This window comes from Xylanibacter ruminicola Ga6B6, from assembly GCF_000687715.1.
GTDB classification, from domain to species: Bacteria; Bacteroidota; Bacteroidia; order Bacteroidales; family Bacteroidaceae; genus Prevotella; species Prevotella ruminicola_B.
In genome coordinates this window covers 1-57671 of the sequence record NZ_JHXD01000019.1, presented here as the reverse complement: position 1 = coordinate 57671, position 57671 = coordinate 1, and the positions used below count along the sequence as shown (strand labels likewise).

The window sequence follows — 57671 nt, the reverse complement described above, 5'->3', positions numbered from 1 at the left end:
TTGTAAACGATAGTAGGCAGATCGTTACCAGCAGGAGCAGAGATAACAACCTTCTTAGCACCAGCAGTGAGGTGAGCAGATGCCTTCTCCTTAGATGTGTAGAAACCTGTGCACTCCAGAACAACGTCTACATCCAGCTTACCCCAAGGGAGCTCAGCAGCGTTAGGAATAGCATAGATAGTGATCTTCTGACCATCAACAACGATGTAATCCTCACCAGCCTCTACAGTGTGCTTGTTCTCACCAATCTTGCCGCAGAAACCACCCTGAGCGGTATCGTACTTCAGCAGGTGAGCGAGCATCTTAGGACTTGTCAAGTCGTTGATTGCTACTACTTCATAACCTTCAGCCTCGAACATCTGACGGAATGCGAGACGACCAATACGGCCAAAACCGTTAATTGCTACTTTTGTCATTTTACTTAATTATTTAAATGGGTTATACCTATTATTACTAACTTTTTTAGCTCGAAAAACGAACTTTTTTTTGATTTCGGATGCAAAGTTACAAAATTATTCCTATATTTGCAGCATAAATCACTTAAAAATAAAGTGAAAAGTGAAAACTGAAAAGTAAAAAGTATAAAAATCGGCGGCAAAAAACCAATGATTGCAAAATACAGATTACAATTTGAACTTGGAACATTAACATATTAATCTTTAAAATTAAAAGCTTATGGGATTTATTAAAGAATTCAAGGAGTTTGCCGTTAAGGGCAATGTGATGGACATGGCAGTGGGTGTTATCATTGGCGGTGCCTTTGGTAAGATTGTAAGCTCGCTGGTTGACGATGTGCTGATGCCTGTTGTAGGTATGTTTACTGGCAATGTAGATTTTACCAGCCTGGCTTTCCAGATTGGCGAAGGCGAGGGCGCAGCTGTGCTGAAGTATGGTACGTTTATACAGAACGTGGTAGATTTTGTAATCGTGGCATTCTGTATCTTCCTGATGATGAAAGGCATTAACAAGCTGAACCGCAAGAAGGAAGAGCCTGCTCCAGAGCCCGAGGCTCCAAAGGGTCCCACGCAGGAAGAGCTGCTGGCTGAGATCAGAGATCTGTTGAAAAATAAATAATCAATAAAAAGCCCCGCCAGTTGGCGGGGTTTTTTATTGCTTACTCCCACTCGATGGTTGCGGGTGGTTTCGACGAGATATCGTAGCAAACGCGGTTTACGCCACGTACCTTATTAATAATCTCGTTACTTACCTTAGCCATGAAGTCGTAAGGCAGATGTGCCCAGTCGGCAGTCATCGCATCAGTTGATGTTACAGCACGCAGGGCAACGGGATGCTCGTAGGTACGCTCATCGCCCATCACACCTACACTGCGAACAGTAGAGAGCAGGATGGCACCTGCCTGCCAGATCTGATCGTAGAGCGAAACCTCGATCTCGCCATCCTTCATATCAGCAGGGATACCGGCAGCCAGCACCTTGCGGGCCTCTTCGCCACTCAGTTTTACCTTGTAATCGCGCAGACCGCGGATATAGATATCGTCGGCATCCTGCAGGATACGTACCTTCTCAGGAGTGATATCGCCCAGGATACGAACAGCCAAGCCAGGACCAGGGAAGGGGTGACGGGTAATCAAGTGCTCGGGCATGCCCAACTGGCGACCTACACGACGAACCTCGTCCTTGAACAACCACTGCAGGGGCTCGCAAAGCTGCAAGTGCATCTCCTTTGGCAGACCGCCTACGTTGTGGTGGCTCTTGATGACCTTACCTGTAATATTCAAACTCTCGATACGGTCGGGGTAGATAGTACCCTGAGCCAGCCACTTGGCATCGGTAATCTTCTTGGCCTCGGCATTGAACACCTCGACGAAGTCGCGACCAATAATCTTGCGCTTCTGCTCTGGATCGGTAACACCAGACAGATCGGCAAAGAACTTAGCGCTGGCATCAACACCAATTACGTTCAGGCCCAGCACCTTGTAGTCGTCCATCACCTGGTTGAACTCGTTCTTACGCAGCATACCATGATCAACAAAGATACAGGTAAGGCGATTGCCAATGGCCTTGTTGAGCAGTACAGCAGCAACAGATGAATCAACACCACCTGAGAGGCCGAGGATCACACGGTCGTCGCCCAGCTGAGCCTTGAGCTCGGCTACTGTAGAATCGACGAACGAAGCGGCACTCCACTCCTGCTTACTGCCACAGATATCAACTACGAAGTTCTTCAGGAGCTGTGTACCCTGCAGGGTGTGGAACACCTCGGGATGGAACTGAACAGCCCATACGCCATCGCGCCAGAATGCAGCGTTCTTAACGTCCTTAGTAGAACCAATAACCTCGAAACCCTCAGGGATTGAGGTGATGGTGTCGCCATGGCTCATCCATACCTGAGAATGCTGCTCGAAACCTTTGAACAGAGGGTTCGTGGTGTCGACAGTCTCAAGGTTGGCACGTCCATACTCGCGAGAGTCGGCCTTTTCGACCTTACCACCCAGGGTGTGACTGATGAACTGAGCACCATAGCAGATACCCAGCACAGGCACACGACCTACAAACTGCAACAGGTCGACCTTGAAAGCCTCAGGATCGTGTACCGAGTAGGGCGAACCACTCAGAATTACACCAATCACCGAGGGATCGTCCTTCGGGAATTTGTTGTAGGGCATAATCTCGCAGAAGGTGTCCAGCTCGCGCACACGGCGGCCGATAAGCTGCGTGGTTTGCGAACCGAAATCGAGAATAATAATCTTCTGTGTCATATAAAACTATAATGATTTGATAAATTTTTCAGCGTTGTCGAGGGTATCAAGCTTACCCACATCAAGCAGGCGCAAATCCTTAGCCTCGTAACCACGGATCAGGTGGGTGCCACAGGCCTTGAGATAAAAGTCCATAATGGGAAAGCGCTCGGGCCACTCGTCTAACAATGGCACGAGTGACGGGTGGAACACGTGGATGCCCGAAAAAGCTAATAGCTTATCAGCTTTTTCGCCCTTAACCTGACCTGTTTCGATGTTAGTCCAGCCATGCAGGCGCATCTCGTCGTCGAACATCAGATAACGCTTGGTCTGGCGCTCGCTCACTACCAGCAGGGGCGCATCCATAGGTAGCGCCTCGAGATCGAGATTGCTCAGGATATCCACATTATGAATCAGGATAGGCTCGTTGGCATCGAACAAAGGCAACGCCTTCTTGATGCCACCACCTGTTTCGAGCAGCGCACTGGTTTCGTCGCTGATACGGATATCCAAACCAAAGTTATGATTTTCCTCGAGATAGGTTACAATCTGATAGGCAAAGTGGTGAACATTTACCACAATGCGCTCATAACCAGAGGCTTTAAGTTTTTGTATTACATGCCAAATGAGCGGCTGCCCCCCTACCCTCACCAGTGCCTTAGGCATGGTGTCGGTTAGTGGCTTGAGACGAGTGCCAAGCCCTGCGGCAAATATCATCGCTTGCTTCATTCGGCGCACTATGCTTTATTTGGGGTGCAAAGGTAGCACTTTTTTGGGAGATAAAAAAGAAATTGCCCCAAAAAATTTTGGAGCAATTCCGTTAATAAGTTAGTTAGAACATACGTGGGCCACCAAAGCCGCCACCAGGACGACCTCCGCCCATACCGCCACGAGGACCGCCGCCAAAGCCGCCACGTCCACCACGGCCACCAGGACCACCAGGGCCACCAAAGCCACCCTGACGACCAGCCTTACCACCAAACAGGTTCAGACGATAGATGACGTGAACCATGCCATAGCTGGTAACGGCGTTGTACTGTGTATCGTTACGCATCATAGCTGTGACTGTGCTCGACAGTGTGCTCTGCTGGTGCAGGATGTCGTACAGCTGCAGCGAGATGGTAAGGGGTTTACCCTTGAGGAAGCTCTGCGAGAGCTGAGCATTCCAGATAAGCTCGTTGGTGTTCATCGAGGCATCGTAGTAACCACGACGGCTCTGCATGTTCAGGTTGGTGGTAAGCGATGTGCCCCAAGGAGCTGTCACGCCAATCATACCACCATAGGTGAACTGCCAGGTATCCAGGTTGTTGTTGGTTTGCAGCTCGCTACGGTTGCGGTTGTAGTTCAGCGATCCGTTGAGCTCAACCTCCAACCAGTCGTTACGATAGCTGAAGGCCAGACGCTCCATGATGGTCTGCGACTTGGTAACAGCCTTGGCATCGCTCACACCATCATTAACAAAACCTACGTTGTGGTTGTATCCAAAGTTAGTAAATGTATTCACGTTAAAGTAGCCAGCCGAGTCGATAGCGGTGTTGAACATAAAGCCCACGTTGGCATTCCAGTTACCATTCACGTTCTCAGGACGGCTCATACGGCCACCACCTTCCAACAGGGTTACCTTGTTGGCGATAGAGTTAGCAGTGGTAGAGAAGTTTACGAATGTCATCACAGCACGCTGGTGCTTCTGGAAGTAATCGTTGTAGAACAGCTGGAAATTCTGACGGAACGAAGGCTTCAAGCCAGGGTTACCTCGTGTAATGTTCAAGGGGTCGCTGTTATCTACGATATCCAGCAGATCGCTCATAGAGGGCTGCGAGGTGTTGGCACGATAGGTGAAGCGCAACTGACCTGTCTGCGACTTCTTCCAACGGAAGTCCATGGTTGGTGCAAAGTTGGTAACAGTGCGGGTGGTATCGGCATGGATACCCTTGTAGTCCTGAATAAAGTGCGACTTCTGAGGCACCATCTGTACACCAATATTAAAGGTATAAGAGTTGCGAACGATGCGCAGCATCATCTCAGCTGTATGGATATAGTTCTGGTATTCCGAATAGCGGCTCTGGCTATCATCGCGATAAGGAGCGAGCGAAGTGATACGGCCGAACTGGCCCAGATACTCATCCCATGAGCGATAACCACCATTCCAAGCAGCTACTGGATCAATCTTACTGAAATCGTAGGTACCACGATCGCTCTTTTGGAAACGGTACTGGTACTGATAGCTGAACTGCAAGTAGGTGCGAGGCAGAATAGGCTCGCTATAGGTGATGCGTGCACTATAGTTCCAGTTCTTGGTGGGGGTGATAGAATAGCGATTGTTGATTGAATCACCGGTAATAATACCCAGATTATAATAATTAATCAAACTGTTAGAAGCCGATTTGCTGGTACCATCACTCCAACCTGCATTCAGCTGAACGGTGATGTTACGACCGGTGTTGCTGAGACGACGGTTGAACTGCAACATACCACTCACATTCTTTGAATCGCTGTAAGACACGCTTTTCTGCGTACGATCATTCTGCAAGATATCCTTCAGCTCATCCAACTGGTCGAGCGGGCTGATAATGCTCTTATTATCGAATGGGTTAGCAGTAAAGGTAGCCTCGGCACCCTCGTTATCGCCATCCTGAGAGTTGTAACGGAAGTTTGGGCGGAACATGATGTTGGTCATCGAGTCGGGCGTCCACTCCAAACGCATCTGGGCATTCCAGTTGTTAGAACGGGTGTAGTTCTGCGTAAGACTGTTACCATACTGCGAGTTGGTGGCACCAAACATGGTCATGCGAGTTACCTTCGAGAGGGCATCGCCATCGCTGTGGTTCCAACGTACACTACCATCCAGCACCAGTTTGCCGGTATTTTCGTAGTTCAGGTTGATACCAGTCATCTTATTAGCAGTAAGCCCCTGGCGACCACCACCAAAACGGCCACCACCGCCACCACCGGGGAATCCCATATCGTTGGTGTTATTGGCATTGGTCATCAGGAACACCTTCATATCGCTATTCATAATACCACCAAAGATACGGCCTGCATAACGGTTCTTGGTACCAGCGGCAAGGTCGGCATTCATCATAAAGCCCTTGTTCATACCCTGCTTGATACCAAAGTCGAGCACAGTCTCCTCTTCGCCATCCTCGATACCTGATACACGGGCCAGATCGCTCTGCTTATCATAAGCCTTAATGCGGTCGATGATATTGGTAGGCAGGTTCTTCATGGCAGTCTTGGTATCGCCAGTCATGAACTCCTTACCATCTACCAGAATCTTCTTCACCTCCTTACCATTAATCTTAATAGTACCATCGTCGCTCACCTCGGCACCTGGCAGACGCTTAACCAGCTCCTCAACTACCGAACCCTCGGGGGTACGGAAGGCGGCAGCATTATATACAAAGGTGTCGGCCTTCAGTGTCACCTTCGAGGCGCGTGCTGTAACAGTGGCACCCTTCAGCATAATAGCATCGGGACTCAGCGAAATGGTACCGGCATTGTAACCCTTACCATCCTTCAAGGTAATCTTCTTGGTGTAGGTCTTAAAGCCCACATAAGTAATCTTCAAGGTATAAGTACCATCGTTGGGGGCTGTAACACGGAAAGCTCCATCGGTGTTGGTTACACCATTAGCCACAACCTTCTCGCCTGAGAGAATAGAAGCGGTGGCCTGAATAACTGCATCCTGCGTATCCTGCTCAATCACTTTACCTGTAACCACGCGTTGTGCGTGTACTGACAATACCGTAAAAGATACGGCCATCATGAATAGTAATAATCTTCTCATTGCTACTTTTTTCTACGTTTTTTTGAAAGTTTGACGCCTTTTCGAAAAAAAAGTTTAACCTACAGGCTATTTTTTTGTTTAATTTGTTACGTTTTAAAAAAATAATGTTATCTTTGCACTCAATAAAAATTAAAAAGTCAACTACGGCACCAAACAATGAGCCTACAGAAAGTTGTCATATCAGACCAGCTGGATCGTACACTCGCTGAAGCTATAGCAGAGTGTGAACACGATAAGGTTTTCGTCCTGGCCGACGAGACCACTGCTGAGTGCTGTCTGCCAGTCATCGAGCAGTTCGATAGCATGGCAGGCGCTAAACGCATCGTGATCGAGGCTACTGATACGCATAAGAATCTGGCTTCGCTGAGTCATGTATGGCACGACTTGAGCGAGGGCGGTGCTACACGTCACACCTTATTAATAAATATAGGCGGTGGCATGGTAACCGACTTAGGTGGTTTTGCGGCTTCAACTTTTAAGCGCGGCATAAACTACATTAACATCCCCACTACCCTGCTCTCGATGGTTGACGCATCGGTAGGTGGTAAGACAGGCATCAACTTCCTAGGCCTGAAAAACGAGATTGGCGTGTTTAACAATGCCAAGAGCGTGATACTGGACACTGAATTTCTGAAAACCCTGGATACTGAAAACATGCTGTCGGGTTATGCCGAGATGCTGAAACACGGACTGATTAACGATGCAAAGATGCTGGGCGAGTTGCTCTCGTTCGATATCGAGCACCCTGATCTGGTTCAGTTAAAGCGTATGGTGGCCGAATCGGTAGCTGTTAAACAACGTATCGTAACTGAAGACCCCACCGAGAAGGGCATCCGCAAGGCATTGAACTTAGGTCATACCGCTGGACATGCGTTCGAATCGTTCGCCCTGAAGCACAAGCCCGTATTGCATGGCTATGCTGTGGCATGGGGACTGATAGTAGAGCTGTACCTGAGCGCCATTAAGACGGGATTCCCCACTGACAAGATGCGCCAGACGGTAAGATTCATATTGGATCACTACGGAAAGATGAACATCACGTGCGATGATTACCCCACCCTGTTGGAGCTGATGACGCACGACAAGAAGAATATAGCAGGCATCATAAACTTCACACTGCTGGGAGGTGTAGGCGATATCCTTATCGACCAGACTGCTACGAAGGAAGAAATCTATGAGGCATTCGACTTTTATAGAGAAAGCTGATGCTGGTGACTTAATACAAACCAATTCAACTTAATAGACCTAATCATATTACTAACTAATCAGAGTAGGACTGCTCGCGAGAGTAGTCCTATTCACTTTTTAGCCCCTTTTGTTCTTATGTTCTTTTTATCTAAAAAACAAGGTCGAGGATTTTTTTTCGGGCAGGTTTGCCTGTTTCGGTAAGCGGAATTTGGTTTACGTGCAAGTAAACTTTAGGTTGATGGTACTTTGGTAGCACCTGCTCGCAGATAGTCTGGGCCTCGACTGTATCACCCTCTGTCAACAGCACCACTATCTCGCCAAACTTCTCGTCCTTACGCTTACTTATAATATAAGGTACGCGCATGTACTTTTTTAAAGTTTGCTCAACCTCCTCGATCTGTATCTTGATACCACCCGAACAAATCACATTATCCTTACGACCACGGATGCGGAATCTTCCATCGGACTTCAGTTCCACAATATCGTTGGTGGTCAGTGTCTGGGCACAGACCTCAGGAGCATCAATCACCAGACAACCTTCGTCGGTAGTACTCAGCTTCACAGCGGGAAAAGGCATGTACCACTCAGAAGCTTCGGGGCCGCTGATACGTCGCAGGGCGATATGCGAGAGTGTCTCCGTCATACCATAGGTGCTCCACACGGCATGGGGAAAGGTACGCAACTCGGCCTCCATCGCCTCGTCGATAGCACCACCACCAATAATCAGGTGCCGGATAGCCATCAATCGCTCTTTCTCCTCAGGCACCTGCAACGAGTTGTACACCTGCATGGGCACCATGGCAGCGAAATCCAATTGACAATTTACAATTGATAATTGAGAATTATTTAGTGGGTGGCCACAGGGGGGCACCTCAATTAATTTGAGGCCGCGCTCAATCGAGCGCACCACCATCATCTTACCAGCAATATAATCAGTACTCATGCACAGCAGCGCCGTATCGCCAGCCTTCAGTCCCAAAAAGTCACAGGTTATGCGGGCAGAATTCAGCATTCTGCGCTTCTCCACCAACATACGTTTAGGCTCACCAGTACTACCCGATGTCTTTACCTCAACGTACTCCGAATCATTATTCCACTCGTCTATAAACGCCATAGTTGATCGCCTTGAATGGTGAGGGGCATTTCGATGTTATCTGTAAACAGCTGACCAGTGCCCAAGCCCTGTGGCATGCTGATATGATCGCCATACACACTCGAAGCAAACTGGGCGATGGCATTCAAGCCGATATTACTCTCAAGGGCCGAGGTAATCCACGAGCCGATACCCAAGCTCTTAGCGATATCAATCCACTCCTTACTGCCCATCATGCCACCATGCAACGAGGGTTTGAGGATGATATAACGGGGTTTGATGATCTCGAGCATGTGACGCTTCATCTCTGCATCGTTCACGCCTATCAGCTCCTCATCGAGGGCGATGGGCAGGGGTGACTCCCTGCAGAGTTCAGCCATATAAGCCCACTGTCCTTGTTTGATGGGTTGCTCGATAGAATGGATATTGTATTGCGACAGGAGTTCGAGTTTATACAGCGCCTCGTCGTAAGTAAAGCCACCATTGGCATCCAGTCGCAACTCCACCTCGTGATGCGAGAAGCGATCGCGGATACGTTTCACCAAGTCAAACTCCTTCTCAAAGTCGATGGCACCAATCTTCAGTTTGACACAGCGGAAGCCCAATTTCAGTTTCTCCTCCATACGCTGCAGCATCTCCTCGTAGTTGCCCATCCACACCAATCCGTTGATGGGGATGCCCACTTCGCCACGGGCAAAAGCGGTATCGAAGAGTTTTTCGCCTTTCTGCAGATTCAGCTTGGCCGTTTCCAAGCCGAACAGCATCGAAGGATAATCGCGCAGGGCATCATAATCTATCTCGCCCGTTTCACAGAAACGTTCACAAGCACGCTTCAGCAAAGCCTCATAATCCTCATCAGGCATCGCATCGCAACTCAAATCGGGCAACGGTGCACACTCACCCACGCCATGCTTATCGCCATCACTCAGATGAATCAGCCACAGCTTGCGGGTTAAATAAACCCCGCGAGAAGTCCCCGCGGGTTGTTTAAAATGCAATATTTTCTTTTCTATCTCAAATCGCATAATTATCTTCATTAATAAAGGCCGTGTCCTTTTATAAAAAGGCCGTGTTAATCCGTGCCTAATAAATCAAGGCATCTTCGGATATTTTTTGAAATCAGGCTTACGTTTTTCAAGGAAAGCCTTACCACCCTCCTGAGCCTCATCCAGGAAGTAATACAGCATGGTGCAATCGCCTGCCAACTCCTGGATACCAGCCTGACCATCCAACTCGGCATTCAGTCCAGCCTTGATCATACGCAGAGCCAGTGGCGAACGTTCCATCATAATCTCGGCCCACTCTACACACTCGTCCTCCAGACGCTCGATAGGCACCACCTTGTTCACCATACCCATCTCCTCGGCCTCCTTGGCAGTGTACTGACGACACAGGAACCATATCTCGCGAGCCTTCTTCTGACCAACGATACGAGCCAGGTACGACGAACCAAAACCAGCATCGAACGAACCTACCTTAGGACCAGTCTGACCAAAGATAGCATTCTCCGAAGCAATCGTCAGGTCGCACACCAGGTGCAGCACATGACCACCTCCAATGGCATAACCATTCACCATCGCAATTACAGGCTTGGGCAGCCTGCGAATCTGCATCTGCACATCGAGCACGCTCAAACGGGGCACACCCTCTTCATCAACATAGCCACCACGACCCTTTACATGCATGTCGCCACCAGAGCAGAAAGCATGCTTCACATCGGCCAGAGTCTTACCCTCGGGCACCTCGCTCATGGCACCTGTCAACAATACCACACTGATATCCTGCATCTCGCGACACATAGCAAAAGCCTGACTCAACTCCCAAGTGGTCTTGGGGGTGAAGGCATTGCGATAGCGTGGACGATTAATGGTAATCTTGGCGATACCATTATACTCCTCAAACAAAATCTCCTTAAACTCTCTTATCGTTTGCCAGTTTCTCATTTTTCAAAATTTGATAATATGTTTTTGCTACACGCTCATCCTCATCGGCATCGGTAAATATCTCGAGCAGTACAGGACGAGTAGATTTCTTATTTAATAAGGTGTCGACACACTGCTGCATCTCCTCCATATTGGTGGCCTTCATATAACGGATATTGTTCTGCTTACAGATGCCCTGGGCTGTCGTCTGATGTGCGCCCGAGATAAAGCTATCGCGAACAGGACTCTGCTCCAAGCCCTTCAGCATGTTAAAGATACCACCCTTGCCATTATTCAGCACAATGATATGCAGGTTGCCATTCAGGTTCTGATTCCACAGGGCATTCTGATCGTAGAAGAAACTCAGATCACCCAGCACGCACAGCACCTTCTCGTCGCCAGTCACTATCGAGCTGCCAGCAGCTGTAGATAGCGAGCCTTCGATACCATTCACACCACGGTTACAGAACACATAATGCTTGGCAAAGAGGTTGGCAAAACGGATAGGACTGCTGTTGCCATAATGGATATAGCGATAGAAGGCCTTACCCAGTTTATCCTCCAGATACTTGATAGCAGCCATCTGCGAATACTCGGGTTCGAACTTCATGGCACGATAGGCAGCCAAACGGGTGGCCTGATCCCAACGGGCCTTAAAGGTAGCAGTAGAACTGATGGCCTTGAACTTGATGGCGTTCACCAAGTCCTCGATCACATCGGCAGGACTACCCTCAATCACACCATACAGCTGCATCGATGTATCGTGGATACTACCATCCTCGGTAACAGCCCAGATATGACAATCCTTCAGACCACGCAACCATTTCTTGATACGTTTGCTAACCAGCGTATCGCCTAAGTACAGCACAAAGTCGGGCTGGTAAGCGGGGTTATCACCCAGCACGTGTATCACCTCATCGAAATTGGTGCCACCCTTACCTACACTCAGTGCCTCGTGAACCACCACAGCACACTGCGACAGCATGAACAGCTCCTGAGGAATCAGGTCTTCGGTAGACATCTGACCAATCACCACCATAGGTTTCTTAGCTGCAGCAAACTGCCCGGCACACTCCAACGATATCAAAGCCGCATTGCTACGAGGGGTGAGCAGCTGGATAACACGCTCCTGAGGCAACTCTTCGACATTATACTCGAACAGGGGCTCAGAGATAGGCACATTGATATGTACAGGACCACAACCATGGTGGCGTGTCTCGTTCATGGCCTCGTTAACCAAACGGTTACAGTACCAGTGCATCTCATCGTTATACACCTCGGGCAGGTTCACAGCCTTCTTCACAAAGCGACCCAAGGCATCGGGCTGAGGTAGCGTCTGACCATCCAACTGATCAATCCATTGTGCAGGACGATCAGCCGAGATAACCACCAATGGCATGTGCTGATAATAAGCCTCGGCCACTGCTGGTGCTAAGTTCAGCAAGGCCGTACCACTGGTTACGCATACGGCTACGGGACGATGAACTACCTGTGCGATACCCAGGGCATAGAAACCTGCACTGCGTTCATCAGTTACAGGATAGCACTCGATATCAGGGCACTCGTTCAGGTTGTGTACGATAGCTGAGTTACGGCTACCAGGACAAACCACTGCAAATCTTACTCCATGAGCCACCAACAGGCTGGTCAGGATATTTACGTTCTGCTTACTGCTGTACATATAATAGTTTTTTCATTGTTTCCATTTTCGCTTCAGTTTCCAACCACTCCTGCTCTTCGACGCTGTCTTTCAACAGTCCGCCGCCAGCATAGAGATGACACACATCGCCATCGATGTTCATACATCTTAGCGACACATAGAGATGGGTATCCTCCTGTGCAACAGGTCCCATAAACCCACTGTAGTATCTGCGTGGGGTATGCTCGTTCTTTACTATAAACTTAAAGGCCTCGCGCTTAGGCAGTCCGCACACGGCAGGTGTAGGATGCAAGGCCTGTAACAAATCGCCAATTTTATTGTTGTCGGCCAACTTAAAGGTAAAGTCGCTACGCAGGTGTACCAGGTTAGCGGCTCGCACCGTGCGTGGTCCCTCCTCACGGAAATCACCTGTAAACTGCTCCAGGCACTCGGTGATATAGGTGGCCACAATACGCTGCTCCTGAATATTCTTGGTGCTCCAGGTCAGCGTTTCGCCCTCGCCATCCAGCTGGTCGCCTTCCAGTTTCATGGTTCCTGCCAAGGCGATGGTTCGCCAATCGGCCCCATGTCCATCCAACAGGATCTCTGGCGTGGCAGTTAACCAGCACCCACTCTTCTCTGTCTCTACCAGTGCGATAAACAAGCGGGGGTAAAGCTGGCAGGCACGATAGAACAAATCGATAGGTTTTACACCTTTGGGCATCTGTTCATCGGCACATCGCGCCAACACAATCTTGCGGAACTTATCAGCCTCTAACTGCGAGTGATAGTTCGCAAAGTCAACCTTATAATAGTTCGACATATCGCTTGGCAACCTGTTTTTACCGTCATCAGCAGTTAGTTGCTCGTTGCTCAAAGCAATCGTCTCTGTTTTTCCTTGTATCAAAACCACGGGCTGGTCGGCCTTCACCTCGAAGGGGGCCACAACAAAACCCTGTTTACCATTCAACTCTGTCAGCGAATGCAATTCCATGGGCTCACCTACCGATTGCGTAATCAGTGTGGCGTGGTCTTCATGGGGTAATCTGTAAATAGCGTATGCTGACATTATTTCTTCTGCTTAATAACATAGTTAGTAACTCGCACATTTGATATCAGATCGCCTGCCGTGTCCTTGATATCCACATTCCACACGTGCAGCGTCTTTCCCTTGTGCAACATCTTTGCGAAGGCAGTTACCGTGTCGCCTTCAGCCACAGCTTTCACATGACTCCCGGTAACCTCGATGCCCACACAGGCGCATCCTGGACAGAGAGCCGACGATGCCACCCCGGCCACATTCTCGGCCAGAGCCAACGAAGCGCCACCACTCAAAAAGCCGAATGGCTGGCGATTTCGCTCATCAACTTTCATTTTCGCCAAACAAGTATCAACCTCAGGAGTAGAAATAAATTCCATCCCGAGGGCTGTACTTAAATTCGGCTTTGCGTTAATAATCTCTACTATCTTTTCTACGTTCACTCTGAATTTTTTAATTCTTAAATTTTTGAATTTTTACATTTTATTTAAACAGCGAGTACTCTGGTACACTCCAGGCCAGGGCACTGGCGCCCAGCACATCGCGTTCTCTATCTTCAAGTTTCGAAACAAGAATCTTTACCTTGCCTCGCAAATTTCCAAATACATGCTCCTCGAACGCCTGGCAGGTTGGTTCGAGCAACCATTTACCAGCATGCGAGATACCACCCGTCAGGATGATGGCCTCAGGGTCAACAAGCGATGCATAGTTGGCCAAGCCCAAACCTAACATCTCACCCGTACGGCGGTACACCTCGATAGCCATCTCGTCGCCCTGATCACAGCACTCCTTGATGGTACGTGGTGATAACTTCTCCAGATTGCGCATCAGTGTAGGTGCATCGCTCTCGGCCATCAGTTCCTTGGCAGTATTCACAATACCTGCGGCACCAACGTACGACTCCAAGCAGCCAGTATGACCACAACCACAAGCACGACCGTTTTTATTAACTATACAGGTATGTCCAAACTCGCCAGCATAACCATTATGACCAGTATGATCGTCGCCTGCCGAGAAGAAACAGCTGCCTATGCCAACACCCAGACTGAGAATAATGAAATTCTTCATTCCATGGGCACAGCCAAAGGTAAACTCGCCAAGAGCACTCACGTGGGCATCGTTCGACAAGCCTACAGCCAAGCCAATGCGGTCGCGCAGCATAGCACTCAGGGGCACGATACCCTTCCAAGGCAGGTTGGCTGCATTCTCTATACAGCCCGAAACCGAGCTGGCACTGGGCGAACTAACACCGATGGAACGAATGGTTTCGTAACCGCCATTAGCCTCAACCAGATTCACAATCTTATCGCTTAAGGCAGTCACAAAGTTGTTCACATCCGAATAGCCGCATGTAAGGAACGATTCCTCAGCGATAATATTACCGCGGATGTCCACAATGGCATAGGTTGTACTCTCATTACTGATGTCAACACCTACAACTTTCGTTTTAATCTTGTACTCCTCCATAGATATAGGTCTAGTTATTATTTAAACAACGAATATTCCTTCACATCCCACGCCAGAGCGCTGGCGCCAAGCACATCACGCTCACCTTCCTTCAGAATCGACACCAGGATACGGGTCTTATTCTTGATATTGTGGAATACGTGCTCCTCGAACGAGGCACGCATGGGTTTCAACAGCCACTTACCTGCCTGCGTCATATCGCCTGTCAGGATAATAGCCTCAGGGTTCAACACTGATGCATAGTTGGCCATACCCAATCCCAATATCTCTCCAGTCTTACGGAATACCTCGATGGCCACTTTATCACCTTTATAACAACAGTCAGCAATGCTCTTGATGCTCAGCTCCTGCATGTCGCTCAGCAGTGTGGGCTCCTTACTGGCAGCAATCATCTCTTCGGCAGTCTTTATCAAGCCCTTCTCCGAGCAATAAGTCTCCAGACAGCCCTTGTTACCACAACCGCACTGGCGACCGTTCAACTCTACACAAGTATGTCCCAGTTCACCAGCAAAGCCATTAAAGCCCAGATGGGGCTGACCGTTTGAGAAGAAACAGCTACCCAGTCCGCCATGACTGATCGAAATCACCACGAAGTCTTTCATGCCATGCGCACTGCCGTACGATTTCTCGCTGAGCGCTGTAATATGAGCATCATTGGCCACTGCCACAGCCAGTCCTAATTGGTCGCGCAACATAGCTCCCAGAGGTATCACACCCTTCCAAGGCAGATTGGCCGCATTCTCAATGCAACCTGTCACTGCACTGGCACTAGGCGCACTCACACCTACCGAGCGGATGGTTTCGTAACCACCGTTCTCCTCAACCAGCGCTACCACACGCTCACAAAGGGCTGCCACGTATTCATTAATATCAGTATAGTCGGAAGTCAGGAAATAATCCTGAGCCACGATCTCTCCTCTGATATCTACCACAGCAAAAGTGGTACGGTCCACGCGGATATCGATACCTACTACACGTGTTTTGATCTGGTCGATGCTCTCGTCTTTCTTCTCCATAACTATTCTCTGTTATTTAAACAACGAATATTCTCTTACTTCCCATGCCAGGGCACTGGCGCCTAACATATCATTCGAGGCCTTATACTCATCAGATATCAGGAACTGGATTTTGCCATAGGTATTATGGAACACCAGCTTGTCAAATGTCTCCTTGGCAGGATCGAACAACCATTTACCAGCCTTTGTAAGTCCGCCAGTAAAGATAAAGGCCTCAGGATCTACCAGCGAAGCATAGTTGGCCAATCCGAATCCCAACATCTCACCTGTGCGACGGTACACTTCGATGGCCAGTTCATCGCCCTGATTGCAAAACTCAGCAATCTGCAAGGCCTTCAGATTCTCAACGCCACGCATCAACGATGGTGTGGTTGTTTCGTCCAACAGTTCTTTGGCAGTAGCTACGATGCCTTTTTTTGCCACGTAGGCCTCTAAGCAACCTTTGTTACCACAGCTGCACTGTCTGCCGCCATTTACCACACAAGTATGACCAATCTCACCAGCAAAACCTTCGTTACCTTTATGTATCAGACCATTCGAGAACATACAGCTACCAATGCCACTGCCCATGGTAAGTACCACAAAGTCGCGCATGCCTCTGGCCAGTCCGTAGGTATGCTCACCCAGAGCTCTTACATCTGCATTATTAGCCACAGCCACAGCGTAGCCAGTACGTTCTCTAAGCAAAGTAGCTAAGGGAATAACGCCTTTCCAAGGCAGGTTAGGTGCATTCTCAATACTACCAGTCATAAAGTTGGAGCTAGGCGCACTGATGCCTACCGAACGAATGCTCTCGTAGCCACCGTTGCGTTCCACCATTTCCATCACGCGCTCACTCAGCACTGATACAAACAGGTTTATATCTGGATAGTCTAATGTCGGGAAACTGTCCATCACAACCACCTCACCCTTCACGTCAACAATTGCGTAGGTGGTAGCTTCAAGACTGATGTCAATCCCGACGACTCTCTTCTTGATTGTTTCTTGTTCCATCAAAGTGTTCTCAGTTATCAGCCACAAATATATACTTTTTTTAGAGACTGAGCAAATCTTTCTCACTTTTTTTGCAAATATTTACCCATATCTTGCATTTTTCGCGAGATTTTTGTAACTTTGCACCCATAAAATTGAAATATTCGAATATTAAAGATGAACATTTTAGAGTTAAGCGAACAAGAAATCGGAAGGCGTCAGAGCCTTCAGGAACTGCGTGCCATGGGCATCAATCCATATCCTGCAGCCGAGTTCCCAACAAATGCATTCAGCACAGAAATTAAGGAGAATTTCAAGGACGATGAGGATCGTGAGGTCGTTATCGCAGGTCGTATGATGAGCCGTCGTGTCATGGGTAAGGCATCATTTGCCGAGCTTCAGGACTCAAAGGGTCGCATCCAGGTGTACATCACCCGCGATGATATCTGCCCAGGCGAAAACAAGGACTTATATAATAATGTATTCAAGCGTTTGCTCGATATTGGCGATTTCATCGGTGTAAAGGGTAAGGTTTTCCGCACCCAGACTGGTGAGATTTCAGTACATGCCTCTGAGCTCACATTGCTTTCTAAGAGCCTCAAGCCACTGCCAATCGTAAAGTATAAGGATGGTGTGGCCTACGATAAGTTTGATGATCCCGAGTTGCGTTATCGCCAGCGTTATGTCGACCTGGTAGTTAACGAGGGCGTGAAGGATACCTTCCTGAAGCGTGCAACGATCATCCGCACCATGCGTAGCATTCTCGACAACGCTGGTTATACCGAGGTTGACACACCTATCCTGCAGAGCATCGCAGGTGGTGCATCAGCCCGCCCATTCATCACCCACTTCAATGCCCTGAATCAGGACATGTATATGCGTATCGCCACCGAACTTTACCTCAAGCGCCTGATTGTTGGTGGTTTCGAGGGTGTGTACGAGATGGGTAAGAACTTCCGAAACGAGGGTATGGACAAGACTCACAACCCTGAGTTCACCTGTATGGAGCTCTACGTGAGCTATAAGGACCTGCTGTGGGGTATGACCTTCACCGAGAAGATGCTCGAGGAGATCTGTACTGCCGTAAACGGCAAGCCCGAGGTTGAGATCGATGGCAATATCATCTCGTTCAAGGCCCCATTCCGTCGCCTGCCTATCCTCGATGCCATCAAGGAGAAGACTGGTTTCGATTGCGATGGCAAGACCGAGGACGAGATTCGTGCATTCTGCCTCTCTAAGGGTATGGATGTAGATGAGACCATGGGTAAGGGTAAGCTGATCGACGAGCTCTTTGGTGAGTTCTGCGAGGGTACCTTCATCCAGCCTACTTTCATCACCGACTATCCTGTTGAGATGTCACCACTTACCAAGATGCACCGCTCTAAGCCCGGTCTCACCGAGCGTTTCGAGCTGATGGTTAATGGTAAGGAGCTGGCTAACGCATATTCAGAGTTGAACGATCCTATCGATCAGGAGGAGCGTTTCATCGAGCAGATGAAGCTTGCCGATAAGGGCGACGACGAGGCTATGATCATCGATCACGACTTCTTGCGCGCTCTGCAGTATGGTATGCCTCCTACCTTCGGTATTGGTATCGGTATCGACCGCCTGGTGATGCTGATGACTGGTAAGTTCGCTATTGGCGAGGTGATGCTGTTCCCACAGATGAAGCCTGAGAAGAAGATTCCTCAGTCATCTGTTGCTGAGTGGGCCGAGATTGGCGTACCTGAGGATATCGTTCCAGTACTGCGCAAGGCTGGTTTCAACCTGATTACCAACATCAAGGACGAGAAGCCTCAGGGGCTGCAGCAGAAGATTGGTGAGATCTTCAAGAAGTACAAGCTCGAACTCCAGAAGCCTTCAGTTGATGAAGTAGCCGCCTGGATTGAGAAGGCGCAAGCCTAATTGTCAATTATCAATTGTCAATTATCAATTTGAAGAAATGTACGATTGTGGTAAGATAGCAATTATCGGAGGTGGCAGCTGGGCAACAGCTATTGCCAAGATTGTGGTGAGTCACACTCACCATATAGGTTGGTATATGCGTCGCGACGACCGTATCGAGGACTTCCGTCGCATGGGTCACAACCCCGCCTACCTCACCAGTGTCCACTTCAATATCGATGAGATCAACTTCGATAGCGATTTGAATCGTATTGCCCAGCAGTACGACACGCTGGTGTTTGTCACCCCTTCGCCTTACCTCAAGAGTCACCTGAAGAAGTTGAAGACGCGCATTCGCGACAAATTCATACTGACAGCTATTAAGGGTATCGTACCTGATGAAAATCTCGTATGTAGCGAGTATTTTCATCAGGTTTACGACGTGCCTTACGAGAATCTCGCTTGCATCGGTGGTCCTTCTCATGCCGAGGAGGTAGCACTCGAGCGTCTCAGCTACCTCACCGTAGGTTGTGCCGACCGTGAGAAAGCCCAGGCTTTCTGCGATGTACTGTCGAGCGAGTATATCAAGACCAAGACCTCTACCGATGTGGTGGGTATCGAGTATTCTTCTGTTCTGAAGAATGTGTATGCCATTGCTGCAGGTATCTGCAGCGGCCTGAAATATGGCGATAACTTCCAGTCGGTACTCATGGCCAATGCCGTGCAGGAGATGAATCGTTTCCTCACAGCCGTTTATCCGTTGGATCGCAATGCTTACGATAGTGTTTATCTGGGCGATTTGCTGGTTACGGGTTATAGCAACTTCAGTCGTAACCGCACCTTCGGAACCATGATTGGTAAGGGCTACAGCGTTAAGTCGGCCCAGATCGAGATGGAGATGATTGCCGAGGGTTACTTCGGTACCAAGTGTATGAAGGAGATCAATCGCCACTGTCACGTCAACATGCCTATCCTCGATGCCGTGTATAACATTCTATACGAACGCATCGCCCCCCAGATCGAGATTAAGCTCCTTACCGATTCATTCCGCTAATAATGACAGCCAAAGAAGTTATCAACCATATGGAATCGCTGCGCAACGATGCTCAGCGACGTATTCTGATGGGCTTCTTCAAGACTGGTCCTGGAGAATATGGCGAGGGTGATGAGTTCTTAGGTCTGAAGGTTCCCCAGACGCGCGAGGTGGTCAAGCTGGTTGGGATGGATTTCCCATTAAGCGAAATTCCTGAACTCCTCATGTGCCGCTGGCACGAGGTGCGCCTTTGTGGACTGCTGATATTGGTAGCTAAATTTGAGAAATTAGCCACTAAGCGACTTGAGCACAACCCAGAAGCCATACGCACCCGCGACGAGATACTCACCCTTTATCTGCAATATGCCGAACAAGCCAACAATTGGGATCTGGTAGATCTTTCTGTTCACAAAATCCTCGGCCACTGGCTCTTGTTGCCCTCCAACTTAGGCGATAAAGATTACAAACTGCAGGTATTAGATGAGCTGGCCCAAAGCCCCTGCCTGTGGAAACAGCGCATGAGTATGGTCTGTTCTTGGAAAACCTCACAGATGGGTGATCCCACCTGGTGCCTGCGTTATGCCGAAATCCATCTGCATCACCCACACGACCTCATACATAAGGCCGTTGGTTGGATGCTAAGAGAGATGGGCAAGCGTGTTAGCGAAGACCTCTTGCGCGATTTCCTCCGCCAACACGCCCACGAAATGCCCCGTACCATGCTTCGCTATGCCATCGAGAAACTCCCCGAACCCGAGCGCCAGTATTGGCTACACCCTGGGTAGGGCCTATTATTCCACTTCTGGTACCCAAAGGTGCCTCTGCATATCTACATATCCGTTTGATTTAAAAGATACACCTTCTTCTTCCAGCAAGGTTCTTTGTCTACTCCAGCCAGGCGCAGTACGCCCCTCTTTGTTCACCACCCGATGACAGGGTAACACCTCAGCACCAGGCGTATAGCGAAGTGTTCTACCTACCATACGCGAATGACTGGGCCAGCCTGCCAGAGCAGCGATATCACCATAGGTGGTAACGCAACCGCAGGGTATCTGAGCCACAATGTTCAACACAGCATCGCGAAAGGCTCTCGCCTGTTCTGGCGACATCTTGTCAGGATAATCCTTCATTCTGAATTGTAAGTCTGATGTTTTCCTTAGCCGTTGCGGGTTGCATAGCGATTTCGAGTGGTGTGCCTGGGGGATTGATGCAGGCAACACGGACGAAGCCGGCAGCCAGGAGTTGTTGTTCATCGGCAATACGACCAGCGATGAGCAACACAGGTACGTCATGCCGTTGGGCACGCTGCAGGATACCATAAGGCAACTTACCCATGAGCGTCTGGCAATCGGCTGAGCCCTCGCCAGTGATGACGTAGTCAGCATCTTGTAGCAGGTCGTCGAAATGAATGGTATCTAACAAAAGGGAGATACCAGAGCGACACTCAGCTTGCATGTATTGCAGGAAAGCGTAGCCTAAGCCCCCTGCAGCACCTGCACCTGACATATCCTGACAATCGCGCCCCATATGTTTGGCAGAGACATGAGCAAAACGTTGGGCACGGGCATCAAGGGCAAGCACCTGTTCGGGTGTTGCACCTTTCTGCGGTGCAAACACATGGGCTGCGCCATTATCGCCACAAAGGGGGTTGGTAACATCGGTGGCGATGGTGAAACGCACATCATCGAGCTGGCGCACATCATCCCACGAGCCACCTTTTGCAAAGGCATCGATAATTGCCCGCAGCATGCCGATACCGCAATCGCTGGTGGCGCTGCCGCCAAGACCTACGATGATATGTTTGCAACCTCTACGCACAGCATCAACCACCAACCGACCAGTTCCGTAACTAGTGGCTACCATCGGATTCCGCTCCTCAGGCTTGAGCAGGGTGAGACCACTGGCTTTGGCTATCTCTATCACAGCCGTATCACCCTGCAACAGATAAGGAGCTACAATGGGGCGCATCAGCGGGTCTTTTACATTCGCCTGCACAATCTCGCCACCCATTGCAGCCTGGAATGCCTCCATAAAGCCCTCACCACCATCGCTCACGGGCACCTGAACAACCTGAGCATCGGGTATCTTGGCAAGAATACCCTCACAGGCTGCCTGGTTAGCCTCAACAGATGTGAGACAGCCCTTGAACGAATCGATGGCTACGATGATTTTTTTCATTTACAGCAAGCTATCGGCCAACTGCTGCAGCAGAGCCTCATCGGTAGTTTTCATACGCGAACGGATGGTTACCATAGGCTCCACAATCTCACAGTCCTTCAATGCCTCGATCATGGTACGCATGGTCTTGCCGGCCGTAGGAGCCCAGCTACCATTCTCGACAATACCGAACTTGCGCTTCTGATAGTTCTTGATTTGCAGATGATACAGGAAATCGTGCATCACGGGGAACACGCCTGCATCGTAGCTCGAAGCAGCTACCACCACTGTAGGATAGCGGAAAGCATCCTCGATAACCTCGGCCATATCCGAACGACTCAGGTCGCTCACCACAACCTTAGGAGCGCCCTTTGCGCGCAGGATCTCTCCCAGTCTCTCAGCAGCCTTAGCTGTGCCACCATGAATGCTGGCGTAGGCTATCAGTATACCCGCGCTCTCGGGCTCGTACTTGCTCCAGATATCATACAAGCGTACAGCCTCGGTCAAAGCCTCACCCTTCAGCACAGGACCATGCAGCGGACAGATAGTCTGCACATCGAGCGCAGCCATCTTCTTCACTACCATCTGCACCTGCGAACCATACTTGCCACAGATATTAAAGTAATACCTGCGTGCCTCGCAAGCCCAGTCATCAGTCTCATTCACTAATGCACCAAACTTACCAAAGCCATCGGCACTGAACAGCACCTTATCGGTGGTGTCATAGCTCATGATCACCTCGGGCCAGTGAATCATCGCAGCTCCGATAAACTGCAGTGTGTGCTTACCCAATGCGAGGGTGTCGCCCTCTTTTACAGTAACCACACGACCAGTAAAGTCTACCCCCTCAAAGAAGTTAGACAGCATTTTTACGGCCTGGGCACTGCACACCAGCTGCACACCAGGATAAGTCTCCAGCATCCAAGCGATGAGTGCCGAATGGTCGGGTTCCATGTGGTGAACCACCAGATAGTCAGGCTGGCGACCATTCAACGCAGCAGTAAGATTCTTCTTCCACTCTTCGCCCTTTCTGCGATCGGCTGTATCCAGCACTGCTATCTTCTCATCGTCGATGAGATACGAGTTATAACTCATGCCCTCGGGCACCACATACTGACTCTCAAACAAATCGATGTCGAGATCGTCTACACCGATATACTTGATGGTATCGCTAATCATATTCATTGGTAAATTATGTTATTTCTGATAATAATCCTTGTACCACTCGGCAAAGTGACGGAGGCCTTCGCGCAGGGTGATCTTTGGCGTAAAGCCGTAGTCGCGCTCCAAGGCAGTAGCATCGGCATAGGTGGTGGGGACATCACCAGGCTGCATGGGAACCAGCTTTTTGTGGGCCTCAAAGTCAAAGTCCTGAGGCAGTACGCCTGCACGTACCAGCTCTTCCTGAAGGATATTCACGAAGTCGAGCAGATTCTCGGGCTGACCGCCACCGATGTTATACACAGCATATGGGGGGATGGGCAGACCGTCTTCGCCCTTCTTGCGCTCGGGAGCACCCTGCATCACACGTACGATACCCTCAACGATATCATCAACATAAGTGAAGTCGCGACGGCAGTTGCCATAGTTAAAAATCTGGATAGTCTCGCCTTTCAGCAGTTTGTTGGTGAAGCCGAAATAGGCCATATCGGGACGACCGGCAGGACCATAGACGGTGAAGAAACGCAGACCTGTGCTGGGGATATCGTAGAGCTTAGAATAGCAGTGGGCAAAGAGCTCGTTGCTCTTCTTGGTGGCAGCATAGAGTGACACGGGGTTATCCACACGGTCATCGGTGCTGAAAGGTACCTTCTTATTGCCACCATAAACGCTGGATGAGCTGGCGTAAACCAAATGCTCTACAGGGTGATTACGACAGGCCTCGAGGATATTGTAGAAGCCTATCATGTTGCTCATGATATAGGCATCGGGATTGGTGATGCTATAGCGCACGCCGGCCTGAGCTGCCAGATTGACTACTACATCGAAGTGGTACTGTTCGAAAAGACTATCGATAGTAGCCTTATCCGCCAAATCAGCCTTAAAAAACTTGTATTCTATTCCTGCAGGCTTTGCCTTTTCAATCACGCTGAGGCGGTAATCCTTCAGCGATGGATCGTAATAATCGTTCAGGTTATCCAGACCTATGATCGTGCCCGCACTCAGGTCCTTGAACAGACGAAGGACCAAATTTGAACCAATAAAGCCGGCACTGCCAGTTACAAGGATGGTTTTACCATTTAAATCAATTTTATTCATATCTTTATTTATTATTAATCGATGAATCTTGCACCGTCATCGGGCTTTACCCAGAAAACTCGGAAGGTGCGTTCGTATTCGGGGAACTGGGCGAGATAGCGTTCTGTTAGGGCCTTTTCGATATCGGCCTTGTGGGCGGGATCTACCAGGGCGATGCAGGCACCTTTGAAGCCGGCACCACTGAAGCGACCGCCATAGACTCCGGGGAGGGAACGCATAATCTCGTAGATAGCGATGAGCTCAGGAGAGCCACATTCGTAGTTGTGGATAGAACTCTCGCAGGAATCGAAGCTCAGTTTTCCGAAAAGCTTCAGGTTGCCCGTCTCCCAGGCTGTGACACCCTGGCGCACTCTGCGATACTCGCTGTAGAAATGCTCTGCTCTGCGGGCAAAACGCGCTGGCATGGCGATACGCGTTTTTTCGAACGTGGCCTTAGGGATATCGCGCAAGAAGGTTTTGTCGAACGTTTTCAGGGGCTGTTCGGTATAGGCCAGCATGTTCCAGGCGGCTGTCTTACATTCGTACACACGCAGGTTGTAATCGCTATTCACCAAGCTTCGGGTCAATCCGCTAAAGAAGATACCAATCTCAAACTCAGGCATCTCAGGGTTGCGCTTGATGATGCGCCAATCGTTGCTGTCGCAATCCAGGAACAGCAGTCCATCCTTCTTGCCCAGGGCTATACAGGCCTGATCGAGCAGACCGTTGTTCAGTCCGATATACTCGCGCTCGGCCTCTGAAGCGATCTTCACCACCTCGAAGGGCTGCAGCGTGATATCATTGGCCTTGGCAAAAGCCATCACGTAAGCGATGAGTACAGCAGCACTCGATGAGAGGCCGCCTACAGGCAGCGAGCCCTGGATAACACCTGTGATGCCTCGTTTGAGTTCGAAGCGCTTCTTGAGGGCATATTTGGCACCACGGGCATAGTCGCCCCAATGACGTTCTTTTACCTGCGTAGGTGCATCGATGTCGAAATCAACAATACCTTCAAAAGTCTTGCTTTCGAGATGTACATGACCATCTTCGACAACATCGAACCACAGGTCGACACCTTTATCAATGGCAAAACCCGTAACCAGACCGTGCTGGTGGTCAACATGGGCGCCCAAGGGACATACGCGATAGGGCGAGAAAATGTGATACTGAAACTTATTTTCCATATTTTTCTACTGCTTGGTAGTAAGTATCCAATGAACCGATATCGAATCTGCCGGCACTCATGGGCCAGGCATGCATGGTGGTATGTTCCACCATATAATGGGCCAGATTACCTGGGGCATCCTTGCCGCAACCATTCTCTACCGAGTGACGCACCAGATCAAGATCCTGCTTCAGGTATATATAGAAAGGTGGCACTGCCCAGTGACTCTTGGGCTGCTGGGGCTTCTCCTCCATGCCCAGCACCTTGTTTTCGGCATCGAGCTCAACCACACCTGTGCGCTGTAGCTTTTCAATCGAAGGCTGCTCGTGACACATAATGCATGAGGTACCTTTCTGTTTGGCGAAATCTACAAACTCCTGAAACGAGAAGAACAGCAGGTTATCTGCTGCCACTACCAGCAAATCATCGTCGATATGCAGTTTGTCCATGGCAAACAGCAAATCGCATACGGCACCTAAGCGGCTATCATTGGTTTCGGTACCATCATCTACGATGGTGATGGGTTTGTTGTACTTAACTTTGGCAGCCCAATCCTCGAAGATATGGGCAAACTTGTGGTTGGTAATAATAATGTGTTCGTCGATATCTGGAATCTGGTCGATATCATCGAGCATACGTCCCAAGATGGTGTTCTCTCCAATCTTGAGCAGAGGTTTGGGGAAGTTCTTAGTCAATTCGCCCAAACGGGTGGCATAACCTGCCGCTATCACGATATTCTTCATAATGCATCCGTTTTTTGGCTACAAAGATAGTGTTTTTTTCGATAAATGCAAAAAACTTAGCAAAAATTTGGCGTTTTGACGAAATTAGGCTACCTTTGCACCAAGTTTTACGATAACTTAAAAAATTATGAGGAATCCCTTTGACAAGATTTTAAACTGGTATTTTACCAAAAACTCGCTACCATATTGGATCATATTGCTGATTGACTGTGCAATAGTGATGTTTAGCGGTGTGTTAACGTACTGGATATTTAATGATGCTGTAACACTGTTCGAAAACACGTTGCAGGTCATCAACACTGTGATGATATTTGTGCTGCTGAGCATACCCGGATTCCGCATCTTCCATACCTATTCGGGCTTTATGCGCTACTCAAGCTTTGTCGACTTGATGCGTGTGGCCTATTGCAATGGCGTGACATTTGTGTTAGCCTGGATTGCAGAGCATTTCACATGCGAGTTGCCATGCGACTTGTTTGTATGCTATAATACCACCAGCATATTCCTTATTTTTATTATTGCTACCCTGCTGATGTGGGCTCTGCGCATATTTGTGAAGACCCTGTACGACGTGGCCTTCTCAAACACGCGCGCTATGCGCATTTTGATTTATGGTGCCATGAGTGGTGGTGTGGGATTGGCTAAGTACATCAGATCGCAACGCCCCCGCAAATATGTGGTAAAGGGCTTTATTACGCATTACGAGAAAGCCAAGCACCAGGAGATTATGGGGCAGAAGGTATATACAATAAGCGACGATATAGCCGACGTGATTCGCAAGAACGACATCGAGGCTGTAATGGTTTCGCCCCTGCGTGTAAAGGGCTTCCGTGATAACCAGGAATTGCAGGATATCATCATCGGTGCTGGCGCCAAAATCTACATGGCACAGGGTGCGGTAGAGATGGATCAGGACCAGCTGGATGAGAACGCCAATATCGACTATACCCAGATGCAGTTGCGCGAGGTCAGCGTTGAAGAGTTGCTGCCCCGTTCGGAGATTCGTGTGGATATGAAATCGATTGGCGAACTGTTGACAGGACAGCGTGTGCTGGTGACTGGTGCTGCTGGTTCTATCGGATCGGAGATCTGTCGTCAGGTAGCCAAGTTGAATCCAGCAGCCATGCTGCTGATTGACCAGGCTGAAACCCCTGAGCACGACATCCGATTGATGATGATGAAGGAGTTCCCCCATATCCCTGCCGAGACGGTGGTAACATCCATCTGCAAGGAGAAGCGTATGGAGGAACTGTTTAAGCGCTTCCGTCCCGACTATGTGTTCCATGCTGCTGCCTACAAGCACGTGCCCATGATGGAGGACAACCCCAGTGAGGCTGTGCAGAACAATATCTATGGCACCAAGGTGATAGCCGACCTATCAGTAAAATATGGCGTGAAGAAATTTGTGATGGTATCTACCGATAAGGCTGTGAACCCCACTAACGTGATGGGCTGTTCAAAGCGTATCTGCGAGATTTACGTGCAGAGTCTGGATCTGGCTATCAAGACACGTCGCATAGGCGCATATATGGAGAAACTGGGCAACGCGAACAGTTTTGTTACTGCAGGCCAGATTGCCAGTCCTACAGCCCGCACCCAGTTCGTAACCACCCGTTTTGGTAATGTGCTGGGATCGAACGGAAGTGTTATCCCCTTGTTCCGTGAGCAGATAAAGAATGGTGGACCTGTGACTGTAACTGATGAGCGCATTGTACGCTTCTTCATGCTGATACCCGAGGCCTGTAAGCTGGTGCTTGAGGCAGGTACCAAGGGTAACGGTGGCGAGATTTTTGTTTTCGATATGGGTAAGCCCGTGAAGATTGCCGATCTGGCTAAGCGTATGATCAAGCTCTCAGGCGCCAAGAACGTAGAGATCAAGTTTACTGGCTTGCGCCCAGGTGAGAAATTGTACGAAGAGGTGCTGAACGAACTGGAGGGTACCAAACCCACCTTCCACGAGAAGATTCGTATCGCTGAGGTGCGCGAGTATGCCTACGATCAAGTATGCAAGGATATCAACGAACTCATCGAGATATCGCAGCATTACGACGATATGGCTACAGTAGCCAAGATGAAACAGATTGTGCCTGAATATAAATCTAACAACTCTGTCTACGAGAAGTTAGATAAGTAAATTTCAATATGTTAAAATATCGTTAACATAGCGTGCAGTGGTGCGCTATGTCGACGATTTTTTGTACCTTCGCATCCGTTTTGCCCTTTTCGGGCTGCGATATCAGGAAAAATGTAAAAAGATTGTTAAAAAATGGCAACAGGAAAATATCAAATTACTGAACTAAAGAAGTGTACAGCCGATTACCACAATATATTAGGCGACGAGCGTAAGGACGAGCTCCATGACAGAATTGTAGAGATTATTGTAGATGACAAGAAATATCGCGAAAAGGATTACACAGCCAGCAAACTGGCTGCCGACCTTGGCACCAACTGCCGTTATATCTCAGCAGTGATGACAGAGCGATTCCACACTAACTTTAATGGATTGATAAACAAGCATCGCATTAACGAGGCGATGACGCTTTTGACCGAGGAGGCATACCGTGAAAAATCAATCAGCGAAATTGGCGAGATGGTAGGTTTTGGTACCCGTCAGGCATTCTATGCCTCGTTCTACCGATTCTTGAACACCACCCCACGCGAATTCCGCGTGAAGCACCTGGGCCCTAAAAAGCGCAAGCGTAGCAGCAAAAAAGCTTAAGCATGCTTTTTACGGTATTCGTACAACTCCAGCGAGTTAACGATATTCTGCCACAGCACATAACAGCCTGCACCGACCGATGCCACTGGGTTTAGGTAGGTATAGGCTACCCAGATGCTCAGGGCCGTATTTTTCTGGAACGAAGCCTGACCGCCATCGATCTCATCACCTAACTGGCGACCAATCCAACGGCCCATCAGGAAAAGCACAAAGCAAAGAATCAGCGACATCATGGCTATCAGCAGCAGCGTACGTAAGGCAGCATCGCTATGAACAATGTTACGCACGGTAACACCCGATGTTACTGCCAACTGTGCAGCCCAAAGATAGAACGAGAGGTCGGGTATCGACACAATCCATGCGCAGAGACGCTTGGCATAGTGCTGCACCAACCATCCCAGCACCAGTGGAGCCACCAGCACCATAGCCAGCTTTTGCAGGATGATGAAGAACACCGCCCAGAAACCAGTGCTGACACCACGTTCCAACAAGGGGAACGCGGCAGGAATCATGAGGGCCGAAGCAAAGGCCGACATCACCACGTAAGCCGTCATGGTATTGATGTTACCGCCAATCTTGGCTGTAACCACTGGAGCCGCCGTAGCTGCAGGACCGATGATACACGTCAGCACACTCTCCCAAAGCAATTTCTGTTCGGGGTCGGCATCAACCTGGAAGATGATCCACACGTTAAGTGCCACCAAAGCCACCTGTGCCACCAGCACGCCTATGTGCCAGCGGTGGGGACGCATCTGATGAAAGTCGATACGGCAGTAGGTCGAGAACAGTGTTGAGAACACCATAAACGGAAAAATGGTATCCACCACCTCACCTAACGTATCACCTGCGCCATCAAGGAAAGGCAGCAGATAAAACAGCAGATACACAACAGTACCAACGGCTATTGCCACTGGAAGAGTCCAGTCTTTTACAAATTGCTTCAGTTTCATGCCGCAAAATTACAAAAAATTTTTGTAATAAAGAAATTTTTAGTATCTTTGCAGCCAATATGAGTGTTACTGAGTTTATACATCAAGATAAGGAGGCTAAGCGATTCTCGTTCGAAGTGCTGCCACCGCTGAAGGGTACTGGCACAGCCAAACTGTTTGCCGATATCGACAAACTAAGAGAATTCGACCCAGCCTACATCAACATTACCACCCATCACTCGGAGTTTGTGTATCACGAACTTGAGAATGGGCAGTTTGAGCGTCGTCGCATTCGTCGCCGCCCAGGAACCATCGCCATAGCCGCAGCCATCCAGCAGCGTTATCAGATTCCCGTTCAGCCCCACGTCATCTGTAGTGGTGCTACCATCGAGGATATCGAGTACGAGCTGCTCGACCTGCAATTCTTAGGCATTAACGATCTGTTGCTGTTGCGTGGCGATAAGGCCAAGGAGGACAGCCGGTTCCAGCCTACCCCTGGCGGTCATGCGCACACCACCGACTTGATGGCTCAGGTAAAACGCTTTAACGAGGGCTTCTTTGCGGATGGCACACCCATCAAGAATCCTGGTCGTCCGTTCGACTATGGTGTGGCCTGCTACCCCGAGAAACACGAGGAGGCGCCTAACCTGGAGATGGACATGCAATACCTGAAGCAGAAGCAGGACCTGGGTGCCCAGTATGCCGTAACACAGCTGTTCTTCGACAACGAGAAGTACTATGCTTTTGTGGAGAAGGCACGTCAGATGGGCATCACTATCCCCATCATCCCAGGCATCAAGCCCATGGCCAAGCTGAGTCAGCTGACGGTAGTGCCCAAGACATTCCACTGCGATATCCCTGAGCCCCTGGCCAAGGAGGTAGTGAAATGCAAGACCGATGAGGATGCCAAGCAGTTAGGTATAGAGTGGACTACCCAGCAGTGCAAGGATCTGCATGCGCATGGGGTACACAACATCCATTTCTACACCGTTTCGGCTGTAGACAGTGTAGCAGAGATTGTAAAGCGATTAGTAGTGAGATGAGTTTCGACGAGGTTATAGGACAGAAAGAGGCCGAGGAGCGATTGCTACAGCTGGTACGCGAGGAGCGATTGCCCCACGCACTCATGCTGTGCGGTCCGCAGGGCTGTGGCAAGCTGCCGTTAGCCGTGGCTTTTGCCTGCCATCTGTTGGATAATGGCACCCCATCAGCCAAAGCCATGCTGGCCAAGCTGGAGCATCCCGACCTGCACTTCACCTACCCCACCATCAAACTGCCATCGATGAGTGCCGAACACAAACCCGTGAGCGACGATTTTGCCAAGGACTGGCACCAGTTGGTGATGCGCAGTCTGTACTTCACGATGGAAGAGTGGATGACAGCCATGGGCGCTGAGAACCAGCAGGCCATCATCACAGCTGGCGAGAGCGATGATCTGGTACGCAAACTGAGTCTGAAATCCAGTCAGGGCGGCTATAAAGTCAGCATTATCTGGCTCCCTGAGCGCATGAACATAGAGTGCGCAAACAAGCTGCTCAAGCTGATTGAGGAGCCCCCACAGCAAACGGTATTCATCATGGTATGCGAGGAGCCCGACAAGCTGTTGGAAACCATCCGCAGTCGTGTGCAGCGCATCGATGTAAAGAAGATACCCAACGAGGCCATCGAACAGGCACTCGTAGAAAAGCGTGGCATCAGTGCCGACGATGCCCACCGTATAGCCCGACTGGCCAATGGCAGTTGGATAAAGGCCCTCGACGAGCTGCAGGTAGGCTCTGAGAACGAGCTGTTCCTCGATATGTACATGATGCTGATGCGTCTGGCCTACCAGCGCAAGATTAAAGACCTGCGCAAGTGGAGCGAGCAGCTGGCTGGCATGGGACGTGAGAAGCAGAAGCGCTGGCTGACGTACTTTTTGCGAATGACTCGCGAGAACTTCATGTACAACTTCCACAACGAGGAACTGGTATATATGACACAACGCGAAGAGGACTTTGCCAAGAACTTTGCGCGCTTTGTGAACGAGAAGAATATCCTGCCCATTACCGATATGGCTAATCTGGCCATTCGCGACATTGGTCAGAACGCCAACGGAAAGATTGTATTCTTCGACTTGGCCCTACAAATGATTGTATTACTGTTACAAAAATAGAGAATGGAAAAATCTAAAGAACATATCGTACACGTAGGTTGCGACCGCGGTTTGTGCCACCAGGCAGTGGGGCGCCAGGACAAGCAGCTGAACACTTACGACTGGTTGGCCGATGTGCCTGGCAACCCCTACACCACCGATCTGGTTGAGGTGCAGTTCAAGCACACCCGCAAAGGCTACTACCACAACGTAAATAATCTGGACCTGAAGAAGGGCGACATTGTAGCCGTAGAGGCCAGTCCTGGTCACGACATCGGTGTGGTAACCCTCACAGGCCGTCTGGTAAAACTGCAGCTGAAGAAGGTGAACATCAAGTCGCCCGACGATATCAAACGCATCTATCGCATAGCCCGCGAGAACGACATCCAGAAATGGCGTGAGGCACAGGCTCGTGAGCACTCTACCATGATCGAGAGTCGTAAGATAGCCAAGGGGCTGGGTCTCGACATGAAGATTGGCGACGTAGAATATCAGGGCGATGGCAACAAGGCCATCTTCTACTATATCGCTGACGAGCGTGTGGATTTCCGTCAGCTCATCAAGGACTTAGCGCAAGCCTTCCATGTACGTATCGAGATGAAGCAGATTGGTGCGCGTCAGGAGGCAGGACGTATTGGTGGAACAGGTCCTTGCGGCCGTGAGTTGTGCTGTGCCACCTGGATGAAGAACTTCTCGAGTGTGAGCACCAATGCCGCCCGATTCCAGGACATCTCGCTCAACCCACAGAAGCTGGCAGGTATGTGCGCCAAGCTGAAGTGCTGTCTGAACTACGAGGTGGATGATTACATCGAGGCAGGCAAGCAGATGCCAAGCAAGGATATTATCCTGCAGACCCAGGATGGCGACTATCACTTGTTTAAGAACGATATTCTGGCTGGTCTCAGCACCTACAGCACCGATAAGAATATTGCAGTCAACTGCGAGACGATTACTGCCGAGCGTGCCAAGGCCATCATCGAGATGAACAAGCGTGGCGAGAAACCCGTATCGCTCACTCACGACGAGGGTAAGAAGGCAGAGCCCAAGCCACATATCGATCTGGCAGGAGGCGATATCAGTCGCTTCGACAAGGCCAAGAAGAAGAAAAAGAAGAAGAAGCCCAACAACAACCGACAGGCTAACGATAAAAAGGAGGCCAAGGATGCGAAATAAGGCAATCACTCTGATACTGGCGATGGCAGGCTTCCTCATGATGGTAGCCTGCGATCGTTCGGTGGTGTATAATCACTACGAGCATGTGGATAACGAGGGCTGGGAGCGCACGGATACCATGCACTTCTACGTGCCCCCTGTCAAGCAGGCTGGCAACTATCACCAGCAGCTGATGCTGCGTACCAACAACAAGCTGCCCTTCCTGGGCATCAGCGTGATTGTAGAGCAGGATATCTACCCTGTAGGACGCAAGCTGCGTAAACGTGTAGATTGTAAGCTGGTAGAGAAGAACGGCCACGTGATAGGCAGCGGCATCAGCTGTTACCAATATACGTTTGATGTCGACAGTCTGCAGCTGAACGAGGGCGACTCGCTGCACATGTACGTGATGCATTACATGAAACAGGAGAACATGCAAGGCATCAGCGATGTAGGTATCTTAATTTCTCAGTAGGTTTCTTCCTGCGTCAATACGTAGGAAGATAAACAGCAGCAGGGTGAATCCCCACAACGATGAACCGCCATAGCTGAAGAATGGCAACGGGATACCGATAACCGGTGTAAGACCTAATACCATGCCCACATTGATAAACACATGGAACAGGAAGATACTTACCACACAATAGCCGTACACACGTCCGAACCTGTGTACCTGACGTTCGGCCAGATGTATCAGGCGCCATATCAGCGCCAGGAACAGCAGCAACACACCTGCTGAGCCCACAAAACCCTCTTCCTCGCCTACGGTACAGAAGATAAAGTCGGTATCCTGTTCAGGCACGTATTTCAGTTTGGTTTGTGTTCCATTCAAAAAGCCCTTTCCTTGCAAGCCACCCGATCCGATGGCAATCTCGCTCTGGTGTACGTTATAACCGGCACCCTTCAGGTCCTCCTCCAGTCCCAGCAGCACGTTGATACGTACACGCTGGTGGGGTTCCAGCACATGGTTCAGCGCATAGTCGGCCACATTATAGAACATCAGCGAGCCAACTGCAAAGGCGGTAATCCAGAGATAGTTACGCAAGCGTGTGGCCAGGAACCGGTATAGCAGATAGATAATCAGCACCACACACAGTGCCATCTCTACGTAATTCAGGTCGAAGGGGATAATCAGCAAGCCGAAGATAAGGGCCACCAGGGTTGCACCCAGTCCTATCATGGCCATACGTATGGTGTCTCGCCTGTCGTTGCAGTACACATACAGCAGTCCGGCAGAGAACAGCTGCACCATCAGCAGCACAGCAAATTTTCCTACTGATGTAGGCGTATATACCATCATGGTGTCGGCATAGCGTATGCCCACCACAAAGTACACCACCATAGCCACACCAGTAAACAGGATACTGCCAGGCATACCCTCGCGATACAGCATGAGAAAGAACGACAGATATACCAGTGCCGAACCCGTCTCGCGCTGCAGCACGATAAACAGCATGGGCACGAAAATCACACCCAATACCAGGGCAAAATCCTTCCATTTGGCAATGGTAAAACCATAGGTGTTCATCAGTTTCGCCAGGGCCAGGGCCGTCGCGAACTTCGCAAACTCGGCTGGTTGCAGTCTGATGGGTCCCAACACCAGCCACGATCGGGAACCCTTGATACTATGCGGGTTAAAGATGGTTCCGAATAGCAGTAGCAGCATGATGCCGAATATGATGTAGGCAAACATGTCCAGATAGCGGTCGTCGAGCATCAGGATGACGAAGCCCAGCACAATCGAGGTACCAATCCATACAATCTGCATACCCGAACGGGTGCTCAGACTGAACAAGTCGGTCTCGCCATAACTGTAGCTGGCACCACACACACTCACCCATCCAAAGGTAAGCAGGGCGATGTAAATGATGATCGTCCAGTAATCGAGCGAGCGAATCACTCCTTTTTCTTTTCTGTTACCTATCGCCTGCGCCATAAGCTATTCTACGTTCCTGAATACTCTTGGCCTTAGCTATGCTGGCCTCCGAGAGTTTACCTTTTAAATATTTCTCCATAATCAAACCGCCAATGGGCACACCGTAGGTGGCACCCCATCCACCGTTCTCAACATATACGGCAACAGCGATTTTCGGGTTCTCCATGGGTGCAAAGCCCATAAATACCGAGTGGTCGTGTCCACGGTTCTGGGCCGTACCCGTTTTACCGCAGGCATTAAAATCGTATTTTCCCAGCTCCTTACACGTACCGCCTAATACCGACGAGCGCATGCCCTGCACCACATAGTCGTAGGCCTCTTTGCTGGCCTTGGTGTAATGCTTGCGGGTGTAGAGCGTATCAAGAGGCTGTCCCTGCACATTCTTCACCACATGGGGCACCAGATAATAGCCACGGTTGGCAATGGTAGCACCCAGATTGGCAATCTGCAGTGGGGTGGCATTCACCTCACCCTGACCAATGGCGATAGAGATGATGGTGAGTCCGTTCCACGAGCCCTTGTAGGCCTTATCATAGAACATGGCGTTAGGTATCAGTCCACGTTTCTCACCAGGCAGGTCGATACCCAGACGGTAACCGAATCCCATCGATACCATATAGTCGCGCCAGGTGTTCATGGCGTTCTGTACCGATCCGTATTTGCTCACATTGGTATTAATCATGTGATACAGTCCCCAGCAGAAGTAACCGTTACACGATGTACTCAGGGCAGGTACCAAAGGCAGTGGTGCCGCATGTCCGTGACAGCCCACATGCAGACCTTTGAAATTAAAGCCATGCGAACAGGGGTACAAGGTGTGCGAGTTAATGATACCCTCGGTCATAAATGTCAGTCCCTGGGTGGTCTTGAAGGTAGAGCCTGGTGGATACTGTCCCATGATGGCACGGTTCAGCAGGGGCTTCCACACATCCTGCGACAGGGCACGATGGTTCTTACTACGCAAGCGTCCTACCATCTGTCGGGGGTCGTACGTGGGCGATGATACCATACACAGCACCTCACCCGTAGCAGGCTCGATGGCCACAATAGCACCAATCTTACCCTCCATCAGGCGCTCGCCCAAGGCCTGCAAATCGGCATCAATACCCAGAGTCAGGTTCTTACCAGGGACGGCACGCTGGTCGAGGGCTCCGTTCTTATAACGCCCCTGGATACGTCCGTGGGCATCGCGCAACAGAATCTGGATACCTTTCTGTCCACGCAGTTCTTTCTCGTACGAGCGCTCTATACCCAACTTACCGATATAGTCGCCCGGCTGATAGTAGTCGTCCTCCTCGATATCCCCGGGCGACACCTCAGCCACATCGCCCAACACGTGCGCGCCCATGTCATAGGTATACTGACGCACACTGCGCTTCTGAATGTAAAAGCCGGGGAAACGGTACATCTTCTCCTGGAACACACTAAAGTCCTTATCGCTCAGCTGACTCATAAACAGCTGCTCGGTAAAGCGCGAGTAACCAGGATTCTTGTTGCGGTCTTTGATGGTGGCCATGCGCTTCTCAAACTCCTCCTTGGTAATGCCCAAGGCAGTGCAGAAGTCGAGGGTGTCCAAACGGTCCTTCATCTCGTTCATCACCACCATGATATCGTACGATGGCTGGTTATACACCAGCAGCTTACCCTTGCGATCCAGAATGGCTCCACGCGAAGGGTATTCTATTTTTTTCAGGAAAGCATTCGAGTCGGCACTTTTCTTGTAGTCATCACTTGTAATCTGGAGCATGAACAAACGGATGATGTAGATGAACACAATCAGTGCGGCCACCCCAGCAATCACGTATTTACGGTATTCCAGATCAAAGTCTTTTTGCTTCACCGGCTTCTCACACTTTCTACGGCCAGAATCAGTACCATCGTAAGCACAAAGCTTACTACCGATCGGGCCAACCATAACAGCACATCAAAAAAGTTAAACGCCTCGAGTGCGAAGAACACCAGGCAGTACAGCAGTGTAAGCAGGGCGCTTAACGTTACAAACTTACTGGCCCCCAGCACTTTGGCCGATGCCTCCAGGTCTTCGGCCGAGTCGCGTGGCGCCACCAGATCAATCAGGTATGTCTGTGCCAGTGCCACCAGTGTCATGGTGCTGGCAGCCAGTCCAGGTGTATTCGAGAATATATCAATCAGCAGTCCTAACAAGAAGCTCGATACCAGTACCAGCCACTTGGGGAAGTTACGACGGAAGGTGATGATAAAATACACGTACAGCAGTGGTGTGCCCACCCCTAACAGGTGTACATGGTTCAGAATCAGTACCTGAGCCACAAACAAGGCCACAAACATCACCAGTCGGTTTATCAATTCTATCTTCATAGCACTTACTGTCGCTGTTTAAAACTGATTGAGTCGCGGGCAGCCTGCATCAATGCAGCACGCTCGGCTATACTCTTGTCGCTGATCACCACCACATCGCGCAGGTTACCAAAGTCGGTACTCAGACGCACCTTCAGTTTGTAACTCAAACCATCGCTCGAGTTATACACCTGTTCAATCTTACCTACCTGCACACCCGAAGGGAAGATACTCGAGAAGCCGCTGGTTACCATCCACTCGCCCAAGTTAAACTTGGCGTGGCGTGGCACATCCTCCACATAAGCCACCGATGGGTCGCCACCATACCAGTGCAGATAGCCAAAGTAGCCACGGTTACGAATGCTGCAGCTGATACGCGACGAGGCAGCGTTCAAGGCCGAGATAACCACCGAATAGTGGTCGCTCACCAAGTAAACCACACCTACCACGCCATTACCGCATGCCACACCCATATCGGGCTCTACACCATCCTTACGTCCTTTATCGATGGTAATCAGGTTCTCAGCCTTGTGTATGGAGTTTTCAACCACCTTGGCGGGTATCAGCTGGTAGTTACTCAGGAAAGCCAGCTCCTCGCGCTCAGCGGCAGTCGTATCCTTGGTAGCCTCGGCATACAGGCGTCGCAACTGGTCAAGCTGTCGCTCCTGGTAGATGTTACGCAGGGTCAGCTGTTCGTTCAGCTCGGCCATAGCCATATAGCTGGTCAGCTTACTCTCCATCTCGTACACCTTGCCTGCCACGGCATTGGCACTTGTAAACCACACACTATTCTGATAACTGTTGTACTTAAACAACAGAACAACACTGACTACTTCGAGTAATACGAAAACTAGCCAGTGATGATACTTGTATAGGAAATCCAGCAGATTGCGCATCGGCCCAAACTACCTTATTGATTATCTCATCAAGAAATTAAATCTATCGATATTCTTCAGTGCAATGCCGGCACCCTTAGCCACACTGTGCAAGGGATCCTCGGGCACGTGGAATGGGATATGCATCTTGTCGGTCAAACGACGGTCCAAGCCGCGAAGCAGAGCGCCACCACCTGAGAGATAGATACCATTCTTCACGATATCGGCATACAGCTCTGGGGGAGTATTCTCGAGTGCCGAGAGTACAGCGTTCTCAATCTTGGCCACGGTCTTATCCAGACAGTGTGCAATCTCCTGATAGCATACAGGCACCTCCATAGGCAGGGCTGTAATACGGTTTGGTCCGTGAACGATAAAGTCCTCAGGAGCCTCGTCGCCCAGGTCGGTCAGAGCCGAACCTACATTAATCTTGATACGCTCAGCCATACGCTCTGATACCTTCACGTTATGCTGACGGTACATATACTCCTGGATATCAGCTGTCAGGTCGTCACCAGCAGTACGGATCGAGTTGTTCGAAACGATACCACCCAGTGAGATGACAGCAATCTCGGTAGAACCACCACCGATATCAACAATCATGTTACCCTCTGGTGCCTCTACATCGATACCGATACCGATAGCAGCAGCCATAGGCTCAAAAATCAGGTAAACGTCACGTCCGTCAGCATGCTCAGCTGAGTCGCGTACAGCACGCAGCTCTACCTCGGTACTGCCCGAAGGAACGCCAATCACCATACGCAGTGAGGGCGAGAACAGGCGGCTACCTGTGTGTACCATCTTAATCAGTCCACGCATCATCTGCTCGCAAGCCGAGAAGTCGGCAATCACACCATCGCGCAGAGGGCGGATAGTACGTATATTCTCATGAGTCTTCTCATACATCATCTTCGCCTCGTTACCCACGGCAATCATCTTGTCGGTACGGCGATCCAAAGCCACAACCGAAGGCTCATCTACCACAATCTTATCATCGCTGATAATGATGGTGTTGGCAGTGCCAAGGTCCATGGCAATTTCCTGTACGAAACTAAAAAATCCCATTATTTAATTATCAATTATCAATTTTCAATTATCAATTACTTAGCGGTTTTCTCAAACCAAGCGTTGATAGCAGTATCGTAGTGGCTGCTTACGCCAAAGGCGCGAGTAGCAAACATACGGCGATCCTCAATATCGGTCTGTGCACCCTTCTTGTTCAGGATGTCGAGCAGTACACTGTACTCAGCCTTGCTGGGCACGATAACCACATCCTTGAAGTTCTTGGCTCCAGCACGAATCAGTGAAATACCACCGATATCAATCTTCTCAATGATATCAGCTTCGCTGGCACCGCTGGCCACAGTCTGCTCAAATGGGTAAAGGTCAACAATCACCAGGTCGATCTCAGGAATCTCATACTTCTTCATCTGCTCCTGATCGCCCTCGTTATCTCTGCGTCCCAGAATACCTCCAAACACCTTTGGATGCAGGGTCTTTACACGTCCACCCAGAATAGATGGGTAGGTTGTAACATCCTCTACCTTCTGACACTCATATCCAAGTGATTCGATAAACTGCTGTGTTCCACCAGTCGACAGGAACTTTACGCCCTCAGCATTCAGTTTCTTCAAAAGCTCGTCAAGTCCATCCTTGTGGAAAACACTCACCAATGCGGTCTTAATCTTCTTAATTTCAGCCATTTTTATCCTTATAACGTTATAAATATAATTTTTGGCTGCAAAGGTACAAAAAGAAAACGGATTAACCTCAATTTCTCGTCGAAATTTTAGATTAATCCGTGTTAAAAATATGATAGGTCAATTATTTCAGCGTAAAATGATACACCCATTCCTTCATGGGTTCTAACTAAATCAGGTTCATCCCCAGTGCCTTGCACTGCTTACGCATTTCCTCAGGCCAGATACTGGCCTGAATCTCGCCGATATGTCCCTTGTGTAGCAATACCATACAGAGTCGGCTTTGACCGATACCACCACCAATGCTCAGTGGCAGCTTGTCGTTCAGCAGCTGCTGGTGGAAGTAAAGCTGCTCGCGCTCCTCTTTGCCTTCCAGCTTCAACTGGCGCAACAAGCTCTCCTTATCCACACGTATACCCATACTCGACAGCTCAAAGCTACGTCCCAGCACAGGGTACCATATCAGTATATCACCATTCAGTCCCTTGCGTCCGTCCTCAGCTGTGGTGCTCCAGTCGTCATAGTCTGGTGCACGTCCGTCGTGCTTCTTGCCGTCACTCAACTTGCCACCTATACCTATAATAAATACGGCACCATACTGCTCGCAGATGGCATCCTCGCGCTCCTTAGGTGTCTTGTCGGGATACATCTCTACCAGCTCCTCGGCATGTACAAAGTGTATCTTCTCGGGCAGGAAAGGCTTTATCTGCGGATAAGTCTCGCAGGTAAGATACTCTGTACGGCGGATGGCCGCATAGATACGCTCCACAATGTTCTTCAGGAATGCCAGGGTGCGATCTTCCTTACGGATTACAGCCTCCCAGTCCCACTGGTCCACGTACAACGAGTGTAGGTTGTCAAGCTCCTCATCAGCACGGATAGCGTTCATATCGGTATAGATACCATAGCCTGGCTCAATCTTGTACTCAGCCAGACTCAAGCGCTTCCACTTAGCCAGCGAGTGTACCACCTCGGCCTTGGCATCACCCAGATCCTTGATGGGGAAGCTCACAGGGCGCTCCACACCGTTCAGGTCGTCGTTAATACCCAGTCCTTTCAACACAAACAGTGGTGCTGTTACACGTCTCAATCTCAGTTCTGTCGACAGGTTCTGTTGAAAGAACTCCTTTATCAGTTTAATACCCTGTTCCGTCTGCTTCATATCCAGCAGCGGTTCGTACATCACGGGTTTAATTACTTGTCCCATTTTAATCGTTTATGATAATTTTGCGTGCAAAGGTACACATTTTTATCAAATATGCAAGCAAAATTGAGAATATTTTTGCAAAATGACACAAATACATTGATTATTACTAACTTTTTGACACCTTACACCTGACCGGTTATAGAAAAGCAAAAGGGTGCGTGCCTCACGGCGCACACCCCTTCAGATATCAAAAAATTAATGGACTGATAGATCTTTATAGAAGATAAACTTCCTACTTTTCTCTTAAAATTCTACTATACTTTTATTAATACTAAACACCCAATCTATTTTCGTGATGCAAAGGTAAGCATAAAACCGCAACTAAAAGACGGGTTTCCTTGAAATTTACATATTTTAAACAATTTATTGACCAATATCATTAAATCGATACAATCGCCCGTTTTATTGTTTAAAATATTTAAAACGAAAGGATAAAATAATCCCAACCACCCTCACGGGCAATTGGGACTCTGAATATTTATTTATCCGAAAACTGTGTTATCAAATACCAGCGGCGGCAATCCACTCGTAAACGCAGCTTGCTACGCCGAACAGGGCGATACCTGCCGTGCAGATGGCCAGGGCCATCTTGGTATTAGCATCGCTCTGGAATGTGGGCAGTGGACTGTCGGTCTTGGTGATGTACATGGCCTTGACAATGAGCAGATAGTAGTAAAGTGATACTACGGTGTTAACCAAGGCGATAAATACCACGCCATAGGCCATGGGCTCGCCATTCTGCACACCTGCCATGAACACAAAGAACTTAGAGAACATACCTGCAAAAGGTGGAATACCAGCCAACGAGAACAGAGCCAGCGTCATGAGGAACGACAGCTTGGGGTTGGTCTGATAGAAGCCGTTGTAAGCAGCCATATCGGTACGACCATTGTTATTCTGCTCTACCACGTTGATAACGGTGAACACGGCCATATTGGCTACGATGTAAACCAGCACGTAGTAAGTAAGTGCGGCTACACCCAGCTGACCATTGCCTACCACTGCCAGCATGATATAACCGGCCTGTGATATAGAGCTGAACGCCATGAAGCGCTTGAGCTCGCTCTGACGGATGGCAAACAGGTTGGCCACGGTGATTGAGAGCACGATAACGATATAGAGCATGTAGTTCCAGTACTCAACCATAGGCGCGAAGGCCTTCATCAGGATGGTGCACAGTGTGATGGCAGCAGCACCCTTAGAGATGACACTCAGGTAACCGGTAACTGGTGTAGGCGCACCCTGATAGGTATCGGCTGTCCAGAAGTGGAAAGGCACCAACGAAATCTTGAAGCCCAGACCACTGAAGAAGAATACCAGACCCATGATGCACAGGGGCGAGTTAGATACGGCGGCACAAACATCGTCGAAGTACAGTGTACCTGTAGCAGCGTAGATGAATGAGATACCGAACAGCATCACACCGCTTGAGAAGGTAGCTACCAGAATGTACTTGGCGGCTCCTTCGGCACTCTCCTTGCGATGACGATCGAAAGCCACCATACAGGCCAGGGGCACTGAAGCCATCTCCAAGCCTAAGAAGAACAGCAGGAACGAGCCTGACGACATCATCATGAACATACCCAGCAGGGTGCTCACGATCAGCATGTAGAACTCGCCAGCAAGGCGCTTCTGGCTCTCAACCCACTTCTGGGCCATAATAACTACGACCAATGTACCGAAGGTAAGGATCGCCTTCATCACATTGATGGCTGGTGTGACTACATACAGTCCACCAAAAGCACTAATGGGCTCTGGATGGTTTGAAGCAGCTAAGACACATGTACCCAGCACGATAACCAGTGGACCTGCCAAAGCAGAACCAAGGATATTTGTTTTCGACTCGCTCTTAAACAGACAGAAGTCAGCAAAGAACGCGATGATCAACGTTATAACCAGAAATACCTCTGGCGTCATCTGTAAGAAATCAGAATAATTCATATCTTTTCTACCTCCTTACTTTACATTACACCAATTGACTCCAAGATTGTACCTGCTGCAGGCGAAATCATATCGCTTACCCAGAATGGGAACGAACCCAGACCGGCCACACAGAAAATCAGGCAGATAACAGCCACGCGCTCATCCCATGTAGCATCGGTGAGCTCGAGGAAGTGCTTGTTCTCTACCTCGCCATACAGAATCTTACCAACCACACGCAGGATGTAAACTGCTGTTACAACAATCGACATACATGCGATGATGGTAGCCACCATGCGGAACGAGGTGTTGGGGTCGCCACTGAGTGGGTGAGCACCAAACGAACCTACGAAGATGGTCATCTCGGCAATGAAACCAGAGAAACCAGGCAAACCAAGGTTAGCCAGACCGGCGATGACATAGCCAACAGCCAGGAAAGGCATAATCTTCATCAATCCAGCCAGCTCGCGGATGTCACGGGTATGTGTACGACCGTAGATCATACCGATGAGGGCGAAGAACAGGGCTGTCATCAGACCGTGTGAGAGCATCTGCAGCACAGCGCCGGTCACAGCAGTCTGACTCATCATCAGCAGGGCAAACAGTACCAGTCCGCAGTGCGAAACCGAAGAGTAAGCATTGATATACTTCAGGTCGGTCTGTACGCAGGCAGAGAGGGCACCGTAAACCACTGAGATAGTGGTGAGGATGAGGAAGATCCACGAGAGATCCTGAGCAGCCTCAGGCAACAGATACATGGCTACACGGAAGCAACCGTAACCTCCCAACTTCATCAGTACACCAGCGTGCAGCATTGATACGGCTGTAGGGGCTGAAGCGTGACCATCGGGGCTCCATGTGTGGAATGGGAACAGGGCGCCCAGCACACCGAATCCGATGAAGATGAAGGGGAAGAAGATGTTCTGGATATGTCCAGGAATGCAGTGGTTAGCTGCAATCGTAGTCAACTCGAAGGTGTAGTTGCCGCTGTAGATACCGTTGAAGTAGTAGATACCCAGCAAGCCAAGGATCAACAGGGCCGAGCCTCCCATCAGCATCAGGGTAAGCTTCATGGCCGAGTACTCCTTGCGACCTGAACCCCATACACCAATCAACAGGTACATAGGAATCAGAGCCACCTCGTAGAACATAAACATAGTGAACAGGTCGGTAGAGATAAAGAAGCCATACACACCCGTAGAAAGCAGGGTGAACCACAAGAAGTACTCCTTGGTGAGTGGCTTCAGCTGCCATGAGGCAAAGGTACCGGTGAACACGATGATGCTAGAAAGCAGCAACATCACCACTGAGATACCGTCGACACCAACGCTGTAAGCGATATTCAAAGGCTTGAACCAAGGCGTGCTATAGGTGAGCAGCATCTCGGCTGTGTTACCTGCTGCACGCTCCTGAATAAAGTAGATGGTTAACCAGACAGAGAGGGCCAACAGACACGAAGCTCCCGTTACCATCACACCACGCACCTGATTAACGTTCTTGGCCAGCCAGAGGCCCACCAGCATCAGGGCTGGAATTATTACGAAAATACTTAATATACTCATATCTTTAGATGCATAAAAGGATTAATGTCAGGGCCACAGTACCCGTGATAAACCATACGGCATACTGGCGTACATCGCCACTCTGCCAGCTACGGATACTCTCACCAGCCTCGTTAGCACCCCATGCCAGGAAGTTAAAGGTGCCATCAACCACGTGACGGTCGAACCAGGCAATAGGTGTAGATACCAGACGGAAGATGATGCGATGTGTTACATACTGCCAGATCTCGTCCTGATAGAAACGCTTGTAGGCTGCGCGATGCAGCTTGGGGAAGGTAGCATACAGGCGGTCGGCAATAGGCTGCTGCTCACCCTTATAGATATAGGTGGCCAGACAGATGCTCAGGATCGCAATCACAGTAGAGGTAGCAGCAATCTGTATGTTGAAGTGGATGGTGTAATCAGTACCGGCAGCACTGACGAAACTACCGAACGAACCGCCCCACTCTGCAAAACCTGCAATCGTAGTGTAAACACCCACACCAACGGTGATCACTGTCAGCACAATCAAGGGGATTGTCATGGTGAGTGGTGCCTCGTGTGGGGTGTGATGTGCATGAGCCTCCTTGTTCTCAGTACCCCAGAAGATACCGTAGTACAAGCGGAACATGTAGAAGGCGGTCATGGCAGCGATACCAGTCATAATCCAACCTACCACCGGACTGTACTCCATGCAGGCAGTGATAATCTCATCCTTTGAGCTGAAGCCCGAGAAGAAGGGGATACCAGCGATGGCCAGACATGAAATCAGGAAGGTGATATGTGTGATAGGCATGTACTTGCGCAAGCCACCCATCAGCGCCATCTCGTTGCTGTGTACAGCGTGGATGATACAACCGGCACCCAGGAACAGGCAAGCCTTGAACATAGCATGAGTAAACAGGTGGAACATACCAGCCATATAACCCAGCTGAGCGTGGTTATCGAGGATAGCACCATGGTGTCCGGGCAGTGATACACCCAGAGCCACCATCATGAAGGCAATCTGCGAGATGGTTGAGAAGGCCAGCACACGCTTGATATCGCTCTGGGCGCAAGCCACAGCAGCGGCATAGAAAGCAGTGATGACACCTACCCAAACCACAATGCTCATGGCCTGTGGGGCATACTCAATCCACAAGGGGAACATACGTGCAATCTGGAACACACCAGCTACCACCATGGTAGCAGCGTGGATCAGGGCCGATACAGGTGTAGGACCCTCCATGGCATCGGGCAGCCAGATGTGCAGAGGGAACATGGCACTCTTACCGGCACCACCGATAAACATCAGTACCAGTGCAGTAGGAATGATGAAACCACCGGCAGCCACAGCCTTAGCCAGGTTACCCTCGATGAAAGGTGTGGTACCCTGTCCCATCACGATGTCGCCAGCGAAGTTAAAGCTGAACGAGTCAACGAAGTAACCGAATGTCAGGATACCTACCAGGAAGAACATATCGGCAAAGCGGGTCACGATGAATGCCTTCTTTGAGGCAGCGATGGCAGGCTTCAAAGGATAGTAGAAGCCGATGAGCAGGTATGAGCTCACACCTACCAACTCCCAGAACATGTACATCTGGAAGATGTTGGTGGCCAGTACCAATCCCAGCATCGACATGGTGAACAGTGAGAGGAAGGCGTAGTAACGCTGGAATCCCTTCTCACCATGCATATAGCCGAATGAGTAGATATGAACCATCAGTGATACGGTCGAGATCACAATCAGCATCATCACGCTGATAGGATCCAACAGGATACCGAGGTCGAAATGCAGGTTACCCAGGGGCAACCAGGTGAAGTTATACGGAACAAAGGTCTGATACACGCCATTCACACGGTCCAGTCCGAAGAAGTACTGGAAAGCGGTGATATAAGAGAGTATCGTAACCATTCCCAATGAGCAGGTACCGATGAGTCCGGCCACCTTATGCTGCATCTTCATGCCAGCCAGTCCAAGAACAATGAACGACAGCAGTGGCAGAAGCATGATAAATATTGTGTAACTAAACATAATTATCAATTTTCAATTATCAATTATCAATTACTACTTATCGTTTCATATTCTGGATAGCCTCAACGCTGTCGCTCTTGAACTTGCGATACACGTTGATGATAATAGCGATGGCAACTGCACTCTCGGCAGCAGCCACACCAATCACGAAGAGTGTCATGAACATGCCCTCCATGCCCTCTGGATAGAGCAGACGGTTGATGGCGGCAAAGTTGATATCAACGGCGTTGAGAACCAGCTCAACCGAGATGAGCATGGCAATCAGGTTGCGACGTGTGGTGAAACCATATACACCGATAAAGAACAACAGGGCACTCAGTGCGAAATAACATTCTACTGGAATCATGCTTTATCCTCCTTTCTTGCTACAACCAAGCCACCGATGATACATGCCAGCAGGAATACTGAGATGAACTCGAAAGGCAGTACATACTGATATTTACCCGAACCAACGAGAGCAGTACCAATCTCCTTCATAGGTACCTCTACGCCAGCAATCTCCTGTGTATAGAAACCAGTCTTAAGCAGAATCAGGCCTACTACCACCAGACCAGCCAGAGCGGCCAGGGCGCCAGTAATCATCTTGCTACTCTTAACTCGCTCCTCCAAACCCTGAAGGGTGCGCTTGCTTACCAACTGGATGGCAAACACATAGATCATCGTAACGCCACCGGCATATACGCTAATCTGAGCGGCTCCAAGGAAGGTGTAATCCAGCAGGAAGTAGATACCTGCCACACCAAAGAGCACAAACAACATGAATGTTGCGGCTCGCATAATCTTCGTCGTGGTCACACACATCAGTGCCGAAGCAATGATGAATACCGCGAGAATGATAAACATAACTGTATTACCCATAATGCGTTACTTGGTTTTAGTGTTAAACTTACCGACCTGCCATTCGGCACCACCCTCAATCAGGTTGGGCAGAGAGCCGCCAGCGTAAACCTCCTCGTTCAGGTGCAGCACCAGACGAGAGCGGTCGAACACAGCGTTCTCAAAGTCGTTTGTAAACTCGATGGCGTCGAAGTTGCAGGCGTTGGTACACAACTGGCAGAACATGCAGTCGCCCAGATCGTATGCGTAATCATCCAGCACCTTCTTCTTCTTACCTGTCTCAGGATCCTCAGCCATGTGGGCAGTAATCTTGATGGTTCCGTTAGGACAGGCCTTTTCGCACAATGTGCAAGCGGTACACTTGTAGCTGCCGTCCTCGTTGCGCTTGAAGGTCAAGCGACCACGGTGACGCTTTGATACGTGCAGTGTAGTCTTGCGGTTTTCGGGATACTGCTCTGTCGACTTATTGGTGAAGAAATCCTTGAAATACTCCTTCCAAGTAATCTTCATACCTGTAGCCAAAGTCTTCAGGCCGTGTCCGATTTCTCCGAAATATGTTTTGTTATCTTCCATTGCTATACCTTATTTAATATATAAACCTAAAGCTACAACTATAGTCATCAGCACAAGGTTAATCAATCCCAGAGGCATCAAGTACTTCCACTCCAGCTTCAGGATCTGGTCGATACGCAGGCGTGGGAAAGTCCACTTCACCCACATCAGCAACCATACTACCAGCAGGGTCTTGCCAAAGAACCATACGATACCGGGGATGTAGTTCATCACGGTATCAAAGGCGTCAACACCAATGTTGATAGGCGCCCAACCACCCAGGAACACAGCCGAAGCCAGTCCTGCAATAATAAAGAGGTTCAGGAACTCAGCCAGGTAGAAGAAACCGAAGCCCATACCCGAGTACTCAGTGTGGTGACCGGCGGTCAGCTCACTCTCAGCCTCAGCCATATCAAAGGGACCACGGTTAGCCTCGGCATTACCTGCAATCAGGAACACCACAAAGGCGATGATGGCAGGGATATGACCCTGGAAGATCAACCACTTGAAGGCACCTGTCTGAGCCTCTACGATACCACTCATCTGCATGGTACCTGTCAGGATCACAGCAGTAATCAAGCAGAGGCAGAGCGACATCTCGTACGAGATCATCTGAACAGCAGCACGCATGGCCGAAACCACCGAATACTTGTTGTTCGAACCCCAACCAGCCAGGAAGATACCTACCACACCAATAGATGAGATGGCAGTTACCAGGAAGATACCTACATTAAAGTCGAGCACATGGGCACCATTGTTCCAAGGCAGGAAGCTGAAGGTTCCAACCGAAGCAATGATCACCAGCAGTGGTGCTACAGCATACAGCAGCTTATCGGCACGATCCACGAAGAAAATCTCCTTGACGAGCATCTTCAGTACGTCGGCAAAAATCTGCAGGGTACCGTGGAAACCTACACGGGTAGGTCCCAGGCGGCACTGGAAATAAGCGCATACCCAGCGCTCCATCATAATCATCAGCATGGCAATCAGCGCATATCCAGCCAGGATACCAGCGCCAACCAGCACGCACTCAATCAATATCGACCAGAAATCTCCCAAGCCGAGTGTATCGCGCAGGAGAGCGTCGAACCATGTTGTAAATATAGAAAAATCGAACATAACTATCTATCAATATCAGGAATAACAACGTCAATGGCAGCACAAGTGGCAATCAGGTCGGCAATCTTCTGACCACGCAACATGGGGTCGAAAGCACCTACCAGCGAGAGACCCATTGGACGCATCTTCATGCGGTATGGACTCTTGTCGCCACGAGAGTCGAGATAAACACCGAACTCACCAGCCACACCCTCAACCGAGTAGTACCACTGGCCCTCGGGCACCTTGATGATAGGCTTCTGCTTCACGTAGAAGTCACCCTCAGGAATATTGTCGATGAGCTGCTCGATAATGTTCAGGCTCTGGTACATCTCGTTGATGTGAACCAGGTAGCGGTCCATAGAGTCGCAACCAGAAAGTGTGCACTGCTCCCACTCTACCTTGTCGTACATGTCGTATGGGTGGTTCTTACGTACATCACTCTTCCAACCCGAAGCACGTCCGGCAGGACCGGTTACTGCATACGAGATACAGTCCTCCAGGCTCATAGGTCCGCACTTCTCCAAGCGGTTGTGGGTAATCACGTTATCACCAAACACATCCATGTACTCCTTGATCATTGGGCGCAGGTACTTCACCAGTGCCTTTACGTTCGATACAAAGTTAGGATCGATATCATCCTGCAAGCCACCTATTCTATAATAGTTCTGAATCAGGCGTCCGCCGGTGGTCTCCTCCATACAGTTCAGCACATGCTCACGATCGCGCATACCATACAGGAAGGCAGTGAGGGCACCCAGGTCCTGAGCCACACACGAGGTGTACAGCAGGTGACTGTCCAAACGCTGCAGCTCATCCATAATGGTACGGATGTACTTGATACGGTCGGTCAGCTCTACCTCCATGGCCTCCTCAATCACACCTACCAGTGCATGACGATGCTGCATGGCACCCAGGTAGTTCAGTCGGTCGGTAAGCGCCAGTGTCTGAGGATAGGTCATACCCTCCCACATCTTCTCGATACCACGGTGGATATAACCGAAGTGAGGATAGATGCGCTTCACGGTCTCACCGTCCAGCACGGTCTGCAAACGCAGCACACCGTGGGTAGCAGGGTGCTGAGGACCGATGTTAATCACATAGTCGTCGGCCTCAAACAGTTTGTTCTGCTTGCACTGCAGCTTACCATCCTTATCCAGATAGTACTCCAGACCGTAGTTAGGCTCTACATCGTCCTCAAGGGTGTACTTATCGTTAAACTCCCAGTCCTTACGGAAGGGGTGACCCTTGAAGTCGGTACGCAGGAACAAGCGACGCATATCCTTATGCCCCAGGAACACGATGCCGAAGAAATCGTAAACCTCGCGCTCCAGCAGGTCGGCCACTTTCCAGATATCTGATACAGTAGGGATATAAGGGGTGTCGTTCTGAGTCTGGGCCAGCTGCTTCACAGCACAACGCTCATGGGTATTGGTATTCTCCAGGATATACACACAACCCAGGCCTTCCTCTCCACTACGCTCGAGCTCTGCTCGCTCGCTACCAACGGGACGCGAGAAATCCTCACCTACGATAGTCACAAGATAGTCAAAGCCTTTCTTGCTCTTCAAGTTCTGCATCTCCGAGGCGAACTTGTCAAAATCAAAACTCAAGAATTCTAATTTCATGCCTTGTCCTCCCCGTTCTTTAATTCTTCAACAAACTCCTGTGGCACATCGGTAACCACGATGGGCTCGCGACGATGATCACCCAGGTTGTTACGGAATGTCAACTCCTCGTTAGATACGCCCAGCTCGCGCTCCTCAGCGGTCTGCTTGTGGTTAGCACCTCCAAAGAATTTCTCTACCTTCACCTTACGCTGCAGCTGCATCATACCATACATGATGGCCTCTGGACGTGGGGGACAGCCAGGGATGAACACATCCACGGGCACAATCTCCTCGATACCCTTCACTACATGGTAGCTCGACTTGAAAGGTCCACCGCTGATGGCGCATCCACCAACAGCTACCACATACTTAGGCTCAGCCATCTGGTCGTACAAACGCTTCAGGGCTGGGGCCATCTTGTGGGTGATGGTACCTGCACACATAATCAGGTCGGCCTGTCGTGGTGAGTTACGTGTTACCTCGAAACCGAATCGGGCAAAGTCGTAACGTGAGCAACCACAAGCCATAAACTCAATACCACAGCACGATGTTGCAAAGGTGAGCGACCACAGTGAGTTACTACGTCCCCAGTTAATCAACTGGTCCAACGAACCTGTAACCACGTTCACGCCACCCTCATGCAGCTCGTCGATAATCTTCTCCAACGACTCGTTGTCGTTCCACTCCTCGTAAGGAATGCTCTTGATGTGGGGCTTTCTTACTTCCATTCGAGATCTCCTTTCCGCCAGGCATAAGCCAAGCCTAATACCAGAACTACTAAGAAGAAGCCGATGCTAAGCAGAGCCATTGCGCCGAACTCCTTCACTACCACAGCCCATGGATACAGAAACACCGTTTCCACATCGAACATGAGGAACAAGATGGCAAAGAGATAGAAACCTACCGAAACAGGCAACCATGAGCTGCCGCGGGTAGGAATACCGCTCTCATACGGTTCACCCTTGACCTTTGCGTAGGACCTTGGTCCCAACAGCTTGGCCATCACGTAAGCCGCTACCACCAATGTAATAGCCGTCACCAAGACGGTAATTAACAAAGTAAAGTTCATAAAAAGCTAACTATAATTATTTATAAATGTTTTAATTATTCCATTATCAAGTAGTTACTCACCCATCACCTCTGTGATTGGCTCACCCACACAGGCGTTTGGCTGCTGTATGTGCAGCTTGTGACAAACGGTGGGCGCAATGTCGGTAATGTGTACCTCTCGGCTGGTTTCGCCGTGCTTCACCTTCCAGCCGTAGAACAGCAGGGGGATGTGGGCATCGTAGGGGTTCCACTCGCCATGGGTGGTACCGATGGGCGACGAGTATTTGCTGTTAAAGCCGTACCAGCCGGGCTCCAGCATGAAGATGATATCACCCGAACGGTCGTGGTGATAGCCCTTCAGCACGCGCTCCTTCAGGAAGGCGGGGATAGGTGCTGTGGCAGCCTTCTTAAAGTCGCAGGCAAAAGCCACATGTGGGGTGTTCAGCAACTCCTCCACGATACCATCGCGAAGCGCCTGCTCATCAACGCCCTGTTCACGTATAGCGTCCTTGTCCAGTACCAGACGGTAATCCAGACAGTCCTTAATCACGTTCTTGGTCAATCCGAATCTGGCAGCAATACGACTGGCCGCATTGGCCACATACTCCTCGTCCCACTTAAAGGCGCCACCGGCCAGCTTATGATCAATCATAAACTGATGGTTATGCGCACCACCATGGTCGGCAGTCAGGAACACCAGATAGTTACCCTCGCCTACCTGCTCGTCGAAAGCCTTCAGCAGTTTGGCAATATCCTGATCCAGTCCGAGATAGGCCCCGTCGGTATGCTCACCACGGGTGCCGTACTCATGTCCGATCACATCGGTCTGCGAGAAGCTGATACACAGCATATCCGTCTCTTCACCCTTGCCCAACTGCTCGCCTTTTAAAGCAGCAATGGCCATATCAGCAGTGATATGACCACACAATGGATACAGTCCTACGTTCTTACCCACCTTCTGCAGCTCCTTGTTTTTCTTCAGCTGGGCGTTGTAAGCCTTGGCCCAGTCTGGCAGTTCCTGCATATACCAGGTGCTGCTGATAAACTGTCCGGCTTTGGTATCAATCCAGTAGGCGGCATTGGCACTACGTCCGGCTGGTAGAATGGCTGCACGGTCCTTGTAGCTCACGCCAATCACCTTCGACTTGAAGTCGGTATGCAGTCTCAGCTGGTCGCCAATGGTGGTGGCCAACAGGTTCACGGGCGATGAAGCATCTTTCTTGTCACTACCCACGGTAGTCACGTCGTGATCCTCGCAACTGCTGATCTTCACGCCATTCTTGTAAAAGGCGTTACCACAGATACCATGAAAAGCGGGGGTGGTACCGGTATAAACGCTGGTATGTCCGATGGCAGTAACGGTGGGCAGATAATTAATAAGGCAGTTATTACACGAGTATCCTTGGTTAATGAGGCGCTTCAGTCCGTCCTCCTGATACTGATTGTAATATCTGCCCAGATAATCCCAACGCATCTGATCAACTACGATTCCTACCACGAGCTTAGGGCGCTCGTTAAAGTGCGTTTGTGCCTGTATATCAACGATATAGCACAACGCCATTGCAACGAATAGTATCAATCTTCTCATAATTGGTTGCAAAGGTACGAAAAATCCGCCAAAGTTCCAAATTCTCTGGCGGATTTTTTTACGAGCGCTCGATGATTTCTAAACACATGCGCGTGTTGTGATACGGACACTTCCAGAAACCGGCTTTGTCGTCGGTGGTGTTCAGCAGTCCGTTGGCATGCCTGCTCCAGTACCACTCACCATGCTCAAAGTCTATCAGCTGCTTCTTGATATATTGCCAACATTTTTCAGCACGATTTAAAGCCTCTTCATCGCCGAAATGCTGCCAGATATTATACCAGCCCACCACATTCTCGGCCTGTACCCACCAATGCAGGTCGTCATCCACATGGCCAGTGTCCAGATTGGCCTCGTGTATCAGGGCACCATCAGGTCGCAGACCCTTGGCCGAAGCCTGCGCAACGGCCTGTACAATAGGCTCTACCTTAGCCAGCACATTGGCATCACCCAGCACCAGAGCAGCCTCATGCAACAGCCACGAGCACTCGATATCATGCCCATAGCTCTCCAGGTGTCCGGCACCTCTGGTCCAGTCCATTTCAAAGAACAGATCCAGATGGTTGGTCTCTTCGTTCAGGATCTTATCTGTAAAGATATCTACCAGATTCCGGAGGGCACCTTCCACCATGCTGATGGTCTCCTGGGGCACGCTGATGCCCACCGGCAGAACAGCGCCTAAGGCAGGCACGTAATCACAGCTTTCCTGGGCTTGCACTTCTTTTAAGCATCTGAGAAGATTGGTGTATGGTTCGATAATGTGCAAGTGGGTATTCTGCGATTTGGGGTAGTTGGCATCCAGGTCCGACAAGCGCATATCAGCTATCTCGCCCCACTCGCGCGTGCAGGCCTCAATATAGCCGTTATGCTCGCTGTCAAAAGCGTGCTCCTCTATACAGTCGTACAGGTCCAGCGCATAGTCCAGCGCTTCTCTGTCGCCCGTGGCACGGGCATATTCCGAGAGTCCGTAAATCATAAAGCCGATGGCATAGAACTGCTTCTTGGTGTCCAGCGGGTTTCCCTCGCAATCCACGCTCCAGTACACGCCACCATACTCCTGATCAATGAAATGCTCAATAATATAGTCCTTGGCGCGGGTGGCGGCCTCCAGGTACTCCGGGTGCTTCAGCACACGGAAAGCAGCCGAGAAGGCCCACAATATGCGGGCATTCAGGATAGCGCCTTTCTCGGCATCCTTATGCAACTCGCCGTTGCCGTCCATCCTGCCGTAGAAGCCACCATGCTCATAGTCCATCATCTGGTCGAGCCAGAAACGCAGGATGTTATTCTCCACCACATCCTGCATCTCTCGCTTCAGCATATCTACTTGTCCCATCATTTCTTAATCGGATAAATCCAGGTCAGTACAATAATCAGGCCAGCAATAATAGCTGGGAACAGAGAGAACAGACTCCATACCATCGAGAGTACCGAGTCGGTAATCGAGGCAGGGTCCACCATGGTGTTACCCATGTCGTCGGTAATCATGCTGGCACCAGCCAGACCCAGGAACAGGGCTACCAGCGAACCAGAGATGGCGGTACCGAACTTCTGGGCCATGGTACCCGATGAGAAGATCAATCCGGTGCTCGAGGTACCGTTCTTTTCGGTTGCATAATCAGCCACATCGGCATACATACTCCACAGCAGGGGCGAATACAAGCCGATACCGATCGAGGTAAGCACCACCAGGGCCACCATCACCCAGATATAGCTGGGATCCATGGGCACAAAGAAGAAGGCCACCGAAAAAACAACACAAATCAGGGCAGCTGCCATAAAGGCCTTGCGCTTCGAACCGATCATCTCGGTGAACTTAGGCGATACACCACCGAAAATCATACAAGTTAGCTCACCAAAGGTCATAAACACGGTGTAGTTGATAATCAGTCCGCTCACCGTCACATCGCCATGCAGACAGTATTCCAACAGATAACCAGCCACAGCGTAGCGGAAACCATTAAAAAAGTTCGTACAAATACCGATAAGTGTCAGGATAATCCAGGGCTTGTTCTTAAACAGATCGCCAAACTGCTTGAACTCGAATTTCTCGGCACGTACGGGCTTCAGGCGCTCCTTGGTCAGGAAGCCGCAAGCCAGGGTACCGGCAGCAGCTATCACACCGAAGAAGGCACCCAGCACGGCATACTGGTGCTGCTCGGTACCACCCACCAGTCGCTGCAGGTAAGGGAACGACAGCAGGGTGATAAAACCCATGGCATAGGCACCTACCATACGGAAACTCGAGAACTGGTTCTTCTCGTTGTCGTCATCGGTCATCACACCCAGCAGTGAGCCGTAGGGCACGTTCACAGCGGTGTACAGGGCCATCATCAGCAGGTACAGACTATAAGCCCAGATGCGCTTGCCGGTCAGTCCGAAGTCGGGTGTGTACAGCAGCAGGGCAAACACCAGTCCGAAGGGGATGGCGCCAAAAATCAGCCAGGGACGATAAGTACCCCATTTGCTCTGTGTACGGTCGGCGAGCGAACCCATCAGCGGGTCGGTCACCACATCAAACATACGGGCAATCAGCATCAGCGTGGCCGCATCAGCGAATGTCAGTCCAAACACATTGGTGAAAAACAGCGGGAAGGCAATCGACATGATTTTCCAGGTGATACCACCAGCCGCCGCATCGCCTAAAGCGTAACCTATTTTTTCTTTTAAACTAGCCATAGTTTAATTATACTATTTTTAAATTTTTACATTCCTATTTTTGGCCACGAGTCGCTTGATGGTCTCCACGCTTGCAGCGGTATAATAACCATCCTCAGGGGTGTTCATACAGTAATCGATAAGCTTATCGATGGTCGATGTAGCCACATGCATGCGGGTATCGGCCGAGGCATAGTAGATAAACACCTTGCCGTCGGCATCAGCTATCCAACCGTTGGCAAACGCCACATTCATCACATCACCGTAATACTCGTTGCCCTCGGGCACCAGGAAGTAGCCACCGGGACGCGCAATCACCTTCGTGGGGTCGTCCAGAGCCGTCATATACATATACAGCACGTAACGCAATCCGTCGGCCGTGGCACGTACACCATGGGCCAGGTGCAACCATCCCTTGGGCGTTTTGATGGGGTGTGGACCCTCACCATTCTTCACCTCGGTGATGGTGTGGTATTTGCGCTCGTAGATAATCGTCTCATCCTTGATCTCAGCGTGGGTGATGTCATCCACCAGCGCCCAGCCGATACCACCACCGCTACCGGTGTCGATAAAGCCATCCTGCGGACGGGTATAGAAGGCGTATTTTCCGTTCACGAACTCGGGGTGCAGCACCACATTACGCTGCTGACTCTTGGTCTTCAGGTCGGGCAGTCGGAACCAGGTCTTCAGGTCCTTGGTACGGGCGATACCGGCAGTAGCGGTGGCAGCACTCAGGTCGCCAGGCTGCGAGTCGTCATGACGCTCGGCACAGAACACACCGTATATCCAACCATCCTCATGCTGGGTCAGACGCATATCGTAGATGTTGGTAGCAGGCACCACATCATCCGGCATGGTGATGGGCTCGTCCCAGAAACGGAAGTTGTCGATACCGTTAGGACTCTCTGCCACCGCAAAGTAGCTCTTGCGGTCAGCACCCTCTACACGGGCCACCAGACAGTACTTTCCCTGCCACTTGATGGCACCCGCATTCAGCGTCGCATTGCACATAATGCGTTGCATCAGGTACGGGTTGTCCTGCTCGCTGAAGTCGTACTTCCACTCCAGGGGCACGTGTTCAGCGGTCAACACCGGGTTCTTGTACTTCTCGTAAATCCCATTTCCCCACTCCAGGGGTTCGTTCTTCTTGGCCAGCAGCTCCTCATGATGCTGTCTGAGGGCTGCCACCTTCTGTTCAAATTCGCTCATATCTTATTTAATGATTATTTCATTTTTAATTATCGATGGTCGTTTTTATTGTTATCGATTGTCGTTTATAATTCAATTTTAAGTTTACCGCTGCAAAGTTACGACAACTTTCTCAAACCGCAATACTTTTTTTTGCTCAATCATTACACTTTTCCACCAAACCCATGCCTCATTCCGCCCCTGTAAGGGGCTCATAACCTAGCGTAGGGGTTTACCCCTACGTAATTGCCCATTATTCCCCCCTCTCTCTTCATTCCGCTCGTCGGGGCCATCCACCCCACTCACGCCCCGCTCGCTAAACCGCTCGCTCCATCCCACCCTCGCTCTTTGGGGGCTACTCGCCCCCACCCGCGCGGCAAACCCCTCGATTTTAATTGTCCTCCCATTCCGCTCGTCGGGGCTTTCCGCCCCTTGCCGCGGGGCGCTCCCCGAGTGTTTTTGCATGGTATTAGGTATTGGATAACCCCAACGGGGTTTAATAACACAGCGTAGGGCCTTGGCCCTATGAACAATGGTACACCACACAAATCCCGCCCCTGTAGGGGGCTCATAACCCAGCGTAGGGCCTTGGCCCTACGAACAATGCCCATT

Annotated in this window: 52 protein-coding genes (1 of these 52 running past the window's edge); 11 read left to right on the top strand and 41 right to left on the bottom strand. The window is 50.1% G+C overall.

Translation table 11 applies throughout. From position 1 onward, the window contains the following. Positions 1 to 416, bottom strand: the start of a protein-coding gene (gene gap / locus T500_RS0111390; protein WP_013063865.1) for a type I glyceraldehyde-3-phosphate dehydrogenase. The gene continues 610 nt to the left of window position 1, outside the view; the window shows 416 of its 1026 coding nt (coding positions 1–416); it begins with the start codon at positions 414 to 416; its stop codon lies beyond the left edge, outside the window. A 259-nt stretch (positions 417 to 675) separates the two neighbouring features. Between gap and mscL the strand changes: the two genes are divergently transcribed. Next, complete coding sequence (gene mscL / locus T500_RS0111385) at positions 676 to 1074, top strand: large-conductance mechanosensitive channel protein MscL (RefSeq protein WP_028908216.1); 399 nt, start codon at positions 676 to 678, stop codon at positions 1072 to 1074. Between the two features lie 40 nt (positions 1075 to 1114). Here the strand turns inward: mscL and guaA are convergent, their stop codons facing one another. From guaA to T500_RS0111370, 3 genes are all read right to left on the bottom strand, one after another. Further along, positions 1115 to 2719, bottom strand: a complete 1605-nt coding sequence (gene guaA / locus T500_RS0111380) for a glutamine-hydrolyzing GMP synthase (protein ID WP_028908215.1) — start codon at positions 2717 to 2719, stop codon at positions 1115 to 1117. Positions 2720 to 2725: 6 nt separating this feature from the next. Next, positions 2726 to 3427: a nucleotidyltransferase family protein gene (locus T500_RS0111375; RefSeq protein ID WP_028908214.1), complete on the bottom strand. Its 702-nt coding sequence runs from the start codon at positions 3425 to 3427 to the stop codon at positions 2726 to 2728. A gap of 103 nt (positions 3428 to 3530) precedes the next feature. Continuing rightward, positions 3531 to 6485 (bottom strand): TonB-dependent receptor, encoded by a 2955-nt coding sequence (locus T500_RS0111370; RefSeq protein WP_028908213.1) that lies wholly within the window; start codon positions 6483 to 6485, stop codon positions 3531 to 3533. A gap of 156 nt (positions 6486 to 6641) precedes the next feature. Between T500_RS0111370 and aroB the strand changes: the two genes are divergently transcribed. Beyond that, positions 6642 to 7691 carry a 3-dehydroquinate synthase gene (gene aroB, locus T500_RS0111365; protein WP_028908212.1) on the top strand — a complete coding sequence of 350 codons (1050 nt, stop codon included), beginning with the start codon at positions 6642 to 6644 and terminating at the stop codon, positions 7689 to 7691. A gap of 130 nt (positions 7692 to 7821) precedes the next feature. Here the strand turns inward: aroB and T500_RS0111360 are convergent, their stop codons facing one another. From T500_RS0111360 to T500_RS0111320, 9 genes are read right to left on the bottom strand one after another with little or no spacing between them, the layout of a single operon-like run. Next, positions 7822 to 8787: an AMP-binding protein gene (locus T500_RS0111360; protein WP_028908211.1), complete on the bottom strand. Its 966-nt coding sequence runs from the start codon at positions 8785 to 8787 to the stop codon at positions 7822 to 7824. Further along, a complete protein-coding gene (gene menC, locus T500_RS0111355; protein WP_230580898.1) occupies positions 8775 to 9803 on the bottom strand; it encodes an o-succinylbenzoate synthase in 1029 nt (342 codons plus the stop codon). Before menC ends, T500_RS0111360 begins: the two co-directional genes overlap by 13 nt. Before the next feature lie 54 nt (positions 9804 to 9857). After that, the gene (gene menB, locus T500_RS0111350) at positions 9858 to 10709 is read right to left on the bottom strand and encodes a 1,4-dihydroxy-2-naphthoyl-CoA synthase (protein WP_028908209.1); all 852 of its coding nucleotides are present in this window, start codon (positions 10707 to 10709) and stop codon (positions 9858 to 9860) included. Further along, entirely contained in the window at positions 10678 to 12369 is a 1692-nt protein-coding gene (menD, locus tag T500_RS0111345) for a 2-succinyl-5-enolpyruvyl-6-hydroxy-3-cyclohexene-1-carboxylic-acid synthase (protein WP_028908208.1), read from the bottom strand. Before menD ends, menB begins: the two co-directional genes overlap by 32 nt. After that, positions 12356 to 13396, bottom strand: a complete 1041-nt coding sequence (locus tag T500_RS0111340; protein ID WP_028908207.1) for an isochorismate synthase — start codon at positions 13394 to 13396, stop codon at positions 12356 to 12358. Before T500_RS0111340 ends, menD begins: the two co-directional genes overlap by 14 nt. After that, entirely contained in the window at positions 13396 to 13809 is a 414-nt protein-coding gene (locus tag T500_RS0111335) for a PaaI family thioesterase (protein ID WP_028908206.1), read from the bottom strand. The genes T500_RS0111340 and T500_RS0111335 overlap by 1 nt, the downstream gene beginning before the upstream one ends. Before the next feature lie 40 nt (positions 13810 to 13849). Beyond that, positions 13850 to 14833: an ROK family protein gene (locus T500_RS0111330; protein ID WP_028908205.1), complete on the bottom strand. Its 984-nt coding sequence runs from the start codon at positions 14831 to 14833 to the stop codon at positions 13850 to 13852. A 17-nt stretch (positions 14834 to 14850) separates the two neighbouring features. Next, positions 14851 to 15849 (bottom strand): ROK family protein, encoded by a 999-nt coding sequence (locus T500_RS0111325; RefSeq protein ID WP_051612038.1) that lies wholly within the window; start codon positions 15847 to 15849, stop codon positions 14851 to 14853. Positions 15850 to 15861: 12 nt separating this feature from the next. Beyond that, entirely contained in the window at positions 15862 to 16842 is a 981-nt protein-coding gene (locus T500_RS0111320; protein ID WP_028908203.1) for an ROK family protein, read from the bottom strand. Positions 16843 to 16998: 156 nt separating this feature from the next. On the opposite strand from T500_RS0111320, the gene lysS reads away from it, so the two are divergent. The 3 genes from lysS to T500_RS0111305 are packed head-to-tail and all read left to right on the top strand — an operon-like array spanning position 16999 to position 20523. Then, positions 16999 to 18726: a lysine--tRNA ligase gene (gene lysS, locus T500_RS0111315; protein WP_028908202.1), complete on the top strand. Its 1728-nt coding sequence runs from the start codon at positions 16999 to 17001 to the stop codon at positions 18724 to 18726. A gap of 37 nt (positions 18727 to 18763) precedes the next feature. Further along, on the top strand, positions 18764 to 19759 hold the full coding sequence (locus tag T500_RS0111310) for an NAD(P)H-dependent glycerol-3-phosphate dehydrogenase (RefSeq protein ID WP_013064950.1): 996 nt from the start codon (positions 18764 to 18766) through the stop codon (positions 19757 to 19759). 2 nt (positions 19760 to 19761) lie between these two features. After that, on the top strand, positions 19762 to 20523 hold the full coding sequence (locus T500_RS0111305; RefSeq protein ID WP_028908201.1) for a DNA alkylation repair protein: 762 nt from the start codon (positions 19762 to 19764) through the stop codon (positions 20521 to 20523). A gap of 6 nt (positions 20524 to 20529) precedes the next feature. On the opposite strand, the gene T500_RS0111300 is transcribed toward T500_RS0111305, so the two are convergent. From T500_RS0111300 to T500_RS0111275, 6 genes are read right to left on the bottom strand one after another with little or no spacing between them, the layout of a single operon-like run. Continuing rightward, positions 20530 to 20868, bottom strand: coding sequence for an MGMT family protein (locus tag T500_RS0111300; protein WP_028908200.1), 339 nt, complete (start codon positions 20866 to 20868; stop codon positions 20530 to 20532). Beyond that, positions 20852 to 21916, bottom strand: a complete 1065-nt coding sequence (locus T500_RS0111295; RefSeq protein WP_028908199.1) for a glycerate kinase — start codon at positions 21914 to 21916, stop codon at positions 20852 to 20854. Before T500_RS0111295 ends, T500_RS0111300 begins: the two co-directional genes overlap by 17 nt. Further along, on the bottom strand, positions 21917 to 23080 hold the full coding sequence (locus T500_RS0111290) for an FprA family A-type flavoprotein (RefSeq protein WP_028908198.1): 1164 nt from the start codon (positions 23078 to 23080) through the stop codon (positions 21917 to 21919). Positions 23081 to 23092: 12 nt separating this feature from the next. Further along, positions 23093 to 24154 (bottom strand): NAD-dependent epimerase/dehydratase family protein, encoded by a 1062-nt coding sequence (locus tag T500_RS0111285; RefSeq protein WP_028908197.1) that lies wholly within the window; start codon positions 24152 to 24154, stop codon positions 23093 to 23095. A gap of 14 nt (positions 24155 to 24168) precedes the next feature. Further along, positions 24169 to 25317 (bottom strand): galactokinase family protein, encoded by a 1149-nt coding sequence (locus T500_RS0111280; protein ID WP_028908196.1) that lies wholly within the window; start codon positions 25315 to 25317, stop codon positions 24169 to 24171. Then, the gene (locus T500_RS0111275; protein ID WP_028908195.1) at positions 25307 to 26041 is read right to left on the bottom strand and encodes a sugar phosphate nucleotidyltransferase; all 735 of its coding nucleotides are present in this window, start codon (positions 26039 to 26041) and stop codon (positions 25307 to 25309) included. Before T500_RS0111275 ends, T500_RS0111280 begins: the two co-directional genes overlap by 11 nt. Before the next feature lie 127 nt (positions 26042 to 26168). On the opposite strand from T500_RS0111275, the gene T500_RS0111270 reads away from it, so the two are divergent. Then, positions 26169 to 28175 carry a polysaccharide biosynthesis protein gene (locus T500_RS0111270; protein WP_028908194.1) on the top strand — a complete coding sequence of 669 codons (2007 nt, stop codon included), beginning with the start codon at positions 26169 to 26171 and terminating at the stop codon, positions 28173 to 28175. Between the two features lie 132 nt (positions 28176 to 28307). Next, complete coding sequence (locus tag T500_RS0111265) at positions 28308 to 28760, top strand: helix-turn-helix domain-containing protein (protein ID WP_028908193.1); 453 nt, start codon at positions 28308 to 28310, stop codon at positions 28758 to 28760. Here T500_RS0111265 and T500_RS0111260 read toward each other — a convergent pair. Then, positions 28757 to 29710 (bottom strand): hypothetical protein, encoded by a 954-nt coding sequence (locus T500_RS0111260; protein WP_028908192.1) that lies wholly within the window; start codon positions 29708 to 29710, stop codon positions 28757 to 28759. The genes T500_RS0111265 and T500_RS0111260 overlap by 4 nt on opposite strands. A gap of 59 nt (positions 29711 to 29769) precedes the next feature. Here T500_RS0111260 and metF point away from each other — a divergent pair, with 59 nt between their 5' ends. From metF to T500_RS0111240, 4 genes are read left to right on the top strand one after another with little or no spacing between them, the layout of a single operon-like run. After that, complete coding sequence (metF, locus tag T500_RS0111255; RefSeq protein ID WP_028908191.1) at positions 29770 to 30732, top strand: methylenetetrahydrofolate reductase [NAD(P)H]; 963 nt, start codon at positions 29770 to 29772, stop codon at positions 30730 to 30732. Beyond that, entirely contained in the window at positions 30729 to 31841 is a 1113-nt protein-coding gene (locus T500_RS0111250) for an ATP-binding protein (protein WP_028908190.1), read from the top strand. Before metF ends, T500_RS0111250 begins: the two co-directional genes overlap by 4 nt. 3 nt (positions 31842 to 31844) lie before the next feature. Continuing rightward, entirely contained in the window at positions 31845 to 32993 is a 1149-nt protein-coding gene (locus tag T500_RS15875; RefSeq protein WP_036909005.1) for a stage 0 sporulation family protein, read from the top strand. Beyond that, on the top strand, positions 32983 to 33447 hold the full coding sequence (locus T500_RS0111240) for a gliding motility lipoprotein GldH (protein WP_028908189.1): 465 nt from the start codon (positions 32983 to 32985) through the stop codon (positions 33445 to 33447). The genes T500_RS15875 and T500_RS0111240 overlap by 11 nt, the downstream gene beginning before the upstream one ends. Here T500_RS0111240 and rodA read toward each other — a convergent pair. The 21 genes from rodA to T500_RS0111135 all read right to left on the bottom strand — a co-directional run bounded on the left by rodA (position 33433) and on the right by T500_RS0111135 (position 57080). Next, positions 33433 to 34908 (bottom strand): rod shape-determining protein RodA, encoded by a 1476-nt coding sequence (gene rodA / locus T500_RS0111235; protein ID WP_028908188.1) that lies wholly within the window; start codon positions 34906 to 34908, stop codon positions 33433 to 33435. The genes T500_RS0111240 and rodA overlap by 15 nt on opposite strands. After that, positions 34889 to 36748 carry a penicillin-binding protein 2 gene (gene mrdA / locus T500_RS0111230; protein ID WP_028908187.1) on the bottom strand — a complete coding sequence of 620 codons (1860 nt, stop codon included), beginning with the start codon at positions 36746 to 36748 and terminating at the stop codon, positions 34889 to 34891. Before mrdA ends, rodA begins: the two co-directional genes overlap by 20 nt. Further along, positions 36745 to 37245, bottom strand: coding sequence for a rod shape-determining protein MreD (mreD, locus tag T500_RS0111225; protein WP_028908186.1), 501 nt, complete (start codon positions 37243 to 37245; stop codon positions 36745 to 36747). The genes mrdA and mreD overlap by 4 nt, the downstream gene beginning before the upstream one ends. Before the next feature lie 5 nt (positions 37246 to 37250). Further along, positions 37251 to 38120 carry a rod shape-determining protein MreC gene (gene mreC / locus T500_RS0111220; RefSeq protein WP_013064278.1) on the bottom strand — a complete coding sequence of 290 codons (870 nt, stop codon included), beginning with the start codon at positions 38118 to 38120 and terminating at the stop codon, positions 37251 to 37253. A 21-nt stretch (positions 38121 to 38141) separates the two neighbouring features. Further along, positions 38142 to 39164: a rod shape-determining protein gene (locus T500_RS0111215; RefSeq protein WP_013064665.1), complete on the bottom strand. Its 1023-nt coding sequence runs from the start codon at positions 39162 to 39164 to the stop codon at positions 38142 to 38144. A gap of 35 nt (positions 39165 to 39199) precedes the next feature. Then, positions 39200 to 39802 carry an IMP cyclohydrolase gene (locus T500_RS0111210; RefSeq protein ID WP_013065513.1) on the bottom strand — a complete coding sequence of 201 codons (603 nt, stop codon included), beginning with the start codon at positions 39800 to 39802 and terminating at the stop codon, positions 39200 to 39202. A 166-nt stretch (positions 39803 to 39968) separates the two neighbouring features. Then, complete coding sequence (gene asnA / locus T500_RS0111205; protein ID WP_028908185.1) at positions 39969 to 41006, bottom strand: aspartate--ammonia ligase; 1038 nt, start codon at positions 41004 to 41006, stop codon at positions 39969 to 39971. Positions 41007 to 41507: 501 nt separating this feature from the next. Then, entirely contained in the window at positions 41508 to 42947 is a 1440-nt protein-coding gene (locus T500_RS0111200; protein ID WP_028908184.1) for an NADH-quinone oxidoreductase subunit N, read from the bottom strand. Positions 42948 to 42967: 20 nt separating this feature from the next. Continuing rightward, positions 42968 to 44488, bottom strand: coding sequence for a NuoM family protein (locus T500_RS0111195; protein ID WP_013064082.1), 1521 nt, complete (start codon positions 44486 to 44488; stop codon positions 42968 to 42970). A gap of 4 nt (positions 44489 to 44492) precedes the next feature. Next, complete coding sequence (nuoL, locus tag T500_RS0111190) at positions 44493 to 46481, bottom strand: NADH-quinone oxidoreductase subunit L (protein WP_196243511.1); 1989 nt, start codon at positions 46479 to 46481, stop codon at positions 44493 to 44495. 37 nt (positions 46482 to 46518) lie between these two features. Continuing rightward, positions 46519 to 46827 (bottom strand): NADH-quinone oxidoreductase subunit NuoK, encoded by a 309-nt coding sequence (gene nuoK / locus T500_RS0111185; RefSeq protein ID WP_028908182.1) that lies wholly within the window; start codon positions 46825 to 46827, stop codon positions 46519 to 46521. After that, positions 46824 to 47339: an NADH-quinone oxidoreductase subunit J gene (locus tag T500_RS0111180; RefSeq protein ID WP_013065044.1), complete on the bottom strand. Its 516-nt coding sequence runs from the start codon at positions 47337 to 47339 to the stop codon at positions 46824 to 46826. The genes nuoK and T500_RS0111180 overlap by 4 nt, the downstream gene beginning before the upstream one ends. A 6-nt stretch (positions 47340 to 47345) precedes the next feature. After that, positions 47346 to 47891: a 4Fe-4S dicluster domain-containing protein gene (locus T500_RS0111175; RefSeq protein WP_013064037.1), complete on the bottom strand. Its 546-nt coding sequence runs from the start codon at positions 47889 to 47891 to the stop codon at positions 47346 to 47348. 9 nt (positions 47892 to 47900) lie between these two features. Beyond that, the gene (gene nuoH, locus T500_RS0111170; protein ID WP_028908181.1) at positions 47901 to 48989 is read right to left on the bottom strand and encodes an NADH-quinone oxidoreductase subunit NuoH; all 1089 of its coding nucleotides are present in this window, start codon (positions 48987 to 48989) and stop codon (positions 47901 to 47903) included. Between the two features lie 2 nt (positions 48990 to 48991). Next, on the bottom strand, positions 48992 to 50596 hold the full coding sequence (locus T500_RS0111165; protein WP_028908180.1) for an NADH-quinone oxidoreductase subunit C: 1605 nt from the start codon (positions 50594 to 50596) through the stop codon (positions 48992 to 48994). Further along, positions 50593 to 51306 carry an NADH-quinone oxidoreductase subunit B gene (locus T500_RS0111160; RefSeq protein WP_028908179.1) on the bottom strand — a complete coding sequence of 238 codons (714 nt, stop codon included), beginning with the start codon at positions 51304 to 51306 and terminating at the stop codon, positions 50593 to 50595. Before T500_RS0111160 ends, T500_RS0111165 begins: the two co-directional genes overlap by 4 nt. Further along, complete coding sequence (locus T500_RS0111155) at positions 51297 to 51647, bottom strand: NADH-quinone oxidoreductase subunit A (protein WP_028908178.1); 351 nt, start codon at positions 51645 to 51647, stop codon at positions 51297 to 51299. Before T500_RS0111155 ends, T500_RS0111160 begins: the two co-directional genes overlap by 10 nt. 54 nt (positions 51648 to 51701) lie before the next feature. After that, positions 51702 to 53216 carry an alkaline phosphatase family protein gene (locus T500_RS0111150; protein ID WP_028908177.1) on the bottom strand — a complete coding sequence of 505 codons (1515 nt, stop codon included), beginning with the start codon at positions 53214 to 53216 and terminating at the stop codon, positions 51702 to 51704. A 58-nt stretch (positions 53217 to 53274) separates the two neighbouring features. Beyond that, positions 53275 to 54552: an AGE family epimerase/isomerase gene (locus T500_RS0111145; RefSeq protein WP_028908176.1), complete on the bottom strand. Its 1278-nt coding sequence runs from the start codon at positions 54550 to 54552 to the stop codon at positions 53275 to 53277. Further along, on the bottom strand, positions 54549 to 55892 hold the full coding sequence (locus T500_RS0111140) for an MFS transporter (protein ID WP_028908175.1): 1344 nt from the start codon (positions 55890 to 55892) through the stop codon (positions 54549 to 54551). The genes T500_RS0111145 and T500_RS0111140 overlap by 4 nt, the downstream gene beginning before the upstream one ends. Positions 55893 to 55910: 18 nt before the next feature. Then, positions 55911 to 57080, bottom strand: coding sequence for a glycosidase (locus T500_RS0111135; RefSeq protein ID WP_028908174.1), 1170 nt, complete (start codon positions 57078 to 57080; stop codon positions 55911 to 55913). Positions 57081 to 57671: the final 591 nt, after the last annotated feature.

Excerpts from the sequence above, each read along its gene's own strand:
- T500_RS0111295 (WP_028908199.1), bottom strand. The coding sequence starts at position 21,916 with ATGAAAAAAATCATCGTAGCCATCGATTCGTTCAAGGGCTGTCTCACA.
- T500_RS0111340 (WP_028908207.1), bottom strand. The coding sequence starts at position 13,396 with ATGTCAGCATACGCTATTTACAGATTACCCCATGAAGACCACGCCACA.
- menB (WP_028908209.1), bottom strand. The coding sequence starts at position 10,709 with ATGAGAAACTGGCAAACGATAAGAGAGTTTAAGGAGATTTTGTTTGAG.
- T500_RS0111175 (WP_013064037.1), bottom strand. The coding sequence starts at position 47,891 with ATGGAAGATAACAAAACATATTTCGGAGAAATCGGACACGGCCTGAAG.
- T500_RS0111135 (WP_028908174.1), bottom strand. The coding sequence starts at position 57,080 with ATGAGCGAATTTGAACAGAAGGTGGCAGCCCTCAGACAGCATCATGAG.
- menD (WP_028908208.1), bottom strand. The coding sequence starts at position 12,369 with ATGTACAGCAGTAAGCAGAACGTAAATATCCTGACCAGCCTGTTGGTG.
- T500_RS0111370 (WP_028908213.1), bottom strand. The coding sequence starts at position 6,485 with ATGAGAAGATTATTACTATTCATGATGGCCGTATCTTTTACGGTATTG.
- asnA (WP_028908185.1), bottom strand. The coding sequence starts at position 41,006 with ATGGGACAAGTAATTAAACCCGTGATGTACGAACCGCTGCTGGATATG.
- T500_RS0111160 (WP_028908179.1), bottom strand. The coding sequence starts at position 51,306 with ATGGAAGTAAGAAAGCCCCACATCAAGAGCATTCCTTACGAGGAGTGG.
- nuoH (WP_028908181.1), bottom strand. The coding sequence starts at position 48,989 with ATGTTCGATTTTTCTATATTTACAACATGGTTCGACGCTCTCCTGCGC.
- T500_RS0111155 (WP_028908178.1), bottom strand. The coding sequence starts at position 51,647 with ATGAACTTTACTTTGTTAATTACCGTCTTGGTGACGGCTATTACATTG.
- T500_RS0111150 (WP_028908177.1), bottom strand. The coding sequence starts at position 53,216 with ATGAGAAGATTGATACTATTCGTTGCAATGGCGTTGTGCTATATCGTT.
- mscL (WP_028908216.1), top strand. The coding sequence starts at position 676 with ATGGGATTTATTAAAGAATTCAAGGAGTTTGCCGTTAAGGGCAATGTG.
- metF (WP_028908191.1), top strand. The coding sequence starts at position 29,770 with ATGAGTGTTACTGAGTTTATACATCAAGATAAGGAGGCTAAGCGATTC.
- T500_RS0111275 (WP_028908195.1), bottom strand. The coding sequence starts at position 26,041 with ATGAAGAATATCGTGATAGCGGCAGGTTATGCCACCCGTTTGGGCGAA.
- T500_RS0111240 (WP_028908189.1), top strand. The coding sequence starts at position 32,983 with ATGCGAAATAAGGCAATCACTCTGATACTGGCGATGGCAGGCTTCCTC.
- guaA (WP_028908215.1), bottom strand. The coding sequence starts at position 2,719 with ATGACACAGAAGATTATTATTCTCGATTTCGGTTCGCAAACCACGCAG.
- lysS (WP_028908202.1), top strand. The coding sequence starts at position 16,999 with ATGAACATTTTAGAGTTAAGCGAACAAGAAATCGGAAGGCGTCAGAGC.
- nuoL (WP_196243511.1), bottom strand. The coding sequence starts at position 46,481 with ATGTTTAGTTACACAATATTTATCATGCTTCTGCCACTGCTGTCGTTC.
- T500_RS0111290 (WP_028908198.1), bottom strand. The coding sequence starts at position 23,080 with ATGAATATGATTAGCGATACCATCAAGTATATCGGTGTAGACGATCTC.
- T500_RS0111280 (WP_028908196.1), bottom strand. The coding sequence starts at position 25,317 with ATGGAAAATAAGTTTCAGTATCACATTTTCTCGCCCTATCGCGTATGT.
- rodA (WP_028908188.1), bottom strand. The coding sequence starts at position 34,908 with ATGGCGCAGGCGATAGGTAACAGAAAAGAAAAAGGAGTGATTCGCTCG.
- T500_RS0111320 (WP_028908203.1), bottom strand. The coding sequence starts at position 16,842 with ATGGAACAAGAAACAATCAAGAAGAGAGTCGTCGGGATTGACATCAGT.
- aroB (WP_028908212.1), top strand. The coding sequence starts at position 6,642 with ATGAGCCTACAGAAAGTTGTCATATCAGACCAGCTGGATCGTACACTC.
- T500_RS0111375 (WP_028908214.1), bottom strand. The coding sequence starts at position 3,427 with ATGAAGCAAGCGATGATATTTGCCGCAGGGCTTGGCACTCGTCTCAAG.
- T500_RS15875 (WP_036909005.1), top strand. The coding sequence starts at position 31,845 with ATGGAAAAATCTAAAGAACATATCGTACACGTAGGTTGCGACCGCGGT.
- nuoK (WP_028908182.1), bottom strand. The coding sequence starts at position 46,827 with ATGATTCCAGTAGAATGTTATTTCGCACTGAGTGCCCTGTTGTTCTTT.
- T500_RS0111250 (WP_028908190.1), top strand. The coding sequence starts at position 30,729 with ATGAGTTTCGACGAGGTTATAGGACAGAAAGAGGCCGAGGAGCGATTG.
- T500_RS0111260 (WP_028908192.1), bottom strand. The coding sequence starts at position 29,710 with ATGAAACTGAAGCAATTTGTAAAAGACTGGACTCTTCCAGTGGCAATA.
- T500_RS0111330 (WP_028908205.1), bottom strand. The coding sequence starts at position 14,833 with ATGGAGGAGTACAAGATTAAAACGAAAGTTGTAGGTGTTGACATCAGT.
- T500_RS0111195 (WP_013064082.1), bottom strand. The coding sequence starts at position 44,488 with ATGAGTATATTAAGTATTTTCGTAATAATTCCAGCCCTGATGCTGGTG.
- T500_RS0111300 (WP_028908200.1), bottom strand. The coding sequence starts at position 20,868 with ATGAAGGATTATCCTGACAAGATGTCGCCAGAACAGGCGAGAGCCTTT.
- menC (WP_230580898.1), bottom strand. The coding sequence starts at position 9,803 with ATGAAGATAATTATGCGATTTGAGATAGAAAAGAAAATATTGCATTTT.
- T500_RS0111285 (WP_028908197.1), bottom strand. The coding sequence starts at position 24,154 with ATGAATAAAATTGATTTAAATGGTAAAACCATCCTTGTAACTGGCAGT.
- T500_RS0111200 (WP_028908184.1), bottom strand. The coding sequence starts at position 42,947 with ATGAATTATTCTGATTTCTTACAGATGACGCCAGAGGTATTTCTGGTT.
- T500_RS0111265 (WP_028908193.1), top strand. The coding sequence starts at position 28,308 with ATGGCAACAGGAAAATATCAAATTACTGAACTAAAGAAGTGTACAGCC.
- T500_RS0111325 (WP_051612038.1), bottom strand. The coding sequence starts at position 15,849 with ATGGAGAAGAAAGACGAGAGCATCGACCAGATCAAAACACGTGTAGTA.
- T500_RS0111270 (WP_028908194.1), top strand. The coding sequence starts at position 26,169 with ATGAGGAATCCCTTTGACAAGATTTTAAACTGGTATTTTACCAAAAAC.
- T500_RS0111210 (WP_013065513.1), bottom strand. The coding sequence starts at position 39,802 with ATGGCTGAAATTAAGAAGATTAAGACCGCATTGGTGAGTGTTTTCCAC.
- T500_RS0111215 (WP_013064665.1), bottom strand. The coding sequence starts at position 39,164 with ATGGGATTTTTTAGTTTCGTACAGGAAATTGCCATGGACCTTGGCACT.
- T500_RS0111180 (WP_013065044.1), bottom strand. The coding sequence starts at position 47,339 with ATGGGTAATACAGTTATGTTTATCATTCTCGCGGTATTCATCATTGCT.
- mreC (WP_013064278.1), bottom strand. The coding sequence starts at position 38,120 with ATGCGCAATCTGCTGGATTTCCTATACAAGTATCATCACTGGCTAGTT.
- mreD (WP_028908186.1), bottom strand. The coding sequence starts at position 37,245 with ATGAAGATAGAATTGATAAACCGACTGGTGATGTTTGTGGCCTTGTTT.
- T500_RS0111145 (WP_028908176.1), bottom strand. The coding sequence starts at position 54,552 with ATGATGGGACAAGTAGATATGCTGAAGCGAGAGATGCAGGATGTGGTG.
- T500_RS0111140 (WP_028908175.1), bottom strand. The coding sequence starts at position 55,892 with ATGGCTAGTTTAAAAGAAAAAATAGGTTACGCTTTAGGCGATGCGGCG.
- T500_RS0111305 (WP_028908201.1), top strand. The coding sequence starts at position 19,762 with ATGACAGCCAAAGAAGTTATCAACCATATGGAATCGCTGCGCAACGAT.
- T500_RS0111360 (WP_028908211.1), bottom strand. The coding sequence starts at position 8,787 with ATGGCGTTTATAGACGAGTGGAATAATGATTCGGAGTACGTTGAGGTA.
- T500_RS0111310 (WP_013064950.1), top strand. The coding sequence starts at position 18,764 with ATGTACGATTGTGGTAAGATAGCAATTATCGGAGGTGGCAGCTGGGCA.
- T500_RS0111165 (WP_028908180.1), bottom strand. The coding sequence starts at position 50,596 with ATGAAATTAGAATTCTTGAGTTTTGATTTTGACAAGTTCGCCTCGGAG.